General features: G+C 63.4%; 49 protein-coding genes, 1 tRNA gene and 1 other RNA gene (1 of these 51 running past the window's edge). 9 read left to right on the top strand and 42 right to left on the bottom strand.

The window, feature by feature from the left end; all coding sequences use genetic code 11:
• The 13 genes from A7V84_RS20800 to mnmC form a co-directional block, all read right to left on the bottom strand.
• On the bottom strand, positions 1-1,295 hold the 5' end (the start) of the coding sequence (locus tag A7V84_RS20800) for a capsular polysaccharide export protein, LipB/KpsS family (protein WP_147297402.1). 2,203 nt of this gene lie to the left of the window's left edge; only the first 1,295 of its 3,498 coding nucleotides appear in the window; its start codon is at positions 1,293-1,295; its stop codon lies off the left edge, out of view.
• Between the two features lie 57 nt (positions 1,296-1,352).
• A complete protein-coding gene (locus A7V84_RS15065) occupies positions 1,353-2,012 on the bottom strand; it encodes an ABC transporter ATP-binding protein (RefSeq protein WP_063491522.1) in 660 nt (219 codons plus the stop codon).
• Positions 2,009-2,794, bottom strand: a complete 786-nt coding sequence (locus A7V84_RS15060; RefSeq protein ID WP_063491523.1) for an ABC transporter permease — start codon at positions 2,792-2,794, stop codon at positions 2,009-2,011. Before A7V84_RS15060 ends, A7V84_RS15065 begins: the two co-directional genes overlap by 4 nt.
• A 3-nt stretch (positions 2,795-2,797) precedes the next feature.
• A complete protein-coding gene (locus tag A7V84_RS15055; protein ID WP_231940156.1) occupies positions 2,798-3,793 on the bottom strand; it encodes a polysaccharide biosynthesis/export family protein in 996 nt (331 codons plus the stop codon).
• Positions 3,794-3,923: 130 nt separating this feature from the next.
• Positions 3,924-5,027 (bottom strand): ABC transporter permease, encoded by a 1,104-nt coding sequence (locus A7V84_RS15050; protein WP_063491525.1) that lies wholly within the window; start codon positions 5,025-5,027, stop codon positions 3,924-3,926.
• A gap of 75 nt (positions 5,028-5,102) precedes the next feature.
• Positions 5,103-6,695 (bottom strand): LTA synthase family protein, encoded by a 1,593-nt coding sequence (locus A7V84_RS15045; RefSeq protein WP_082832931.1) that lies wholly within the window; start codon positions 6,693-6,695, stop codon positions 5,103-5,105.
• Complete coding sequence (locus A7V84_RS15040) at positions 6,685-7,479, bottom strand: SDR family NAD(P)-dependent oxidoreductase (protein ID WP_063491526.1); 795 nt, start codon at positions 7,477-7,479, stop codon at positions 6,685-6,687. Before A7V84_RS15040 ends, A7V84_RS15045 begins: the two co-directional genes overlap by 11 nt.
• 635 nt (positions 7,480-8,114) lie before the next feature.
• Positions 8,115-8,190 (bottom strand) — tRNA-Lys (locus A7V84_RS15035).
• A 79-nt stretch (positions 8,191-8,269) separates the two neighbouring features.
• On the bottom strand, positions 8,270-9,064 hold the full coding sequence (locus A7V84_RS15030; RefSeq protein ID WP_025517149.1) for a MetQ/NlpA family ABC transporter substrate-binding protein: 795 nt from the start codon (positions 9,062-9,064) through the stop codon (positions 8,270-8,272).
• A 43-nt stretch (positions 9,065-9,107) separates the two neighbouring features.
• Positions 9,108-9,761, bottom strand: a complete 654-nt coding sequence (locus tag A7V84_RS15025; protein WP_025517151.1) for a methionine ABC transporter permease — start codon at positions 9,759-9,761, stop codon at positions 9,108-9,110.
• Positions 9,758-10,804 (bottom strand): methionine ABC transporter ATP-binding protein, encoded by a 1,047-nt coding sequence (locus A7V84_RS15020; RefSeq protein WP_063491527.1) that lies wholly within the window; start codon positions 10,802-10,804, stop codon positions 9,758-9,760. The genes A7V84_RS15025 and A7V84_RS15020 overlap by 4 nt, the downstream gene beginning before the upstream one ends.
• A 170-nt stretch (positions 10,805-10,974) precedes the next feature.
• Positions 10,975-13,197 (bottom strand): glycoside hydrolase family 31 protein, encoded by a 2,223-nt coding sequence (locus tag A7V84_RS15015; RefSeq protein ID WP_025517153.1) that lies wholly within the window; start codon positions 13,195-13,197, stop codon positions 10,975-10,977.
• 247 nt (positions 13,198-13,444) lie between these two features.
• Complete coding sequence (gene mnmC / locus A7V84_RS15010) at positions 13,445-15,286, bottom strand: bifunctional tRNA (5-methylaminomethyl-2-thiouridine)(34)-methyltransferase MnmC2/FAD-dependent 5-carboxymethylaminomethyl-2-thiouridine(34) oxidoreductase MnmC1 (protein WP_063940016.1); 1,842 nt, start codon at positions 15,284-15,286, stop codon at positions 13,445-13,447.
• A 128-nt stretch (positions 15,287-15,414) separates the two neighbouring features.
• Between mnmC and A7V84_RS15005 the strand changes: the two genes are divergently transcribed.
• Entirely contained in the window at positions 15,415-16,287 is an 873-nt protein-coding gene (locus tag A7V84_RS15005; RefSeq protein WP_025517155.1) for an inositol monophosphatase family protein, read from the top strand.
• Between the two features lie 19 nt (positions 16,288-16,306).
• On the opposite strand, the gene A7V84_RS15000 is transcribed toward A7V84_RS15005, so the two are convergent.
• The gene (locus A7V84_RS15000; RefSeq protein ID WP_170283326.1) at positions 16,307-17,998 is read right to left on the bottom strand and encodes an AMP-binding protein; all 1,692 of its coding nucleotides are present in this window, start codon (positions 17,996-17,998) and stop codon (positions 16,307-16,309) included.
• Between the two features lie 80 nt (positions 17,999-18,078).
• On the opposite strand from A7V84_RS15000, the gene A7V84_RS14995 reads away from it, so the two are divergent.
• Positions 18,079-19,287 carry a M20 aminoacylase family protein gene (locus tag A7V84_RS14995; RefSeq protein ID WP_025517159.1) on the top strand — a complete coding sequence of 403 codons (1,209 nt, stop codon included), beginning with the start codon at positions 18,079-18,081 and terminating at the stop codon, positions 19,285-19,287.
• Here A7V84_RS14995 and A7V84_RS14990 read toward each other — a convergent pair.
• On the bottom strand, positions 19,275-20,150 hold the full coding sequence (locus A7V84_RS14990; RefSeq protein ID WP_025517160.1) for a LysR family transcriptional regulator: 876 nt from the start codon (positions 20,148-20,150) through the stop codon (positions 19,275-19,277). The two genes, A7V84_RS14995 and A7V84_RS14990, sit on opposite strands and share 13 nt — an antisense overlap.
• A 131-nt stretch (positions 20,151-20,281) precedes the next feature.
• On the opposite strand from A7V84_RS14990, the gene A7V84_RS14985 reads away from it, so the two are divergent.
• The 4 genes from A7V84_RS14985 (at position 20,282) to pagP (ending at position 23,909) form a co-directional block, all read left to right on the top strand.
• Positions 20,282-21,319, top strand: coding sequence for a YeiH family protein (locus tag A7V84_RS14985; RefSeq protein ID WP_063491528.1), 1,038 nt, complete (start codon positions 20,282-20,284; stop codon positions 21,317-21,319).
• Positions 21,320-21,409: 90 nt separating this feature from the next.
• Positions 21,410-21,814 (top strand): acyl-CoA thioesterase, encoded by a 405-nt coding sequence (locus A7V84_RS14980; protein WP_025517162.1) that lies wholly within the window; start codon positions 21,410-21,412, stop codon positions 21,812-21,814.
• A gap of 10 nt (positions 21,815-21,824) precedes the next feature.
• Positions 21,825-23,297, top strand: coding sequence for a magnesium transporter (mgtE, locus tag A7V84_RS14975; protein WP_025517163.1), 1,473 nt, complete (start codon positions 21,825-21,827; stop codon positions 23,295-23,297).
• 60 nt (positions 23,298-23,357) lie between these two features.
• On the top strand, positions 23,358-23,909 hold the full coding sequence (pagP, locus tag A7V84_RS14970) for a lipid IV(A) palmitoyltransferase PagP (RefSeq protein ID WP_412778663.1): 552 nt from the start codon (positions 23,358-23,360) through the stop codon (positions 23,907-23,909).
• Positions 23,910-23,922: 13 nt separating this feature from the next.
• Here pagP and A7V84_RS14965 read toward each other — a convergent pair whose 3' ends face one another.
• From A7V84_RS14965 to A7V84_RS14935, 7 genes are all read right to left on the bottom strand, one after another.
• Entirely contained in the window at positions 23,923-24,522 is a 600-nt protein-coding gene (locus A7V84_RS14965) for a gamma-glutamylcyclotransferase (protein ID WP_025517166.1), read from the bottom strand.
• 152 nt (positions 24,523-24,674) lie between these two features.
• Positions 24,675-25,133: an Lrp/AsnC family transcriptional regulator gene (locus A7V84_RS14960; RefSeq protein ID WP_025517167.1), complete on the bottom strand. Its 459-nt coding sequence runs from the start codon at positions 25,131-25,133 to the stop codon at positions 24,675-24,677.
• 116 nt (positions 25,134-25,249) lie between these two features.
• The gene (locus A7V84_RS14955; RefSeq protein WP_127070891.1) at positions 25,250-26,119 is read right to left on the bottom strand and encodes a GNAT family N-acetyltransferase; all 870 of its coding nucleotides are present in this window, start codon (positions 26,117-26,119) and stop codon (positions 25,250-25,252) included.
• Between the two features lie 5 nt (positions 26,120-26,124).
• A complete protein-coding gene (locus A7V84_RS14950; RefSeq protein ID WP_063491531.1) occupies positions 26,125-27,111 on the bottom strand; it encodes a tripartite tricarboxylate transporter substrate binding protein in 987 nt (328 codons plus the stop codon).
• 262 nt (positions 27,112-27,373) lie between these two features.
• Positions 27,374-28,081 (bottom strand): VOC family protein, encoded by a 708-nt coding sequence (locus A7V84_RS14945; RefSeq protein ID WP_038855084.1) that lies wholly within the window; start codon positions 28,079-28,081, stop codon positions 27,374-27,376.
• Positions 28,081-30,807 (bottom strand): preprotein translocase subunit SecA, encoded by a 2,727-nt coding sequence (secA, locus tag A7V84_RS14940; RefSeq protein WP_025517173.1) that lies wholly within the window; start codon positions 30,805-30,807, stop codon positions 28,081-28,083. The genes A7V84_RS14945 and secA overlap by 1 nt, the downstream gene beginning before the upstream one ends.
• 165 nt (positions 30,808-30,972) lie before the next feature.
• Positions 30,973-31,953: a M23 family metallopeptidase gene (locus A7V84_RS14935; protein WP_025517175.1), complete on the bottom strand. Its 981-nt coding sequence runs from the start codon at positions 31,951-31,953 to the stop codon at positions 30,973-30,975.
• A gap of 104 nt (positions 31,954-32,057) precedes the next feature.
• Here A7V84_RS14935 and A7V84_RS14930 point away from each other — a divergent pair, with 104 nt between their 5' ends.
• Positions 32,058-32,486, top strand: a complete 429-nt coding sequence (locus tag A7V84_RS14930; protein WP_412778662.1) for a flagellar hook-length control protein FliK — start codon at positions 32,058-32,060, stop codon at positions 32,484-32,486.
• A gap of 27 nt (positions 32,487-32,513) precedes the next feature.
• On the opposite strand, the gene A7V84_RS14925 is transcribed toward A7V84_RS14930, so the two are convergent.
• The 17 genes from A7V84_RS14925 to rnpB all read right to left on the bottom strand — a co-directional run bounded on the left by A7V84_RS14925 (position 32,514) and on the right by rnpB (position 51,792).
• Complete coding sequence (locus tag A7V84_RS14925; RefSeq protein ID WP_063491532.1) at positions 32,514-32,762, bottom strand: hypothetical protein; 249 nt, start codon at positions 32,760-32,762, stop codon at positions 32,514-32,516.
• Positions 32,763-32,821: 59 nt separating this feature from the next.
• Entirely contained in the window at positions 32,822-33,745 is a 924-nt protein-coding gene (lpxC, locus tag A7V84_RS14920; protein WP_025517179.1) for a UDP-3-O-acyl-N-acetylglucosamine deacetylase, read from the bottom strand.
• Between the two features lie 237 nt (positions 33,746-33,982).
• Entirely contained in the window at positions 33,983-35,167 is a 1,185-nt protein-coding gene (ftsZ, locus tag A7V84_RS14915; protein ID WP_025517181.1) for a cell division protein FtsZ, read from the bottom strand.
• Between the two features lie 182 nt (positions 35,168-35,349).
• Positions 35,350-36,576 carry a cell division protein FtsA gene (gene ftsA, locus A7V84_RS14910; protein ID WP_025517182.1) on the bottom strand — a complete coding sequence of 409 codons (1,227 nt, stop codon included), beginning with the start codon at positions 36,574-36,576 and terminating at the stop codon, positions 35,350-35,352.
• 4 nt (positions 36,577-36,580) lie between these two features.
• Positions 36,581-37,405: a cell division protein FtsQ/DivIB gene (locus A7V84_RS14905; protein ID WP_025517183.1), complete on the bottom strand. Its 825-nt coding sequence runs from the start codon at positions 37,403-37,405 to the stop codon at positions 36,581-36,583.
• Between the two features lie 8 nt (positions 37,406-37,413).
• Entirely contained in the window at positions 37,414-38,367 is a 954-nt protein-coding gene (locus tag A7V84_RS14900) for a D-alanine--D-alanine ligase (RefSeq protein ID WP_025517185.1), read from the bottom strand.
• Positions 38,364-39,770: a UDP-N-acetylmuramate--L-alanine ligase gene (gene murC / locus A7V84_RS14895; protein WP_025517187.1), complete on the bottom strand. Its 1,407-nt coding sequence runs from the start codon at positions 39,768-39,770 to the stop codon at positions 38,364-38,366. Before murC ends, A7V84_RS14900 begins: the two co-directional genes overlap by 4 nt.
• The gene (gene murG, locus A7V84_RS14890; RefSeq protein WP_025517189.1) at positions 39,767-40,840 is read right to left on the bottom strand and encodes an undecaprenyldiphospho-muramoylpentapeptide beta-N-acetylglucosaminyltransferase; all 1,074 of its coding nucleotides are present in this window, start codon (positions 40,838-40,840) and stop codon (positions 39,767-39,769) included. Before murG ends, murC begins: the two co-directional genes overlap by 4 nt.
• Positions 40,837-42,030 carry a putative lipid II flippase FtsW gene (ftsW, locus tag A7V84_RS14885; protein ID WP_025517190.1) on the bottom strand — a complete coding sequence of 398 codons (1,194 nt, stop codon included), beginning with the start codon at positions 42,028-42,030 and terminating at the stop codon, positions 40,837-40,839. Before ftsW ends, murG begins: the two co-directional genes overlap by 4 nt.
• A complete protein-coding gene (gene murD / locus A7V84_RS14880) occupies positions 42,027-43,559 on the bottom strand; it encodes a UDP-N-acetylmuramoyl-L-alanine--D-glutamate ligase (protein ID WP_033535348.1) in 1,533 nt (510 codons plus the stop codon). Before murD ends, ftsW begins: the two co-directional genes overlap by 4 nt.
• Positions 43,556-44,725 (bottom strand): phospho-N-acetylmuramoyl-pentapeptide-transferase, encoded by a 1,170-nt coding sequence (gene mraY / locus A7V84_RS14875; RefSeq protein WP_025517193.1) that lies wholly within the window; start codon positions 44,723-44,725, stop codon positions 43,556-43,558. The genes murD and mraY overlap by 4 nt, the downstream gene beginning before the upstream one ends.
• The gene (gene murF, locus A7V84_RS14870; protein ID WP_082832932.1) at positions 44,715-47,558 is read right to left on the bottom strand and encodes a bifunctional UDP-N-acetylmuramoyl-L-alanyl-D-glutamate--2,6-diaminopimelate ligase MurE/UDP-N-acetylmuramoyl-tripeptide--D-alanyl-D-alanine ligase MurF; all 2,844 of its coding nucleotides are present in this window, start codon (positions 47,556-47,558) and stop codon (positions 44,715-44,717) included. Before murF ends, mraY begins: the two co-directional genes overlap by 11 nt.
• Entirely contained in the window at positions 47,555-49,294 is a 1,740-nt protein-coding gene (locus A7V84_RS14865) for a peptidoglycan D,D-transpeptidase FtsI family protein (protein WP_025517195.1), read from the bottom strand. The genes murF and A7V84_RS14865 overlap by 4 nt, the downstream gene beginning before the upstream one ends.
• Positions 49,291-49,575 (bottom strand): cell division protein FtsL, encoded by a 285-nt coding sequence (gene ftsL / locus A7V84_RS14860; protein WP_025517196.1) that lies wholly within the window; start codon positions 49,573-49,575, stop codon positions 49,291-49,293. The genes A7V84_RS14865 and ftsL overlap by 4 nt, the downstream gene beginning before the upstream one ends.
• Positions 49,575-50,648, bottom strand: coding sequence for a 16S rRNA (cytosine(1402)-N(4))-methyltransferase RsmH (gene rsmH, locus A7V84_RS14855; RefSeq protein WP_063491533.1), 1,074 nt, complete (start codon positions 50,646-50,648; stop codon positions 49,575-49,577). Before rsmH ends, ftsL begins: the two co-directional genes overlap by 1 nt.
• Positions 50,649-50,656: 8 nt before the next feature.
• A complete protein-coding gene (mraZ, locus tag A7V84_RS14850) occupies positions 50,657-51,085 on the bottom strand; it encodes a division/cell wall cluster transcriptional repressor MraZ (protein ID WP_025517198.1) in 429 nt (142 codons plus the stop codon).
• Positions 51,086-51,385: 300 nt separating this feature from the next.
• Positions 51,386-51,792, bottom strand: an RNA gene (gene rnpB, locus A7V84_RS14845) — RNase P RNA component class A.
• A gap of 78 nt (positions 51,793-51,870) precedes the next feature.
• Between rnpB and A7V84_RS14840 the strand changes: the two genes are divergently transcribed.
• Positions 51,871-53,679 (top strand): ATP-binding cassette domain-containing protein, encoded by a 1,809-nt coding sequence (locus tag A7V84_RS14840; protein WP_025517200.1) that lies wholly within the window; start codon positions 51,871-51,873, stop codon positions 53,677-53,679.
• Positions 53,680-53,746: 67 nt separating this feature from the next.
• Here the strand turns inward: A7V84_RS14840 and pyrC are convergent, their stop codons facing one another.
• Both pyrC and A7V84_RS14830 read right to left on the bottom strand, forming a co-directional pair.
• Positions 53,747-54,805 carry a dihydroorotase gene (gene pyrC / locus A7V84_RS14835; RefSeq protein ID WP_033535350.1) on the bottom strand — a complete coding sequence of 353 codons (1,059 nt, stop codon included), beginning with the start codon at positions 54,803-54,805 and terminating at the stop codon, positions 53,747-53,749.
• Between the two features lie 10 nt (positions 54,806-54,815).
• Positions 54,816-56,009 (bottom strand): M20 aminoacylase family protein, encoded by a 1,194-nt coding sequence (locus A7V84_RS14830; RefSeq protein WP_025517202.1) that lies wholly within the window; start codon positions 56,007-56,009, stop codon positions 54,816-54,818.
• A gap of 148 nt (positions 56,010-56,157) precedes the next feature.
• Between A7V84_RS14830 and A7V84_RS14825 the strand changes: the two genes are divergently transcribed.
• Positions 56,158-56,436, top strand: coding sequence for an SWIB/MDM2 domain-containing protein (locus A7V84_RS14825; protein ID WP_025517203.1), 279 nt, complete (start codon positions 56,158-56,160; stop codon positions 56,434-56,436).
• 214 nt (positions 56,437-56,650) lie between these two features.
• On the opposite strand, the gene A7V84_RS14820 is transcribed toward A7V84_RS14825, so the two are convergent.
• Positions 56,651-57,025, bottom strand: a complete 375-nt coding sequence (locus A7V84_RS14820; RefSeq protein WP_033535351.1) for a DUF4870 family protein — start codon at positions 57,023-57,025, stop codon at positions 56,651-56,653.
• Positions 57,026-57,671: the final 646 nt, after the last annotated feature.

The following is a 57,671-nucleotide window of genomic DNA, read 5'->3' as shown; positions in this document are numbered from 1 at the left end:
GCGATCAAGCGAAGCTGACTGGTGTCCTTCAAAGACGCCTTTGCCAACTCAGATCCATTTATCATCCTATCTGCAGTTATCCGAAGCGCAGCAGCTTTAAATCCAATATCCGGACGACTCAAGTCAGCAAGATACCTCGGATACTTCAGGTATGCCCCTGCGAAAATTTCTTCAATACTTAGCTCAACTTTACGGTGAGGAAGTTTTACTCGATCATCGGTCAGGCCCCAACCAGCATAAAAGGGAGTTCCTAAAACGGTTACAGAAACTCCACGCAGCAGGGCTTCGAAGCCTGAAAGCGACGTTAACGTGTAGACATGATCTACACTTTCAAGGAAATCTATTAAAGAGCTATCAGGAGATACGACCGTACATACGTTCTTGATTCTGCGACTTTTAAATTTGGAGCGCTGGTAGCCCAGATATACTTCTGGATGTGGACGATAAAGAATCTCAGCATCAGGATGTTCAAGCTTAGCAAGTTTTATCATATCGACCATACTCCATCCATCTGGATTTCCAAGCCGAACTGACATGTCATTATCTACTTGCCCCAAGACAGCAATTCTACGCCTAGTCTTAATTCCTGGCGTGGGCGCATCAAGGGAGGTAGGAGGGTTATATTTTGATAAACCCAAACCACGAAGAAAGCGCAAACATTCAGCAGCCTTAACTAAATCATCTGAGGAGAAACTTTTTTTATTTAGAATCCGCTCCACATCGGAATCACCTTCCGAATCATAATGAAGTCCGCCGGAGTCTAAAATCAGAGAATAAGGTGTCGTGTGAGCGGCCCCCAGATTCGATGACCTGAGAAAACCGTCTTCCATCCGATATATTTTTGATTTTGAGATCTTTGCAATTAAACGAAGCCAGCTGGATTCGGTGTAACCCCACACGATAAACACATCTGATCGCAAGGGGAAAGATCGCATTGCACTGAACGCGCGCCACGGTAGGATTTTGCGAGGGGCAAATGCGATTCTATATTCCTGCAAGTAATCACTTATAAAACCCCATTTCCAATCATTAAATCCCCACAAGATAGCGACAGGCTTCGAAGAGTTGGTGTTAAGCCAGTTATCTCCAACAAGAGAAAATTTACATTTAGGCATTTCCTCCCCGAAGATCAAGTACGGGTCGATTACCTTGCAGGGGTAAGTTAAATCGTTCCCTTTCTTTTTTCTAGAGAAGAATTTGTCCCGGATTGAGAAATTTCTATTTATTTCTTTTCTAGGGGATTCTTTTCTAAACAACCCAAGAAAACCATTGATGATCGCGCCGTTCTTTCTCAATTTTTTGCCCAACTGTATTTAAATTTATTCGATCGTTTTTAATAAAAAATCGAAATATCATTCTTTTTGATAAGCAGCAATTCCTTCTTCAACATCTTCATAAGGATGGACCTTCCCATCTCGAAGGAGAAGAACAAAATCACACATCTTTCTCACCTGTCCCATACCATGAGTGACAAGAATGATGTTCGAGCGCCCTACTCTATCTTTGAACGCCTTTACAGCTTTATCTCTAAAATGAGCATCACCAACGGACATCGCCTCATCAACTAAGTAATAATCAAACTCAAAAGCTAGGCTTAATCCGAAAGCTACCCTTCCTCTCATGCCAGAAGAATAGGTTTTAACGGGCAAATCAAAATACTCTCCAATTTCGGCAAAATCTTGCACCGAACGAACTACTCGGCGCATATCTTCACCAACCATTCCCTGCACTCTGGAGATAAATTTGACGTTTTCTCTTCCGGTTAAAGAGCCTTGGAAGCCCCCGGATAGCCCAACAGGCCATGAGATTGTTTTATCGGTAATTATTTCTCCACGATCAGGAACATCAAGCCCGCCTAAAAGCCGCATCAACGTTGATTTTCCTGCACCGTTTTTCCCGATAAGAGCTATATTCCGCCCTGCCGGAACGACGAATGACAGATCACGAAAGATGACCCGGCGGCCTCCTTTATGATGCACATACGATTTCGTGACATTCCGCAGTTCTATCATATCGCTAACAAGTCCCTTTGATATACGCGATACAAAGCCAAACCAATAAAAAGAACAACAACTGCGGCGATAGCTGGATAGCTATAACTTATTCCCTCTATGCTTGGATAATGAGCAAAGAATGTGGACCGCAGATTGTCAATGATGTGTGTATATGGATTCCACAATATCCACGGCAGAAACTCTTGTGGCAGTCTCCATAAAGGGAAAATAACCCCCGAAACCACGTACAGCAACATAAATGCGAGACGCATAAACGTTTTCGAATTCGGGAATTTCTCACCCACAATACAGAGTATTATTCCAAGGCCGAACGAAAAAACGACACCAATAACTAAAACGAAAAACCATTCGAGCGGCGAATTTGTCAGAACGTCATATCCGAACCAAACGCCCATAATTATTAGCAATAACGTATACACGCACGCCGTAAGAGACAGCTCAACAATAAGGCGAGCCACGAAGGTATTGAATGGGCGGATATTCGGATATGCAAATAGTGATTTATTAGCGCTCGGCGCATCCATCAATTTCATCGCAATGTTGCGCATCAAAAAGAATGGAACTATCCCAGTAAGTAAATATATAGGATAGGGCATTCCCGTCACGTGCCTACCCCTCAGCACCGTAACAACAAACATCATGAATGCAATGTGCGCTATCGGTTCAAATATCATCCAAAACGCGCCCATCCTTCTCGAACCAAAGCGAGTGCGAATTTCACGCAGGACTAGCGCAAATACGACAGCACATGCAATAGTCAGCGGCGGCCTTTTTTTCATTGATCAAAGACCGCTGTTAACAGTGCGGCCCAAAATCAGCACTTGCACGATTGGACTAATGATTTTCTGCCATTCATAAACGGCCGCATTGGTCACATAGATGGCGTCTTCGGGTTCAATCAAAAAACGTCGCGCAAGAAAAATGGCTGCAGGATCCTTCATGTTTAACCTGAAAACTTTCGCTTCCTGAACTACATCTGCATCCGGATCTTTTTTACTCTCAGAAACTCTAAAAATGAAAACCCCGGAAGCATCAGCTCTTGCGTCATTTAGACCTTTGACACTCCCCAACACCTCAAGCAAGCTAGGGTTGTTAGAAGGTAGATCGTGTAACCCTGGATCTCCAACAGCACCCATTGCCACAAACCGCTTACGGGCTCGTTCGAGAACTATTTCCGATCCGGGAGGGACCATTTGGTTCTTCCCACCCAAAAGATCTTCGTAATTAAAAACGTAAGATTCCTTGCCGGTACGGACAGTCACCTTAATTAAGTGCGGTTCCAGATCCGGTCCGCCAGCTCTAGTCACTGCATCAAGCAACGTGAGCGGGCCTTCCAAAGCAGAAAATCTACCCGGTTTTTTTACAGCGCCAGCGACAAGCACCGAACCGGATATATCTCCTGTCAAACTGACCTGAACCTGAGGATCGGTGGTTATCCCTTTCAGCCTCTGACGAATGATCTTTTCAACTTGACCAGGCGTTTTTCCTGCTACCTTAGTTGTCCCCACATAAGGAACGGATATTTCACCGGCGCTATCCACCCGGATATTTTCAAAAACGGATCCTCCTGACGATAGAGGCGCAAAAATAGCCCCTTCCGATCCAAGATCGGCAATCATCACCCGCATAACGTCACCAGAAATCAAACGTATTTCCGGCACAGTAGGAAGCGCTATATTTGTCGTCGAGCCGAGGCTCTGAGGACGCATATAGGGAACGATTGTTTCCGCACTAATGTCTATTAGCTGGTATTTATCTTGATTACTACTATCTAGCACTGAACTTCGCGACGGCCCTGCGGAGGAAAGAAGACTCCCACACCCTGATAAAATAATCGGCAGAGCCAGTATGAAGGTATGCGCTGTGCGACGAAATGGATAACGGGTCATTTTTAGGTATGCCAATCATTTAATCACGATGGTCTTCAATTGCTGCGATAACGAACCGCGCAATGCCATATATCAGGCACAAAACAACCAACAATGTAAACAGGTTATATAGCTTGGCTGGATAAATAGCCTTATCGGGTTTATTCGGTGAGACTACCGTAACCAGACTACGTAATTTCTTGCTAGCCTCTATTCTTGCAGATTCAACCGAACTAACTGCAAACTTATACGCCTCTTCTGCAATCGCAGCATCAATGGTCAAGTTTCTATACTGCGAGGCAACCACATTCAGCTTCTCACCGTCTTTCTCGGAAACCAAGCGACGGGTTTCAGCCCGCAACTGATGCTCTAGGGCCTGAATACGATTGCGTTGCTGTCTTACTTGAGGGGTATCAGAGTTAAGAGTCGACAATAAGCTCTTTAACGTCGTCCGCTCTTTAGTTAATTGAGCCTCTAGCTCGCTGATCACGTCCGCCCTGGCTTTCGCTGCTGCCTCAGCATCTAACAGATGATTGTTGCTCTGGAAAGCCAAAAGGTCAGCCCTACGATCCTCGTAAACTTTACGAGCGTTTGCTAACTCGCCTTTGGCAAACGCCATCTGTTCACGCGCCATCTTGTGAGACAGCTCGTTTACAAACCGTTCACTTTCGCGCAGCATAACCTCGAGCGTTTGCTCTGCGAACTCAGGAGAAAATGCCTCGACATTAATACTCAGAAGCCCGGTCTGCTCATCGAAGTAAGTTGTCACTACCCGCTGGTAATACTTCAGAAGATCTTCGCGTGGCGCATCATCGAACAGAAAGAATAACGGGTCTCTCCAGTGATTGGCGTAATGCTCAGACCATTTCAGTTTATCCTGCAGAACATTTAGCATGTCCTGTGATGCAAGGAACTCCCGAAGATACAGAGTCTCTTCCCTGGACGTCGGATTCAATCCCGACAGCATGACGGCCAACCCTGGCATTTGAGGCGCATCATTATTCCCGACCTGGCGAACAGCAACCTGCGCAGAGCTTACGTACCTATCAAGGGAAAAGAATGAGTAATAGATGACAGCAAGCAGCATGGGCAGCGCTATAAATAGGACTGCCAATCCTTTATTTTTAAATATATTCAAACGCATCAATGCAGCCGAGCCATTTTATTTGTTTATCGGAGTTCGTATTAAAATATTGCCTAAGGCTTTATCTAATTCAATTTACAAACGCGGATGGTTGCATTCCTGTTTTACAACACAACCGCTCACGCTTACACCAGAAAACAGTGATGCCACAAATTCCTGAGCCAGTCTTGCTATGGACATGTCCATGGAATCGCCGCTCTTCTGAGCATCATTGCGCCAAATAACATAATGCGAATTCCCTGGCACATCACCCAAGGTTCTGTACACCTTGGGCATGACGGGGACGTGATCACCAAAAATACAAAGACTCGCAGGTCGAGCGTTCCCGCTCAGGTGCTTGCGCAGCATGTCAAACATAGCGTCGGCGTTACGAATATGGCGGGCATAGGCAACCAGATCTGCACAACCCGCCGGCATTGGTCCCGTCAATACATCGTTGACAGCCTCCGCCGCCACCGCTTCCAGATGCAACGGCCCATGGTTCTCCATGGTGATGACATGCACGTACAAAGGACGTGGGTCGCTGCGTACGGACAACATACGAATCACATACTCAGCCAAGGCCTTATCGCCGACATAGGCTCCTACCTTCTCCGCCTGCCCGAAAGCCCGTAGGTCGATGAATTCATCAAAGCCTAATTTAGGCAGGACCTTATCGCGACGGTAAAAGCTAGCGAAATAGGGATGGATACAAACCGTACGATAACCGAGCTTTCGCAGATGCGAAGCCAGCGTAGGCACGCCCCGGCCTGCCAGTCGGCGATAAGGGTTATAGCGATGCACGCCTAGTTTCTCGGGGTCGATGCCTGACAGAAAGGCAAACTCCGTACGCACCGTATTGGCGCCGCGTGCCGCGACATGCAATGCGCCGTGCGCCACGGCCTCGTTGCACAGGGTATCGAATCCTTCCAGAACGTCCTCCCGGACAATGCCGTAAGCACTCCGGACATCAAAGAAGGACTCACTCTGGATACTGATCAGATCCGGCAACTGATCGCCTGGCACAGTCGGCACATGCAAACCGGCAAAGGGAGCTTGCTGCAGCAATGCATCCAGGGGCGCCCGTTCGGCGTTGGCATAGACCCACAGCGCGGCCACAAAGCCCAGCCGCCGCAAATCCTGATCCGCGTCGAACGTCGCATGCAGCCGCCTCCCCCCTATTACGCTGCAGGCCAGGCCGGCCAGCGCGAGCAAGGCCAGGCAGCTGAATAACAGTGCGCCATCCGGCCCACCCGGCAGCGCAGTGACTGCAGACTCCAACACCAGCCCACCCCACAACGCCACACCATACCCCCCCGCGCAAACCAGCGCCTTACCCCAGCCAAAGAACGGCAAGTACAGGCGCGGATGCTTGATGGCATCGGTAAAGTATTCAAAATCAGGGTAGACAAAGGGCTCCTGCAGGGCTTCGTACTTGGCCCGGCTGACGAGCACCAGCAACAGTTCGATGGCCAGCACATTGGCGATCGCAAAGTACGGTCGCTGAAACAGCGCCATCTCCAGGGCGAAGGCCAGCGTCCACACGCCTACATGGGTCAGATTGGCTGCTGCGCCGCGCCGCCACGGCGCTTGCGGGCGCGGCAGGAGCAACGCTTCCAGCGCCCAGCTGGCTAGCAGGCCGATCAGATAGGCAGGCAACAGAGGAAGCCAGAACGCCTCAAGCGCCATAGCCCATCCTGCGCAGGATCCAGCCCGATACGGCGGGATGAATGATGGACAGCAGGAAAGTCCCCAGATTCAAGGGGAAGGGAAAGCTGATGCGCGCCTTGTTGGCACGCAAGCCGCGCCGGATCACACGGGCGGCCTTGTCCGCGCTCCAGAGAAAGGGTTTGGGGCCGGGCATGTCGAAGCACATCTGCGACTCGACGTAGCCAGGCATGATCACGTTGACGCGCACGCCTTGTGCGGCCAGGTTATCGCGCATGGCTTCCCCATACGCCTTCACGGCCGCCTTGCTGGCGCTGTAACTGGGCGTCTCCGGCAACCCGCGCCAGGCAGCCAGCGAGCTGACCAGCGCAATCTGGCCATGGCCCCGCTCGCGCATGCCGGGCAAGACGCCATGCACCGTCGCAAACACCGCGCGCACATTGACGTCCAGCAGACGCAGCACATCGTCCCAGGGCTCTCCCGCACTGTCCGGGCCGATATTGATATTGACGCCCGCGTTGGCAATCACCAGATCCGGCGCTTCTTGCCTGCAGATTGCCTGCAGCCACTGCGTCAAGGCATCCAGGTCACGCACATCCAGCCGCTGCGTCAGCACGCGCGCGCCCAGCCCTGCGCAATCGGCTGCGACGGCCCGCAAGCGAGGCTCATCGCGACCCTGCAGAATCAAGGTAGGCGTGCCGGCCTGCGCATACTCGCGCGCCAGGGCGGCCCCTATGCCGCCGGTGGCGCCGGTGATAAGTACGCACGCAGGAACATCCCGCTGCGTACCATGCGAATTGCTCATGGCCGTCTCTCGTCAGTTACTCACGCCTTGGCGGAACAGGCCAGAAAACGCTTGACCACCCCCAGTCCCCCGCCCGCACACCAGCGACACACCGCCGCACCGCGCGAACTGGCTGAATTTGATGGGGAAATTTCCTATCTTGGACACGGTAATGACGGGGAATGGTCGGAGATGAAATACAGTCATTTTCCCTATAAAACCATATTTTTCTTATTGAGTTATAGGCCAGTTAGCTGTAGATCGTGGATTGTAATGCAGCACTCAGGGCAGTCATATACAAGTTTTATAGTTTGCAACAAGATGAAACCCGAACACCCTCTTCCCTGACGGCAGAAAAATCAGCCCCAAGCAAGTATCACAAAGCGATATTCGTCTGATATACAACGCGTATTATCCCAACTCCCCTATCCGACCGTCTCCCCCAAATATGGGGATGCCCCCTGGTCGAAATTGATTTGTTGCAATTGCACAATCCCCTGCCCCGGTCCTGACGCAAAGCCCGGCCAAAAGCAAAAACGCCGCCTGGGTAAGAGGCGGCGTTTGAAATTGCTTACAACGAAAGACGGTTTGTGCGCTGCAGTATTTTCTGTGTCACAAACTTGTGGCAAGCCTCACAGGCTTGACCGGAATACGGTTGGTGGGTCGTGCGCGACTCGAACGCGCGACCAACGGATTAAAAGTCCGCTGCTCTACCGACTGAGCTAACGACCCGACCGAAGCAAAAGATTATGGCCGAATTCTACTGGTTTGTCAAAACAAATCTTGGCTTGCCGGCAGCCCCCTGCGGGCCCTACCAGGCTGCAAGAATGGCGCCCTTGTACTTGTCCAGGATGAACTGCTTGACCGCCTGGCTGTGATAGGCGTCGATCAGGGCCTTGATGCGCGGGTTGTCCCGATCCGCGCCGCGCACGACCAGCACATTGGCATAGGGCGAGTCAGCGGCCTCCTGGGCAATCGCATCGCGTGCCGGATCCAGGCCCGCCTCCAGGGCGAAGTTGGTATTGACTGCCGAGGCGTCGGTGTCATCCAGCGAACGCGGCAACTGGGCGGCGTCCAGCTCGATGAAACGCAGCTTGCGCGGGTTCTCGATCACGTCGATAGGCGTGGCCTTCAATCCGGCCTCGGGACGCAATTTGATCAGGCCCTGCTCTTGCAACAGCAACAGCGCCCGCCCGCCATTGGTCGGGTCGTTGGGGATGCCGATACGCGCGCCTTCGGGCAGCGCATCCAGCGTCTTGACCTTCTTGCTGTAGATACCGATAGGGAAGATCACCGTCTTGGCCACGCTGACCAGGCCGTAGTTGCGATCCGCGTTGGCGTTGTCCAGATAAGGCTGATGCTGATAGCTGTTGGCGTCCAGGTCGCCCGAGGCCAGCGCCACATTGGGCTGCACGTAGTCGGTGAACTCGATGATCTGCAGCGGCAGCCCCTGCTTGGCCGCCTCGGCTCTGACGACTTCCAGGATCTGAGCGTGGGGGCCTGCGGTCACGCCGATCTTGAGCGGGCGCTCCTGCGCCAGCGCAGGCTGGATCAGGGCGGCGCCCAGTGCGAAAGCGGCCAGGGATTTCAGAAACGGGATACTCATGCGAGGGGCTCCGGAATACGGGTGCAGAACAGACAGGGATGAATCAACGATGCGACATGCGGCGCACCAGCCAGTCGCCCAGACTCTGGACGGCCTGCACCAGCGCGATCAGCACCAGCACCACCGCCAGCATCACTTCAGGCAGAAAGCGCTGATAGCCATAACGAATGCCCAGATCACCCAGACCGCCGCCGCCGATCGCGCCGGCCATGGCGGAATAGCCGATCAGGCTGACGATGGTGACGATGGTCGCGGCCACCAGGCCCGGCAGGGCTTCGGGCAGCAGCACCTTGCAGATGATCTGCAGCGGGCTGGCGCCCATGGCGCGTGCCGCCGTGATCAGGCCGGGATCCACCTCACGCATGGCATTCTCGGCGATGCGCGCCATGAACGGAATCGCAGCGACCGACAGCGGCACGATGGCCGCGGCCGTACCGATGGAGGTCTGGGCGACCCAGCGGGTGAACGGGATGATGGCCACCATCAGGATGACGAATGGCACCGACCGGGTGGCGTTGATGATCACCCCCAGCACATGGTTGACGGCCAGGTTCTGCAGCATGGCGCCGCGCGCGGTCACAATGAGGATGACCCCCAGCGGGATGCCGATGATGACGGCGATGCCGCCCGCCACGCCCACCATCGCCAATGTCTCGAGCAGCGAGGTCCAGAGCAGGTCAATCATTTGCGGGCTCATGCGCATTCTTCCACGTTGATGTTGTCCCGGGCCAGGACGGCCAGCGCCTGCTGCACGGCCGATGCCGCGCCTTGCGCCAGTACGAATACCGTGCCCACCGCGACGCCCTGGATGTCATCCACGCGCGCCTGGATCAGGCTGATGTCCAGCGCATGCTCGCGCGCCAGGTCGGAAATCAGGGAGCCGCCGGCGTCCTTGCCGGTCAGCGACAGGCGCCACAGGCGCACCACCCGCTCGGGATGGCTGCGACTCAGCCCGGCGATGCGCTCGCGCACCGCGGCCAGCGTGCCTTCCGACAGCTCCGAGGCCGTCGCCGCCGACACCATGGCGCGTGTCACGTCATGCTGCGGCGAGGCGAACACATCCTGGGTACGCCCCACCTCCACCACCTGCCCATGCGATAGCACGGCGACGCGATCGCAGATCTCGCGCACCACTTCCATCTGGTGGGTGATCATGACCACGGTGACGCCGGTTTTGCGGTTAATGTCGCGCAGCAGCCCGAGGATGTTGTGCGTGGTCTCGGGATCCAGGGCCGAAGTCGCCTCGTCGCTGAGCAGCACGTCCGGGTCGTTGGCCAGCGCCCGCGCGATCCCCACGCGCTGCTTCTGCCCCCCGGAAATCTGGCTGGGGTAGCGATCGCGCAGATGCTCCAGGCCCACCAGCGCGAGCAAACGCTCGACCTTCGCCGGGATGTCCTGGCTCGCCACGCCGGCGATCTCCAGCGGCAGCGCCACGTTGCCATAGACCGTGCGGCGCGACAGCAGGTTGAACCCCTGGAAAACCATGCCGATGCGGCGGCGCTGGCCGCGCAGCTGGGCCTCCGACAGGCCGGTCAGAACCTGGTCGCCGATGCGGATGCTGCCCTGGTCCGGGCGCTCGAGCAGGTTGATGCACTGGACCAGCGTGCTCTTGCCTGCGCCGCTGGGTCCAATGATGCCGAAGACCTCGCCCTGCTCGATCTGCAGGTCGATGCCCCGCAAGGCCTCGAAGCGGCCATGTGGCGTGGCGTAGGTCTTGGATAGATTTTGTATATGAATCATGGCGTGTGATTTTGTATTGCCGCCATTCTCAAGAGAACGACAGTTTTGTCCGTTCTTAATAACTATTAGCTATATAAACGGCCTTGACCCGATGCGCATGCCGTCTGGCACACGAACCGGGTCAAGAGGAAACACTTTCCGAAGGCCGGCGCGCAAGGCGCCGGCAGACATCAACGGGCGCGCGAGATACGCACCTCGGCACCGCGCCGCTTCACCTCGAGCCCTTCGGAGGGCAGGATGCGCAGCCCTTCCAGGCCCTTGATGTAGCTGGAGCCCTGCATCTGCATGACGCGGATTTTATTGCGCATGACCACCGGGTTGTGCACCGGCATGCCAAACATCCAGACTTCGTCGAGGATGCGCGCCGAATTGAATTCGCCGGTGTGCTGGGCAGTGGGGCCCAGACACAGCATGTGGCCTTCGCGCCCGAACACCGGGAATTGCTCCAGGCTGCAATCCAGCGTCCAGGTCGTGCCGCCCTCGTAGCGATGGCCGGTGTTCAGATCCCACCAGGCGTCGCCTTCCGGCAGATAGACCTGTGCCTGTCCGCCCGGACGCAGGATAGGCGCAACCAGCAGGGCCGGGCCGAGCAGGTATTGCAGATCCCAACGGTGCGCCTCGGGGTCGTTCGGAAAGGACATCGCCATCGAGCGCTGCACCGGCAAGCCGCTGCGGGCCGCATCCTCGATGGCCCCCAGCACGTAGGGAATCAGCCGGTAGCGCCATTGCATCCAGGTGCGCACCTGAGCCAGCGTCTCTTCGCCCATGTCCCAGGGCAGCAGCCCCGCCACGCCCTGGAAACTGAAGTTGGCCGAAAACACATTGGCAGTCAGCCAGCGCACATAAAGCTCCGGCGTCAGGCCCGCCCCACCGTCGGGCGAACCCAAGGTATGCATCTGAACGGGCACGCCGCTGGCGCCGATGGAAAGCGCCGTGCGCAGGCTGTGCTCCAGCCCGGCCCAGTCATTGCTGACACGCGGGCCGGTCTGCCACGGCAGCCTTTGCGCGGCCGGGAACAGGTCACTGCTGGGCACCACGCCTTCGGGCGGTACCTTGTGGCCAGCCACGGCGTCATAGAGCGCGCGCCGCGCCAGCAGAGGGTACATGGTGCGCAACGCCGGGCCGCTGTCGCCGCTGCGCCCGCTCACGTCATCGGGAATGGCAATCTGCGCATTGCAGGCCGGCGTATCCAGGCCGTCGTCCAGCAGCTGACGATGGCGCTCGACCCACAGGTTGTATGCGTCGCGGTAGGTCAGATCCAGCAGGCCGTAGGGCTGCCCCTGCGTGGCCTCGTTGCCATCGAAGGTCTGTGCACTGCCATCGTCGCGCATGAGCAACCAGCCCCGGTCTTCGAGTTCTTCGAAGAGCGGGGTATGGCGCAGCACCGCCGGAAAGCCATAGCCGGCAACGTGCACATGCGACTGATGAAACAGGGCCAGCGTCTGGCGCGCGTCCGGAAAACGTGCGGCATCCCATTCCAGCACCGGCTTGTCGGCCTGGAACGCCCAGGCGCACGGCAGGGAAAGGGACACGGCATCCAGGGGCACCTGATGGCTGCGAAAGGCCTCGACCAGGGCCGCCGTCTCGGAAGGCATCTGGCCTGCGGCCTGCTGCAACCAGGTCCCCATGGCCCAGAGCACCGGTTGGCCGGCGCGACCGGTCAGCGCGGAGTACTGGTTCAGGATTTCCCCCGGCTCGCCCGCAAACAGGAACAGGTCGAGCACCGTATCGTCGAGCGTCAGCACATAGCTGGCGTCATCCGGGGCCACGCCAACGCTGTGCTCGACGCGGCGCATGGTATTGACGTAGATGCCCCAGCCGCGCGGGCTCCATGCCAGCGGCAGGGCACGGTGCTCCGGATCATCCGAGACGACGGACTCCTCGCGGCGATTCAAGTCTCCCGGGGTTTCTCCCAGCCCATAGACCGGCTCGCCGTCGCGCAAAGCGAAAGCGGCCGTCCAGACGGCGTCCCCGGGCGTATCCAGCCCCACATGCCCGAACGGCGGGTTGTGCGGCGACAACGCCGACACAAGCACCTCGTCTTCGCCGCGGCGCAGCACCAGGCGCAAGGGGTCGGTACGCAATTCCAGGCTGACATCGCCCTGCGTGATCCCCCAGCCGTCAGCCGTATCGAACGGAGCGAGCGTAGCTTCGCCTACCGCCTCCTGTCGGGCCAACAACATTTCCGCGGTCGCACGCGCGCGTGCGCTGGGACGATCATCGGTCAGCTGACTCGCCTCGCCACAGCGCAGCCGGAATACTCCGGGGGCATGGGCCTCGACCACCAGATGCAGGCCATCGCCTGCGTCAAAGTCGATACGGCTGGGGCGGGATGTCAGCAGCTCGATCGTATCGAGCGGATTAGTATGAACAAAGTCGTACTTCGGCGGCACAGAGCATCCCCCGGCTTTAGCCAAAAACCAATAAAAGTCGTTATTTTGACGGATTTGGCCCCCGAAATAAACTCGGTCCCTGTTTTAACCTTGGCAACAGGCCCCGGGAAGGCGCCGACATCCGCCCGGAAAAGCACGTAATGGGCAGACCCACTTTACGCCTGGATGGCTTTTTCAGGGGCCGTCCCGTCGCAAATTCTCATTAATACCGGCTATTTTTCTCGAAATAGCCACATTTACAAAAACCTCAGCGCGGCGCAATCGCGGCGAGCAAATCCGTTTCCAGCGGCAGCGGCTCACCGCAAAGTTGCGCCGCGATGACATCTCCGAGCAACGCCGACCAGGTCAATCCGCGCGACCCATAGCCACTGGCCAGCCACACGCCGGGCGCGTGCGGTAGCGCGCCGGCCACCGGCAACCGCCCCGCCACCACCGCACGCCAACCGGCCCAGCCGGCCCAGCCGCCGGCGGGAATGTCCGGCGCCCAGCCCAGCAAGCCGGCCGCTTTCTCTCGATTGACGGCCTGCCCCTGCACGCTGATGCCGCAGGTCAGCGCGCCGGGAACATAGGTGCTGCCCGCCACGCATAAACCATCCAGCGCCGGCAGCAGATACCCTTCGCCCCCGATCACGCAGCGCGGGCCGCCGTGAAAGGCGGCAGCCGGCACGTGGCAGACCTCACCGGCCAGGCCATGCATGTTTGTCATCTGAGGCAGGGGCCCAAGCAGCTCGCTGCTTCGCAGCACGGATTGCGCGCCGATGGCGTTGGCCAGAACCACATGGCGAGCCCGAGCCACGGTGTGCCCGTCAGCGCCCAGCAGCGACCACCCCTGACCCTCGGGCGCCAGCCGCTCGACCCGCGCGGTCCTGCGGCTGATGCCGGGATGATCCAGCAGGCGATCGATCAGGGCCTGAGGACGCACCAGCAAGCCGTCGGCAAAATAGAGTCCGCCGCGCGGTAAAGGCAGCCCGGCCAGCTCCCTTGCCTCGTCCGGCTCCACCCACCGCACCCATTGCTGCGGCAGCGCCAACATCTCCAGCGTCTCGGCCAATGCGGCCTGCCGGCCGCTGTCGCGCTCAAGCTGCAAGGTACCCACCCGCTGGACGGCCGCCATTCCCTGCCATCGCCGCAAGGCCCGCTGGCTGCCTGCCCGCACCAGCCGTGCCCGGCTATTGTCATCCCGGGCCAGCAAAGGCGTGAGCGCCGCAGCCAGATGTCCCGCGTGCGCCGACGACTCTTCTGCGACCACCTGCACCGGCACACCGCGCAAGGCCAGCGCATGGGCTATGCCCGCCCCCGCCAGACCGGCCCCCACCACAACGACCGGCTCCGCGGGCCAGTCCGGCGGCACGGGCGCATGCTTGCCGGCCCAGGCGGCGCGCCGCCCCACCGTCATATGCTGCTTGCCCTGGAACCCCGGCACGCGTTCGACGTCAAAGCCGCCGGCCTGCAGCGCGCGCCGCACGTACCCGGCGCTGCACCAGGTAGCCAGGGTGGCCTGGGCATGCCCCATCCGCAGCAAGCGGCGCAGCAAGGCCGGCTCCCACATGGCCGGATTCACCTTGGGCGCAAAACCATCCAGGAAAAAAGCGTCCACACAGGCTGACACTCGCGCCACCAGGCGAGCGATGTCGCCGAAAGCCAGCGTCAGCGTGACCGCGCCCCCGTCGAACTCCAGTCGATGCAAGCCCGGCAGGGCCTGTGGCCATTGAGCCGCCAGCGTCCGAGCCAGCCCCCGCAAAGGCGCTGGCACCTGGGTCTCGCACAATCGGCGATAGTCTTCCTGGCTGAACGGATGCCCCTCGATCGACAGCATGTGCAGCCGGCGGCTGCGGGCCGGATCTTCGCGCCAGGCGCGCCACAGGGCGAGAAAATTGGTACCCAGCCCGAACCCGGTCTCACAGACCGTGAAGCTGTCGCGCCCCTGCCAGCGCTGCGGCAGACCATTGCCCTGCAGAAAAACCTGCTCGGCCTGCCCCAGGGCATCCTTGGGGCCGTTGTAGAGATCGCCGTACTGGCGGTTGAACAGACGCCCTGCGTCATCGATTTCGGCCCGCGCCGGACTCAGGGGAAGATAGCTTGAAGACATGACAGTGAAACACCGCAAGGCCGCGCGCAGCGCGACGGAATCATCGATACGTTGGCCCGAAGCCACGCCCGAATATTAAATTGTCGTGAAACACCGGGCTGCGCGCGGCCGGGGCTTACACTCGATTCATGCAACGTTCAGAGACTTCCCCCAACAAGGCGGCGCTGGACCTTGGCGCGGCCATCGATATCGCCGTGTGCGCCGCCCATGCCGGCGCGGCCATCCTCCAATCGTACGCGCACCACCGCAACGACCTGGTGATCGACCACAAGGCGCGCAATGACCTGGTCTCCCAGGCCGACCGCGAGGCCGAAGCCGCCATCCTCGACATTCTGCGCGAACGCAGCCCGGCCTATGGCATCGTGGCCGAAGAAACCGGCGGCGCCCCCGAAGGGCTAGCCACCTGGTACATCGACCCGCTGGACGGCACCACCAATTTCCTTAGCGGCATCCCCCACTACGCGGTATCGATCGCGCTGGTGGCCCACGCAGGCACCCGCGTCAACGCCGATACGCTGCTGGAGCAGGACACGCCGGTCGTTGGCGTGGTCTACGACCCCAATCGTGAAGAACTGTTCGCCGGTCTTCACGGCGTGGGCGCCTGGCTCAATGGCCGGCGCATTCACTGCTCGCGCACCGCGCAGCTGGCTGATGCCGTTCTGGCCACCGGCCTGCCCTTTCGCGACTTCTCCTTTGCCGACGAGTTCATGCCCACGCTGGATGCGGCGCTGCGCCAATCCCGAGGCGTACGACGCATGGGCGCGGCGGCCCTGGATCTGGCCTGGACCGCCTGCGGCCGCTACGACGGCTACTGGGAAATGGGCCTGGCCCCCTGGGACGTCGCTGCCGGGACGGTGATCCTGCGCGAAGCCGGCGGCGTCTGCGAAGACATGGATCGCATCCAGCCCTGGCCGATCAGCGGCCGGCTGGTTTCGGGCAATCCGGCCGTCTGCAGCGCGCTGCACGGCATGATCGCCCCGCACCTGAAGCCACGCGCCTGAGACAGCCCGCCTGCCGGCCTCACCCGGCAGGCGGGCTGCTCACCGTGGCATCGCGCAATTCGCGGCGCAGGATCTTGCCCACATTGCTCTTGGGCAGCTCCTGGCGGAACTCGATGACGCGAGGACGCTTGTAGTTGGTCAGCCGCTCATGGCACCAGGCCTGGATGTCGGCCTCGGTCAGGGCCGGGTCGCGCTTGACCACATAAGCGCGCACCATCTCGCCGGAACGCTCGTCGGGCACGCCCACGACCGCGCACTCCAGCACGCCGGGATGCGCGGCGATCACGGCCTCCACCTCATTGGGATAGACCTTGAACCCGGACACCGCGATCATGTCTTTCTTGCGATCGACGATGCGGGTGTAGCCCTTCTCATCCATGATGCCGATATCGCCGGTCAGGAAGAAGCCATCGGCCGTCATGGACTGCCGTGTCTCGTCGGGCCGGTGCCAATAGCCCAGCATCACCTGCGGCCCGCGTACCGCCACCTCGCCGCGCTCGCCCAGCGGCACCTCCTGGCCGGCATCATCCAGAATGGCGATATCGGTCGAGGGTACCGGCAGCCCGATGGCGCCAGAGTAGGCCGCCGAATTCGTCGGGTTCACGGCCGCCACCGGCGAGGTCTCCGACAGACCATAGCCCTCGATCAGAGGGTGGCCGGTCACTTTCAGCCAGCGCTCGGCCACGGAAGGCTGCACGGCCATTCCGCCCCCCAGCGTCAGGCGCAGCCCCTCGAAGGGCAGGGTCGCGAAATCGGGGTTGACCACCAAGGCATTGAACAGCGTGTTGACCCCCGGGAACACATTGACCGGCACCCGCCGCCAGGCGGAGATCAGCGACTTGGTGTCGCGCGGATTGATGATGAGCAGGTTGCGCATGCCGGCATACATCCCGAACAACCCGCAGACCGTCAGGGCAAAGACGTGATACAGCGGCAAGGCGCTCAGGATGGTGTGCTGCGGCCCGCTCAGGTCGCCCAGCACGGGCCGCGCGACCGCGGCCACCTGCAGCACATTGGCGACCAGGTTGCGATGCGACAGCATCGCCCCCTTCGGCACGCCGGTGGTGCCGCCCGTGTACTGCAGCATGGCCAGATCATCCATGCTGAGCTCGACCGGCGTGAAGCCGGCGCGTTCGCCATCGCGCAGCGCCTGCGGCAATGAAACCGCGCCGGGCAGCCTCCAGGCAGGCACCAGCCGCTTGACGTGCCGCGCCACGAAGTTGACCACCGGCGCCTTCAGGCCGCCCAGCAGGTCGCCGGGGCCCACGACCACGATATGGCGCAGCTCAGGGCAGCCGCTGACGGCCTGCAGGGTGGCCGCGAAGTTCTCCAGGATGACGATGGCCTGAGCACCGCTGTCGGACAGCTGGCGCTGCAGTTCTTCGGGCTTATAGAGCGGATTGACGTTGACCACTACCATGCCGGCACGCAGCGTGCCCAACATCGCGACCAGATAGGCGGGCACGTTGGGCATCATCAGCGCCACGCGTGCGCCCGCCTTCAGGCCTCGGGCCTGGAGCCAGCCTGCGAAGGCCCCCGCCCACGCATCCAGCTGCCCATAGCGGATATCGCTGCCCATGGCAGTGCAGGCGATGCGGTCGGCATGCTGCCTGCAGGCTCGGTCCAGCAAGTCGGCCAACGAGGTGTAGCCATCGGTGGATATCTCGGCGGGCACGTCCTGCGGATACTGCGCAAGCCAGGGTCGCTGCATGGGGTTGGCCTCCATATATGTAAGCATTTTTCGATTGATGATACCCTTCAACCGTCCCTGCTCCTACCTGGAGAACACCCATGAAGCTGCTCGAACCCATCCTCACCTGGCATGACGAAATCGCAGCCATGCGACGCGACATCCACGCGCACCCCGAACTCGCCTTCGAAGAGTTCCGCACCGCCGACCTGGTGGCCGCGCGCCTGCAGGAATGGGGCATCGACGTCGACCGCGGGCTGGGCGGCACAGGCGTGGTGGGGATCATCCGCGGCAACCTTCCCGGCGCCTCGGCAGTCGGCCTGCGCGCCGACATGGACGCGCTGCCCATGCAAGAGGTCAACACCTTCGAGCACGCCAGCCGCCATGAGGGCAAGATGCATGCCTGCGGGCATGATGGCCATACCGCCATGCTGCTGGGCGCGGCCCGCTATCTGGCGCAACACCGCGACTTCGCCGGCACTGTCTACGTGATCTTCCAGCCTGCCGAAGAAGGCGGCGGCGGCGCCAAGCGCATGATCGACGACGGCCTGTTCGAGCGCTTTCCCATGGAGGCGGTGTTCGGCATGCACAACTGGCCGGGCATGGCCGCCGGCCAGTTCGGCGTCACCCCGGGCCCCATCATGGCCTCGGCCAGCGAATTCGTGATCCGCATCACCGGCAAGGGCACCCATGCCGGCATGCCTCATCTGGGCACGGACCCGGTCATGACGGCCGTGCAGATGGCGCAGAGCATGCAGACCATCATCACGCGCAACCGCGCGCCCCTGGAGGCCGCGGTGCTCTCGATCACGCAGATCCATACCGGCAGCGCCGACAACGTGGTGCCCAACGATGCCGAAATGCGCGGCACGGTACGCACCTTCACGCTCGAAACGCTCGACCTCATCGAACGGCGCATGGAAGAAATCGCCCGCCACACGGCCGCGGCCATGAACTGCGAGGTCGAGTTCGAGTTCGTGCGCAACTACCCGCCCACCATCAACCATCCCGCCGAGACCGCCTTCGCCATTGAGGTGATGCGCGATATCGTCGGGCCGGAGAATGTGTTCGACCAGGTCACCCCGACCATGGGCGCCGAAGACTTCGCCTTCATGCTGCAGGCGCTGCCCGGCTGCTACGTCTGGATCGGCAATGGCATGGGAGAGCACCGCGACGCCGGCCACGGCATGGGCCCCTGCATGCTGCATAACGGCAGCTACGACTTCAACGACACCTTGCTGCCACTGGGCGCCACCTACTGGAGCCAGCTGGCCCTGCGCTGGCTGGCACGCTCCGCTCAGGCCGCCTGACAGGCCTCCAGGAAACGGCGCGCCGCGCGCGAGCAGGCCTGGGCATGCGGCACCAGGATACTCAGCGTGCGGGTCAGCGCCTGCGGCGCCAGCCGCAAGGCCGCCAGGCTGCCGTCCTCATGGCGCATCGACATCATCGACACAAACCCGACCCCCAGGCCGGCCCGCACGGCCTGCTTCACGCCCTCCACGCCGGCCAGTTCCAGGCTGGCGGTCACCGGCAGGCCGGCCTGCTCGAAAGCCTGCTCGACCAGGCGCCTCACCCCTGACCCCGGCTCGCGCATCACCAGCGGCAGCGCCGACAACGCTGCCAGGCTGGCCGAATCCGCACGCGCCAGCGCATGGTCGGCGCGCACGATGGCCACCACCTCGTCACGCCGCCAGGCGTGCACTTCGGTATCGGCCGGCAGTCCCGCCGGCACCTCCCCTTCGATGAAGGCCAGATCCAGGGTGGCCAGGCGCTCGACGATCTGGCGGCTGTTGCCATCCGACAGATGCAGGCTCACCGACGGATGGGCCATCCGGAAACGCGCCACGATGGCCGGGAGCAGATAGCTGGCCGGCGTGGTGCTGCCGCCCAGTCGCAGCGAGCCCGTCTCCAGCCCGCGCCAGGCATCCCGCATGGCGCGCGCCTGGCTGTATACCTGCCGCAGTTGCCTGGCATGCACCGCCAGCCGCTCGCCGGCCTCGGTCAGGGCAATACCGTGACCGCTGCGCCGGTACAACGGTTCGCCGAACCACTCCTGCAGCAGCCGCAGCTGCCCCGACAGAGCCGGCTGCGACAGATTCAATTGCTGCGCGGCGCGGCTGATGTTGCCCAGGTCCGCAACGCAGGCAAAGCTCAATAACTGGTCAGGCGTCATGACGACAAACTCCTGGTTCAGAGTCGATATCCAATTTCCTGATATTACATATCAAAAATAAAGATTTTTCAGATAGTTGTGGCCGCCGTAATATTTCCCCAGGTTATTTACACATCTCTCTGGTATTTCGTATGTCTACCGCAGCTCTCCCCGCCTCCACGCCCTGGCGTGACAAACTCAATGGTGTCCTGTTCGTCGCTTTGATGGCCGGCGCCGTGGTGCAACTCGCCAACCTGCCCGCCATCCGCGATCTCGGTTTCTCGCCGCTGGTCGTCGGCATTGTCTGCGGCATGCTGTATGGCAACTTCCTGCGCGGCACGATGCCGGCGGACTGGGGAGTCGGCGTCAACTTCACCGCGCGCCGCCTGCTGCGCATCGCGGTGGCCTTCTATGGCCTCAACATCAGCATCCAGCAGATCATCGAAGTCGGGCTGCCGGGTCTGGCGGTGTCCGTCGCCGTGGTGGTCGGCACGCTGCTGATCGGCACCGTTGCCGGCCAGCGCCTGCTCGGCCTGGACCGCGACACGGCCATGCTGACGGCCGCCGGCAGCGCCATCTGCGGCGCGGCCGCCGTGCTGGCCTTCGAGCCGACCTTGCGCGCCGCCCCGCACAAAAGCGCTGTGGCCGTGGCCACGGTGGTGCTGTTCGGCACGCTGTCGATGTTCCTCTATCCCGTGGCCTACCACGCCGGCTGGCTGCCGCTGGATACGCAGGCGCTGGGTATCTATATCGGCGGCACGGTGCACGAGGTCGCCCAGGTGGTAGGCGCTGCCAGCAACATCGACCCGGCCACCACCGAAGTCGCCACCATCGTCAAGATGACCCGCGTCGCCCTGCTGGTGCCGGTGCTGCTGGTGCTGGGCCTGTGGCTGCGCAGCCGCTCCAGCCAGGAAGGCGCCCGGGGCAGCCAACGCCTGCCCATCCCGTGGTTTGCCGTCGGCTTCCTGGTGCTGGCCATCATCAACTCGATTGACATCCTGCCGGCCGATCTGATCGCCGCCATCCGCCGCCTGGACATCTTCCTGCTGACCATGGCCATGACGGCCCTGGGCATCGAAACCCGCTTCGCACAGATCCGCAAGGCCGGTCCGCGCGTGATGGCGCTGGGCCTGATCCTGTACATCTGGCTGGTGGTGGGTGGCTACGGCATCGTCAAACTGGCGACCTGATTTCCCCGCCATTTCCAGGGTTGCCGCCACGCGGCAGCCCTGGTCGCATTTTTCCTGCATAATCGGCTGGGTCCCAAACTGGAACCGGCCATGACCACCAAAGCTTCCCTTCCCTCCCTGCCCGCCGGCCGCGAACCCGTGCTGCGCGTGATGCCGATGCCTTCGGATGCCAACATCCACGGCGACGTTTTCGGCGGCTGGATCATGTCGCAGGTCGATATCGCAGGCTCGATCCCGGCGGCCCGCCGCGCGGCCGGACGGGTCGCCACCGTGGCGGTCAACGCCTTCCAGTTCAAACAGCCGGTCTTCGTCGGCGACCTGCTCAGCTTCTACGCCAGCATCTCGCGAACCGGCACGACTTCCGTGACGGTCGAAGTGGAGGTCTATGCTCAGCGCCAGCGCCTGGACGCCGAGGTGGTCAAGGTCACCGATGCGACGCTTACCTACGTGGCGACCGACGAAGCGCGCCGCAGCCGCCCACTGCCCACCCTCTGAGCCGTAACGCATGACCAACCCCGCCGACGCGCCCAAGCCTGTGTCCAGCCCCCGCCGCCTGGATCCCGAAGACGCTCAGCATGCGCTCGAAGAGGTGCAGGAATGCCTGCGCCGCCAGCAACTGGTGCAGGATCTGGTGCATCGCCAGGAACAGGGCGATCGCAAGGCCGTCCTGGTCGAAGACCTGGTACATCGCCAGCATCAGGCCGAGATCCAGACGCTCATCAATCGCCTGCATCCGGCCGATATCGCCTTCATCCTGGAGTCCCTGCCCAAGGATGAACGCCAGGAGGTCTGGCGCCTGGTCAGCCCCGAGCATGATGCCGATGTGCTGCTCGAGGTCGAGGACTGGGTGCGCGAGTCGCTCATCGAAGCGATGGACCGCCAGGATCTGGTTGCCGCAACCGGCAACATGGATGCCGACGAACTGGCCGACCTGGCGCCCGACCTGCCCCCCGACGTGGTGGCCGAAGTCCAGAAGGGCCTGACCGAAGAAGAGCGCGCCCAGCTGCTCGAGGCCATGGGCTATCCCGAGGACAGCGTCGGCGCCATCATGGACTTCGAGATGGTTCGCGTGCGCGAAGACGTCTCGCTGGAAGTCGTGCTGCGCTATCTGCGCCGGCTGCACGAACTGCCTGACCACACCGACCAGATCTTCGTGGTCGACCGCCAGGACAAGCTGCAAGGCGCGCTGCCCATCTCCGTGCTGCTGGTCAGCGAGCCCGAAACCGAAGTGAGCGCGGTGATGAACACCGATTACCTCACGCTCGGCCCGCTGGACTCCGACGCCGACGCAGCCAGCGCCTTCGAGCGCTATGACCTGGTGTCCGCCCCCGTGACCGACGATCAGGGCCGCCTGATCGGCCGCGTCACGATTGCCGACGTGGTCGACGTGATTCGCGAAGACTCGCAAGAGCAGGATCTCTCGCGCGCGGGTCTGCAGGAAGAAGACATTTTTGCCCCCGTGGCCATGGCGCTGCGCAACCGGGCGCCCTGGCTGCTGTTCAACCTCTGTACCGCCGCCACGGCATCTTTCGTGGCCTCCCGCTTTGAAGGCACGGTCAGCCACATCGTGATCCTGGCCTTCCTGATGTCCATCGTTGCCGGCATCGGCGGCAACTCCGGCAACCAGACCATGACCATGATCATCCGCGCCCTCGCCGTCGGACGTATCACCGGCAAGAACATCTGGCAGCTCGTCAAGCGGGAAATGCTGGTAACCTTTCTGGTTGGCCTTTGCGGCAGCCTCGTGGCGGCCGCTTTCGCCTGGGCAATTTCGGATTCGCTATCGATCGCGCTCGTCATGATGGCGGCCATGATCTGCAACATGCTGGTGGGTGCAGGCGTGGGCGTACTGGTGCCGATGGTTCGTGCGCGCTTCGGCAAGGATCCGGCCATTGGCTCTTCGGTGCTGCTGACCTTCGCCACGGATTCGCTGGGCTTTTTCATTTTCCTGGGCCTGGCGACCATTTTCCTTATCTAGTGGTCAGCGATCCGTTGATATCCGCCCCTCGCCCGGGGCACCGAACCCCCTATCAACATCGTGTTCCATTGTCTGAAACGCTTTCTCGCCATTGCGCTTCTCGTTTTTCCCGGTCTGGCCCTGGCCTGCGATGGCTGGCCCTCCTGGGCCCAGTCAGCCTGTAATCGACTGGATCAGATCTGGACGGAAGGGGGAGACGACCTGTACGTTTCCGGCTATGCCTGGCATAACCGTTCCATGTACAGCGCCAAGAAGATCCGTTCGTTCAACGAGCGCGCCTGGGGCGGCGGCTGGGGCCGCAGCCTCTACGACGAGGACGGCGACTGGCAGGGCCTGTATGCCATGGCCTTTCTGGACTCGCACAGCAAGGTGCAGCCCATTGCCGGCTATGGCTTTCTGAAGATCGGCAAGCTCAGCGAGAATCTGCGTCTGGGCGCCGGCTACACCGTCTTCATGACGGCCCGCCATGACATCATCAGCTACATCCCCTTTCCCGGCATCCTGCCCCTGGTAGGCGCCGGCTACAAGGACGCGATGCTGTACGCCACCTATATCCCGGGCGGCCGCGGCAATGGCAACGTTCTGTTCATGTTCGGGCGCTGGCACTTCTGAAAGCGCTGCCGGCTCAGCCTTGCGCCTGAACCAGCCGGCGCACCAGATCGCGCAGCCGGTCATCATGGATGCCGTTATCGCGCAGCGCCTGCTCGGTCTGCAGCACGTAGTCCAGGCAAGGCCCTGAGTGGCCCACCGCCTGGCGCACGACGCTGAGCAGGTGCTCTTCGGCCAGCCCCTGCGCATAATCGCCGCAACGCCGGTTGAGCAGGAACACCAGACTGCGCACAGGCTCATGCTGCCGCGAATGGCAATCCAGCCAACGCGGCACATAGGCCCCGCGCGCCATTTCGCGCAGCCACAACATCTGGAAGGTGGCCGGCACCTCGCTGGCAGCCACACGATAGGCCACGCCCCGGCAACAGCCGCCGCGGTCCAGGCCGAACACCAGCCCGGGCCGCTCCGGCGACCCCCGGTGGTCCTGCGACCACAGGCACAACGAACGGTGGTAGCCACGCACGGTGGCCAGACGGCGCTCCTGCCAGGGAAAATTGGGCCGCCAGATCAGGGAACCGTAGGCGAAAACCCATAAATCATCATTGCCGTCCCAATCGGCAAGCAGTTCGTCAACCGAGGCAGGGCCGGTAGCAACGACTGCGGGAGAAAACGTCATGGTGGGAACTGCGGAAACGAGGCAAAAGGGTGCCGATATGCTAATCCTTTGCGCGCGCAAAAACATGCCGGCTTGAACAATGTGGATCCAGGGCAACGGGAATGCCGATCCGCCAGGCCCCGTCCGGGCGAAAAAAAATGCTCCCTGCCCCGCTACTGGCCTGGCAGCGGCAATTGGGTGGTGCTCTTGATGACTTCCATCGAGAAACTGGCGCTGACGTCCAGCAGATCCACTGCGCCGATCAGGCGCCGGTAGAAGCGATCATAGGCCGCCATGTCTTCGACCACCACCTTCAGCAGGTAATCGATATCGCCCGCCATGCGGTGAAACTCGACCACATTGGGCAGAGCCGTCACCGCATCGATGAGGTTCTGCGTCCATTTGACGTTGTGCTGGCTGGTCTTGATCGACACGAACACCGTCAGCTTCAGGCCCAGCGCCAGCGGATCCAGCAATACCGCATTGCGGGCGATGACGCCATCGTCCTTGAGCTTCTGGATGCGCCGCCAGCAAGGCGTCACCGACAGATTGACCTGCTCGGCGATCTCCGCCACCGAGCGGGTCGCATCCTGCTGCAACAGACTCAGGATCTTGAGATCGGTATGGTCCACGGCACTCCTCGAACGTTCAGGCTTAAACAGCAAAAGCGGGCGGCACGCCAGCCCGGCGAACCCCAAGCATGCAGGATAGACGCGCGCGGGTCGAGCCCCTCCTCCCGCATGCTCCCTCAACCCGGTACAGGCGCTGCCTCATCGAGCGCCAGGATCATCTCCGACTGCGTCAGCGACGTGCGCTCCCAGGCCGTCGCACGCAGGAAGCCGTCGGCCAGCGTGTCGGGAAGAATGGCCGGAATCACCCAGCTGCGACCGGGGAAGTGCCCCAGCAGATCGCGCATGAAACGACGGCCCAGGCCTTGGCGACGGCGCGCCGGATCCACGGCAAAGGCAACCAGCCGCAACACCGGCGCGATCGGATCCACCACCGCCACGGCGGCCCCATCCCTTGACTCGAAGCCCAGCAGCGGCGACGCCACGCCAGCCAGGCACAGCGGCGAGGCCTGCCAGGTCATGTCGGCCGGATACGCCCGCAGACAACGTTCGATCAAGGTTTGCACCGGCGCGACCTGGATTCGCCCTCCTGGCCCGGCCCCGTCATGCCGGTAGCCCACCAGACGACGACGGGCGACGAACCCGGCCTTGTCGTAGACCGCGCGCGCAGCGGCGTTGCCATCGATGACTTCCAACGACAGGCACCGATCGCCGCGTTCGCACGCCTGCTCTCGCGCCCTTTGCAGCGCCCAGGCGGCCAGACCCCGCCCCCGGAAGGCCGGCACGACGCCCAGGGCCGCAATGCGGCTGTCGCGCCCACGCCGGGCGACCAGGAGGATGCCGGCCGGCTCGTCCCCATCGAACAACTGCTGGCTGGCCTGCAGGTCGATATGCTCGGCCAGCACCCGCCGCAAGAGACCTGCCGCCTCGAACTGGACCGGCACCAGATAGCCGGCGTAAGCCTGATCCATCAAGCCGGCCATGGCCTGGACGGACAGGCCGCTCAGGGACGCGCAACGCCAGTCGCCCATGGCAACAAGGGGAGCCACGACGGTCAATTGTCCAGATTGATCTGGTTGGCCTTGATGAAGGAGTCCCAGCGCTTGAACTCGTCCTTCGTATAGGCGTCGGCCGATGCGCCATCGCTGCCCACCACCTCGAAGCCGGCATCATTCAGCTTGCGCTTGACGTCCTCGTTCTTGAGCACGGCCATGAAGGCCCGCTCCAGCTCTCCGATCACCGGCTTGGGCGTACCGGCGGGTGCGAAGATGCCGCTCCAGGAATACGCCACCATCCCCGGCAGCCCCGACTCCGCCAGCGTGGGCACGTCCGGCAGCTCGGGCAGGCGCTGCTCGCCGGCCACCGCCAGCGGCTTGATCTTGCCGGCCTGGATCTGTCCGCGCAGCGCGGCAAAGCTGAGCCAGGTCATATCGGCCTGGCCACCCACCACGGCCTGCACCGCCGGACCGGCCCCGCCATAAGGCACATGCAGCAGGCTCACGCCGCCGCGCTGCTTGAACTCTTCGGGCGCCAGGTGATTGAGCGAACCCACACCGGTGGAAGCATAGTTGTAGGTATCGGCCGGCTGCTTGCGCGCCGCCTCGATAAACTGAGCCAGATTGTCACCAGGCACCTTCGGGTTGGCGCCGACCACCAGCGGGAAACGAACCGTATGGGCCACCCCGACCAGATCCTTGAAGGTGTCGTAGGGCAAGGTCGAACGCACCGCCGGATTGATGGCGTGATTGTCGAAACTCACCAGCAAGGTATTGCCATCCGGCTCGGCTCGCGCCACATGATTGGTGGCGATCTGGCTGGCCGCGCCCGGGCGGTTTTCAACCACGACCGGCCTGCCACCCAGCTCTTTGGAAAGCTGGGGCTGCATGATGCGCGCCAGGATATCGGTGCTGCCGCCCGGCGGATAGGGCACCACCAGCAACAGCGGCCGGTTCTGGTTCTGGGGCGCGGCCACCGCCGCCGTCATGCCGGCGCCCACCGCCATCAGGGCGCACAAACCCGCCATCATCTGCTTGAGCTTCATTTCTGCTTCCTAAAAGTATCGTTCAGCGAAGCGCGTCCAACGCGCAGCCGCCCGGCTCGACAAACCCGGGCCGCACGGCAATTGCGGCGCGAAACGACTGCCTGTCAGCATGCCACAACGAGAAAAGGCAGATGCTCCAATCTGCATACTATGCTGCATGCAGATCGGCAGGCACTCGGGGTTTGCCCGCAAGCGCCCTCGCCGTCGGGCAATGGAAAAGCGCCCTCACGGGCGCTTTTCATGGAACAAGACCGCCGACGGCTCAGGCCACGATCGTCAAGGGCCGCGCCTGTCCGTCCTGGTAGCCCAGCGTCAAGCCCGCCAAGCGGGGCTGGGGTACGTCCGCCATGCCGACCACGATGGAAAGGTTCGCCAGCGCCAGCGCCCAGCCCTCTGCGCAGCGCTGCGCAGGCAGATCGATGACGCGCGCCAGGCATTGCGCCACGGCCTGCGGATCACTGGCCTGGATATCGATGCGGCTCAGGCGCCGGGCGCCGTTGGGATGCGCCATCAGAGAGGGCATCCAGACGCATTCGGGTGTCAGGTGCTGACAGAAGTACATCCGGAACCCGGCAAGCGGCTGTTCGGCGAAACGCAGGGTATCGAAACGCGCCTGCACCTCACGGCCATCGAGCAGCGCCGGCCGCGACAGCGCCTGCACCGGATTGACCGCAAAGCCCTCTGCCTTCAGGCGGTCATGGGTGGCCTGTGCGTCATGGCTGCGAAACACCAGGGCCTCCAGACCGAACGGCGAATCCGCAATTTCCTTGCGCGCCGGTGGCGCACCCGGCGGCCAGCCCAGCAGCTCCACATAGCTGTCCTGCAGCACCATCAGGCGGTTGCACGAGCCCAGATTGTGCATGGCGGTATCGCTCAGGCGAAACCCCTCGGCCTCGTACACCGGCGCGACCGCCTGAAGACGGTCGCGCACCATGACCACGGCATGGTCGAACTCGGGCAGCCCGGCCATCAGGTCAGCTTGCCGTGGCACTGCTTGTACTTCTTGCCGCTGCCGCACGGGCAGGGGTCGTTGCGCCCGACCTTGGGCACCACGTTGCGCGTGGGCTCCTGGCCGCCCGAGGCGGCCTCCTGCGGCACTTCATCGGCGTGGTGATACTGCACATTCTGGACGTGCGGCTGGGCGGCTTCGGCCTCGGCCTGTTCGACCTGCTCGGCCGACTGCACCCGCACGGTCATCAGCACACGCACCACGTCGTCGCGGATCCGATCCAGCATGCCCGAGAACAGCTGGAAAGCTTCACGCTTGTATTCCTGCTTGGGATTCTTCTGGGCGTAACCGCGCAGATGAATGCCCTGACGCAGGTAATCGAGCGCCGACAGGTGCTCACGCCAATGGGTGTCGATGGACTGCAGCATGATCGAGCGCTCGAACTGCGACCACGATTCCTGGCCCACCAGCGCGATCTTGCCGTCATAGACCTCGCGCGCCGCCTGCAGGACGCGCTCCAGCAGATCCTCGTCGGTCAGGTTGGGCTCGGCCTCAAGCATGTCCACCAGCGGCAGATGCAGTTGCCAGTCGCTCAGCAAGGCCTGCTGCAGGCCCGGGATGTCCCATTGCTCTTCGACCGACTCGGCAGGAACGTAATTGCGGAACAGCTCCGCGGCAGCCGCATCACGCAGATTGTTGACCGATTCGCTGATGGAGTTGGCCTCCAGCACGTCATTGCGCTGCGCGTACAGCACCTTGCGCTGGTCATTGGCGACGTCGTCATACTCGAGCAATTGCTTGCGGATATCGAAGTTGCGCCCTTCGACCTTGCGCTGCGCGGTTTCGATCGAGCGCGTGACCATGCCGGCCTCGATCGGCTCGCCTTCGGGCAGCTTCAGGCGCTCCATGATGGCGCGTACCCGCTCGCCGGCGAAGATCCGCATCAGCGGATCTTCCAGCGACAGGTAGAAGCGCGAGGAGCCCGGGTCACCCTGACGGCCGGCACGGCCGCGCAGCTGGTTGTCGATACGACGGGACTCGTGGCGCTCGGTGCCGATGATGCGCAACCCGCCTGCCGCCTTGACCTGCTCGTTCAGGGGCTTCCATTCGGCACGCACCTGCTCCACGCGCGCCTCCTTTTCGGCTTCGCTCAGGCTCTCATCGGCACGGATCAGGTCGATCTGTTTTTCCACGCTGCCGCCCAGCACGATGTCCGTGCCACGGCCGGCCATGTTGGTGGCGATGGTGATGTGCCCGGGCTTGCCGGCCTCGGCCACGATCTCGGCTTCGCGCGCGTGCTGCTTGGCGTTGAGCACTTCGTGCGGCAGCTTGGCCTGACGCAGCAGGCCCGACAGCAGCTCCGAGTTCTCGATGCTGGTGGTGCCCACCAGCACCGGCTGGCCTCGCTGGTGACAATCGCGGATGTCATTCAGGATCGCGTTGAACTTCTCGGCATCCGTCTTGAATACCTGGTCGTTCTGATCCTTGCGCTGCATGGGCTTGTTGGTCGGGATGATGACCGTCTCCAGGGTGTAGATTTCCTGGAATTCGTAGGCCTCGGTATCGGCCGTACCCGTCATCCCCGCAAGCTTGTCATACATGCGGAAGTAGTTCTGGAAGGTGATCGACGCCAGCGTCTGGTTCTCGTGCTGGATCTTCACGCCTTCCTTGGCCTCGACGGCCTGGTGCAGGCCGTCGGACCAACGGCGACCCACCATGAGGCGGCCGGTAAATTCGTCAACGATCACCACCTCGCCGTTCTGCACCACATACTGCTGGTCGCGGAAGAACAGCGTATGGGCGCGCAACGACACCATCAGGTGGTGCATCAGCGCGATATGGCGCGGATCGTAGAGCGACTCCCCTTCGGGCAGCAGCCCCACGTGCGAGAGGATTTTCTCGGCGCTTTCATGGCCCGACTCCGACAGGTGCACCTGCTGGCTTTTTTCGTCGACCCAGTAGTCGCCCTCGGGTTCCGGCTCGTGCGGCTTGGGCTCGCTGGCCATGCGCTTGAGCAACGGCGGCACCGCATTCATGCGCACATACAGCTCGGTATGGTCTTCGGCCTGGCCGGAGATGATGAGCGGGGTGCGCGCCTCGTCGATCAGGATCGAGTCCACTTCGTCGACGATGGCATAGGACAAGGGACGCTGACGGCGATCCTCGACCCGGTACTCCATGTTGTCGCGCAGGTAGTCGAAACCGAACTCGTTGTTGGTGCCGTAGGTGATGTCGGCGCGATAGGCGGCGATCTTCTCATCATTGGGCTGCTGCGGCACCACCACGCCGGTGCTCATGCCCAGGAAACGATACAGACGTCCCATCCAGTCGGCGTCGCGACGGGCCAGGTAGTCGTTGACCGTCACCACGTGCACGCCCTTGCCGGACAGCGCATTGAGATACACCGGCAGGGTCGCCATGAGGGTCTTGCCCTCGCCGGTACGCATTTCGGCGATCTTGCCGCCGTGCAGCGCGATCCCGCCCAGCATCTGCACATCGAAGTGACGCATGCCGAACACCCGCTTGCCGGCCTCGCGCACCACGGCGAAGGCTTCGGGCAGCAGATCGTCCAGGGAAGCGCCCTTGGCGAGACGGTCTCGGAATTCCTGCGTCTTGGCCTGCAGCGCCTCATCTGAGAGAGCGGAAATCTGCGGCTCGAGATTGTTGATCTGATTGACCTGCTTGCGGTACTGCTTGAGCACCCGGTCGTTACGGCTACCGATGAGTTTTTTGAGCAGAGAGACCATGCGTGTCGTTGGCGGCAACTGGGCGCAACCACGCGCGTACTTCCGCGCGACGGCGACGTCCCGGCCGTTATTTTCTATGTCTGGTTAAGCGGCAGCGGCCGCCAGGAAACAATCCAGTTTAACGCACTGGCGCGCAATATTCCGCCCGGAGGGCGGCCGATTGCGTCAGGGGGCGGCGGGGGTGGCAGCGCCCCTGCCAAGCTCGGCTTGCGCCACGGTCGTGGCGGCCGGGTTCTGCTCGCCCAGAAACAGACGCGGGTCCAGTGGCTGGCCCGCCAGACGCACCTCGAAATGCAGGTGCGGGCCGGTGGAACGGCCCGAAGAGCCGACCTGGGCGATCTCCTGGCCACGCTCGACCACCTCGCCCGCCTTCACCAGCAGGCGCGAGGCATGGGCGTAGCGGGTGATCAGGCCGTTGCCGTGGTCGATCTCGACCGTATTGCCATAGCCCGACTGGACGTTGGCCAGCAACACCACGCCGCCGGAAGCCGCCCGGATGGGCGTGCCGCGCGGCGCGGCGAAATCCAGCCCTTCATGCATGGCGTAGCGCCCGGTCACCGGGTTGCGCCGCCAACCATAGGAGGAGCTGAGATAGGGATAATCGCTGATGGGCATGGCGGTCGGCACGCGCGCCTGATCGGCCGACTGGCTGGTCAGGGCGGCGTCGAGCCACTTGAAATTGTCTGCCTGCTGGGCCAGGCGCACCTGCAGATCGTCGAGCTGGCGCCCCAGGGCCTCGGCCGACGCCGGCGTGGGCGGCTGGCGATCCGTAAACAGGTCGTCCATCACATGGGTGGCTTCATCCAGAGTGGCGTGCACCGCCACATCGGAATCCGTATAGTTCAGCCCGGCAATCTGCGCCACCCGGCGCCCCAATCCGTCTATGCTGGCCAGACGCGCCTGCATGGTGCCGACCTTGGTGGCCAGCATGTTGACGTTCTCGCGCAGGAAGTCGGCATCATTGGCCGCCTGCGAACGGGCATACGACGGCCAGTCGACCGAATACGGCGATGCGCCGCCTGCGAACAGCAGCCGCTGCATGCCCGCGCCGAACACGGCAGCGGCCACCAGCGCCAGGCTCATGAGCAAGGCCAGACGTCCACCGCCCAGGGTGAAGTGTCTGTCTTGCCCCTGCCGGGCATGCATAATCACTACCTTCAAGGTTGCATCCTATTATATTGACCAGCATGAATAGACAACCTTCATACCGATCGCGTTCATCCGGCGCCAGGCCCGGCGATCGCACTGCCATGGGCTGGCTGGGCCACGATACACGTGGCGCCGGCGTATTGGCGACGGCCCGCAGCCACCTGCAGATCCAGCATGCCGTCGCGGCGGTTCTTCCGCCGGCGCTGGGCGCAGTGTGCGTGGTGGCAAAACTGGAAAGCCAGCGCCTGCAACTGGCGGTTCCGGGGCCCGCGCACGCAGCCAAATTACGTCAGATGGCTCCGCGGATCGCCCAGGCTCTCGCCGCACAAGGCTGGAACCTTAACGAAATTACCGTTCGCATTCAAGCAGGAATGCCACGCCCCGGACAGCGCGCACCCCGTCCCCCAAAAGAAGCCGTCCCCCTGGGAGGCACTGCGTTGCAGGCCTTCGAGAGCCTGCAGGAAAATCTGCGTCCGGGTCCGCTGGCCGACGCCGTGGCGCGGCTGCTGGCGCACCACAAGGCGCGCTGAGAGCTGGGCCCGGGTTCGCCCCCCGGGTCAACGCCCGCTTGCGGGCGGCTGGCCTGCTGCGCCAGCCCCATCCCCGGCCTGGCTGCTGCTGCCGTCATTCAGCGAGGCATTGATGGACGCATTGGCCTTGTCCACCAGGTTGTCGAACTCGCCGAAGAGATGGTTGATGGCGCGCGGCGCGGATTCGATGCTCACGCCGTTGACAGACGTCGGCTGCCCCGAGGCACAGCCAGCCACCAGCGCCACCACGGCCACACCAAGCAAAACCCGTTGCATCCTGTTTTCCTGACTAAAGACAGGAGCCCGGCCGGCTCCTGCAGTGATGGCGGCGCGGCTCAGGCCAGCTTCCACTCGTGGCGGAATGCCTGGGGCGCGGCTGCCTGCGACTCATAGGACACCAGTTCCCAGGCATCCTGCTGCTCCAGCAGGGCACGGGCGAGCTGGTTGTTGAGAGCGTGCCCGGATTTCTGCGCCACATAGCGCGCCACCAGGGGCTTGCCCAGCAGATACAGGTCGCCGATGGCGTCCAGGATCTTGTGTTTGACGAACTCATCGTCGTAGCGCAGCCCATCGCTGTTGAGGACGCGGTATTCGTCCATCACGATGGCATTGTCCAGGCTGCCCCCACGGGCCAGCCCCATCGAGCGCAGGGCCTCGACCTCGTTGACGAAACCGAAGGTGCGCGCACGCGCGATTTCGCGCACATAGGAATGGGTGGCGAAATCGATCTCGGCGAAATTCGCCGTCGCATCGATGGCCGGATGACGGAAGTCGATCGAGAAAGCGAGCGCGAAACCCTCATGGGGTTCCAGGCGGGCCCACTTCTCGTTGCGGCCCTCTCCCTCGCGGACTTCCACGGGCTTGAGGACACGAATGAACTGCTTGGGCGCGTTCTGCTCGGCAATGCCGGCCGAACGCAACAGATAGACGAAGGTGGCCGCGCTGCCATCCATGATGGGCACTTCTTCGGCGGTCAGGTCGACGTGCAGATTGTCGATGCCCAGACCGGCCAGCGCCGACATCAGGTGCTCAACCGTGGACACGCGCACGTTGCCCTGCTGCAGCACCGAAGCCATGCGCGTATCGCCTACCGCATTCGCCTGAGCGGGCAGATCGACCACTTGAGGCAGGTCGATGCGGTGAAAAACGATACCCGTATTGGGCTGTGCGGGACGCAGCGTCAGCTCAACCCGACGCCCGGAGTGGACTCCGACGCCAGTCGTACGGACGAGATTCTGAATGGTGCGCTGTCGAAACATAATTGGTGCTTTGATGGCCAGCCAGAAGACTTGCCTGCCCAGAAGGGGTGGGGCGACGGTCGCCGCAAGGACTTTATTGTAACGCTGCTAGTACATCGATGCCACGCACAGGTCTACAGCCGGATGCTGCGGCCCTGTTTCATTCGGGAACGCTCCTTCACCCGTCTGCCCCTGGGGCGGGGGCAGACGGATGCTGAGGGAGTGCCACGACCGCTTGCGCGGCCGCGTCAGGCGTGCTTAATCGGCCTGCTTGCGCAGAAAGGCCGGGATATCGAAATGATCCATCCCCGAGCTTTCCAGCGCACGCACCTGGGCCGAAGCCTGGGTGCGCGGATTGCGCATCACCGACGGCATTTCCAGGTTGCGGTAGTCCGCGTCCTGGCCAGCCATCACACCGCCCATCGGCATGTCGTCCGTGCCGGTACGCAGCTCTTCGGACACGCTTTGCACCAATTGCGGACGCGCCACAGCGCGGCCCAGACCGGTCGCGACCACGGTCACACGCAGGTCATCGCCCATCGACTCGTCATAGGCGGTGCCGAAGATCACGGTGGCCTCTTCCGAAGCGTAGCTGCGGATGGTTTCCATGATCTCGCGGGTTTCGCGCATCTTCAGCGAGCGGCTGGAGGTGATGTTGACCAGCACGCCGCGCGCACCGTTCAGATCCACGCCTTCCAGCAAGGGGCAGGCAATCGCCTTCTCGGCCGCCACGCGGGCACGGTCTGCGCCGCTGGCCGAGGCGGTGCCCATCATGGCCTGGCCCTGCTCGCCCATGATGGTCTTGACGTCCTCGAAGTCGACGTTGACATTGCCTTCGACATTGATGATCTCGGCGATCCCGGCGCACGCGTTGTGCAGGATGTCGTCGGCGGCCTTGAAGCAGTCCTCCTGGGTGGCATCCTCATCCATCAGCTCATACAGGTTCTCGTTCAGAACCACGATGAGCGAATGCACATGCTTGCCCAGCTCGGACACGCCTTCTTCTGCCATCTTCAGGCGCTTGTTGCCTTCGAAAATGAAGGGCTTGGTGACCACGCCCACCGTCAGGATGCCGAGCTCCTTGGCCACTTCCGCGACCACGGGGCCGGCGCCCGTGCCAGTACCGCCGCCCATGCCGGCCGTGATGAAGACCATGTGTGCGCCGTTCAGGGCAGCACGGATCTCTTCGCGGGCCGTCTCGGCCGCAGCGCGCCCCTGCTCGGGCTTGGCGCCAGCGCCCAGGCCGGTGCGGCCCAGACGGATCTGCACCGGCGCGTTGGTGGCCGCCAGTGCCTGCGCATCGGTGTTGGCGCAGATGAAATCCACCCCATTGACGCCGCTGCGAATCATGTGCGCCACGGCATTGCCGCCAGCGCCCCCAACACCGACCACCTTGATAATGGTCCCCTTGGTGTTGTTGTCAAGCATCTCAAAGTTCATCATGATGACTCCCTCACAAGTCAGTTTTCCAACCCAGAAAATCCCCTACAGCCTGTTCTAATCCTCGCCTCAATTCCTTAGCCGACTGCCGGGCAATCCACTATGGAGTTGAGACGCGCCTTATTCCGGTGCCGCTCGCAGGCTGATCGGCCGGCACCAGGGAATGGACCCATCCCATTCCTTGTTCAATTCATGAACCACTCCTTCATCCGCGCCAGCAGGGTCTTGAAGCTCCCCGTCTGGGCGGCGACCTTGCGGCCACGCACGCGCTGCATGCGCGCTTCCTGCAACAAACCCATTACCGTCGAGAAGCGCGGATTGCGCATCACGTCCGCCAGACTGCCTTCGTACTCGGGCACAGCCACGCGCACCGGCTTGAGGAACACGTCCTCGGCCAGTTCGATCATGCCCGGCAGTTGGGACGAACCGCCGGTCAGCACCACGCCGGAAGCCAGCAGGTCTTCGTAGCCGGACTCGCGCACCACCTGCTGCACCAGGCTGAACAGTTCTTCGACGCGCGGCTCGACCACGGCGCCCAGCGCCTGGCGCTTGACCTGGCGCGGCCCGCGATCGCCCAGCCCCGGCACCTCGACGGTTTCATCGGGGCTGGCCAGCACTTGCTTGGCCACGCCATAGCGCAGCTTGATTTCCTCGGCGTCCGGGGTCGGCGTACGCAGCATGGCGGCGATATCGTTGGTGATCTGGTCACCCGCGATCGGAATGACGGCCGTATGCCGGATGGCGCCGCCGGTGTAGATCGCCACATCGGTGGTGCCGCCGCCGATGTCGACCAGCACGACGCCGAGCTCTTTCTCGTCGGCCGTCAGGCAGGACAGGCTGGAGGCCAGCGGCTGCAGGATCAGATCCTGGACCTCAAGGCCGCAACGGCGCACGCACTTGACGATGTTCTGCGCCGCGCTCACCGCGCCCGTCACGATGTGCACCCGCACCTCCAGGCGCAGGCCGCTCATGCCGATGGGCTCGCGGATATCTTCCTGGCCATCAACGATGAACTCCTGGGTCAGCACGTGCAGCACCTGCTGATCGGTGGGAATATTGACGGCCTTGGCGGTCTCGATCACGCGCGCCACATCGGTAGCGGTGACTTCCTTGTCCTTGACCGCCACCATGCCGCTGGAATTGAAGCTGCGGATATGGCTGCCGGCGATCCCCGTGTACACGTCACGGATCTTGCAGTCGGCCATCAGCTCGGCTTCTTCCAGGGCGCGCTGGATGGAGTTGACGGTGGTTTCGATATTGACCACCACGCCCTTGCGCATGCCGCGCGACTCGTGCTGTCCCAGCCCGAGCACCTCGAAGCGGCCCTCCGGCTGGATTTCGGCCACCACCGCAACCACCTTGCTGGTGCCGATATCGAGGGCAACGATTAGGTCCTTGATGTCACGGGTCATGGCGTCAGTTTTTCTTGGCAGGTTTCGAATGGGTATTGGAATTGCTGTGCGGCGCCTCCAGCGGCGCCAGCGCCAATGCGAACCCATTGGGGTAACGCAGATCGGCGGCGGTAATCGTGCGGCCCTCGAGCCGGCTGGCCACCCCTGGCCACACTTGCACAAAACGTTGAATCCGTTCGGCAAAGGGCAGCGCGCCCGGCAGGCCATGCGGATCCGGCGCATCGGCGCCCGGATCGCGTCCCAGGTCCAGTGTCATGCCGTTGGAGAGCACGGCCTTCCAGGCGTAACGCGGGCTCAGCTCCAGTTCGCTGACCTGCAGGTCCAGCGGCGCGAACCAGCGTGCGAGTTCGGCATAGCGCTGCACCACCAGGCTTTCGGCGCCCTCCGGGCCGGCAAACTGCGGCAAGGCTGCCTCGTCGTCCAGTTCGCCGGTATTGGCCGTGAACGATTCGCCCCAGGTATTGATCATCTGGTTCTCGTTCCACAGGGCCAGAGGCTGCTGCTCCTCGATGCGCACGCGCAAGGTATTGGGCCAGATGCGGCGCACGGTGGCATGCCGCACCCAGGGTACCGACTCGAACACCTCGCGCGCCTTGTCGAGATCGACCGTGAAGAAATTGCCCGTGAAGCGCCCGGCGATCGCCGCCCGCACCGCCCCCGGCGACACATAGTGCAGCTCGCCCTCGGGCATGGCCTCCAGCTCGATGCTGCGCAGGTCGAAATAGGGACGCTGCGCCACCCATGCCACGCCGGCCAGCAGCAAGGCAGCAACCGCCAGCACGGCAAGCGTGTTGGCAATCAGGTTGATGGTGCGAGCCTCGTTCCACACGGGTTGTCCTATCCATTGGCGCGCGCCGGTGCGCGCAGCTTGCAACTGGCCTCGGCCAGGATGGCCACGCACAGCTCTGCGTAACTCATGCCGACCGCACGGGCCGCCATCGGCACCAGCGAATGGCTGGTCATGCCGGGCGAGGTGTTCATTTCCAGCAACCAGGGCTGGTGGTTTTCATCGAGCATGAAGTCGGCGCGCCCCCAGCCTTCGCAACCCAGGGCACGATAGGCCTGGACGGCGATCGCTTCGGTCTTGGCCGCCACGCCCGGCGGCAGATCGGCCGGGCAATGGTATTGGGTCACATCGGTGAAATACTTGTTCTGGTAGTCGTAATTGCCGTCAGGCGCCACGATCTCGATCACCGGCAGGGCGCGCGCCGCGCGCCCGCTGCCCAGCACGGCCACCGTCAGCTCCCGGCCGCGCACGAATTGCTCGGCCAGCACGGCGTCATCGAACACGGCGGCGTCGGCGTAGGCCTGCTCCAGCGCGGAAAACTCGGTCACTTTGGTCACGCCGACGGTCGACCCTTCGTGCGGCGGCTTGAGAATCAGCGGCAGGCCGAGGCGCTCAGCGGTTTCGCGCAGGCCCTGCGGCCCCTCGAGGGCCTCAAAAGCCGGCGTGGGCAGACCTTGCTGCAACCAGACCCGCTTGGTGAGAATCTTGTCCATCGCCAGGGCCGAAGCGGTCACGCCGCTGCCGGTATAGGGAATGTCGAGCAGTTCGAGCGCGCCCTGCAGGCTGCCGTCTTCACCATAGCGGCCATGCAGCGCCAGGAATACCCGCTCGAACCCTTCGGCCTCCAGCTGGGCGAGGCTTTGCGTGCCGGTATCGAACAGATGCGCGTCCACACCGGCGCTCAACAGGGCTTCGTGCACCCCCGCGCCGGACATCAGCGACACTTCGCGCTCGGCGGAACGGCCGCCGTAAAGCACCCCGACCTTGCCAAACTTCTGCGTCATGCCCCTTCTCCCAGCTGGGACGGCACCCGGCTGATCGAGCCGGCACCCATCACGATCAAAACGTCACCATCGCGCATGAAGCCGCGTACCGCCTGCGGCAACTCGGCGACATCCTCGACGAACACGGGCTCTACTTTTCCCGCCACCCGCAGGGCACGCGCCAGGGCGCGCCCATCGGCGGCCACCAGGGGCGGCTCACCGGCGGCGTAGACCTCGGTCAACAGCACGGCATCGGCCTGGCTGAGCACGCGCACAAAATCCTCGAAGCAATCGCGGGTGCGCGTATAGCGATGCGGCTGGAACGCCAGCACGACACGCCGCTGGGGCCAGGCGCCGCGCGCAGCCTCCAGCGTGGCAGCCATCTCGACCGGATGATGGCCGTAGTCGTCGATGACGCTGTAGCTACCGCCGCCATGCTCCTCTGCGACCGGGAAGTCCCCCCACTGGGTAAAGCGCCGCCCGACGCCCGTAAAGGCGGCCAGCGACTGACAGATGGCCTCATCGGAGACGCCCAGCTCGGTTGCCACGGCAATCGCCGCCAGCGCGTTGCGCACGTTGTGCAGGCCCGGCAGATTCAGTTCGATATTCAGCGGCGGCAACTCGCCCCGGCGATCTCGGCGGATGACCGTAAAGCGCATGCGCGTGCCTTCGGCGCGCACATTCTCGGCCCGCACCTGGGCCTGCGGGCTCAGCCCGTAGGTCGTGATGGGACGCGACACGAAGGGCATGATTTCGCGCACGTTGGCATCGTCCACGCACAGCACGGCGCTGCCGTAGAAAGGCAGGCGCTGGGTGAACTCGATGAAGGCGCTCTTCAGGCGCGCCACATCGTGCCCGTAGGTGTCCATGTGGTCGGCATCGATGTTCGTGACCACCGCCATGACCGGCAGCAGATTCAGGAATGAAGCGTCCGACTCGTCGGCCTCGACCACGATGTAGTCACCCTGACCCAGCTTGGCGTTGGCGCCCGCCGAATTCAGGCGTCCGCCGATCACGAACGTCGGGTCCAGGTCGCCGGCGGCCAGCACACTGGCGACCAGGCTGGTGGTGGTGGTCTTGCCGTGCGTGCCCGCCACGGCGATGCCGCGTTTCAGGCGCATCAATTCGGCCAGCATCAAGGCGCGCGGCACGACCGGGATGCCCGCCGCACGCGCGGCCAGCACCTCGGGGTTGTCGCTGGAAACGGCCGTGGAGGTCACGATGGCACCGGCGCCGGCAACATGCTCGGCTGCGTGACCGATGCAGATGCGCAGGCCCAGCTCGGCCAGACGGCGGGTCACTGCGGACTCGGCCAGATCGGAGCCGCTGACGGTATAGCCCAGATTGAACAGCACTTCGGCGATGCCGCTCATCCCTGAGCCGCCCACGCCTACGAAATGGATATGTTGGATACGATGTTTCATGATTGGCGCCTCGCTGCGGCGACGCAAACGTCGGCGATATGTGCCGCCGCATCCGGACGCGCCTGAGCGCGCGCCCGTTGCGCGACGGTCTGTAATTCGTTGCGGCTGCGCTGCTGCAGCCAGTCGGCCAACCACTCGGCGCTCAGGGCGCTTTGCGGTTGCAGCCAGGCAGCCTGCGCGTCGCTCAGATAGCGCGCATTAGCCGTCTGATGATCATCGATGGCATGCGGGAACGGCACGAACAAGGCCGCCACGCCTGCCGCGGCCACTTCGGCAACCGTCATGGCGCCGGCGCGGCAGATCAGCAGATCAGCCTGCCCCAATGCAGCCGCCATGTCATTGATGAAGGTCACGCAGTCGGCCTGCACGCCGGCCTGGGCATAGCTTTCCTGCAGCGCCTGCAGATGCTGGGCGCCTGCCTGGTGGGTGACCTGGGGCCGATCCTGCTGGGGCAGGCGCGCAAGCGCCTGCGGCACGACCGTATTGAGCGCCATCGCACCCAGCGAGCCGCCCACCACCAGGATGCGCAACGGCCCCTGGCGCTCGGCATAGCGTTGGGCCGGCTCAGGCAGCCGGCAGACATCGGCGCGCACCGGGTTGCCGACATCCTGAGCGCCCGGCAGCACGTCGGGAAAGCCGCTGAGCACCCTGGCCGACAGGCGTGCCAGCCAGCGGTTGGCGGTTCCGGCCACGGCATTCTGTTCGTGCACCACCATGGGCGTGCGGCGCAGCGCCGCGACCACGCCGCCGGGAAACGCCACATAGCCGCCCATGCCCAGCACCACGTCAGGACGAATGGCGGAAAAATGACGCCAGGCCTGCGCCACCGCGCGGGTCAGCAGCAAGGGCAGCTTCAGCAGCGCCGCCACGCCCCGGCCGCGCACGCCCTGGAAAAACAGCGGCGCCAGCTCGATGCCGCGAGCCGGCACAAGCTGACCTTCCATTTTTTCCGGGTTGCCCAGCCAGCGAACCTGCCAGCCCCGCTCGCGCAGGATCTCGGCGACAGCCAGGCCTGGCATGATGTGCCCACCCGTGCCGCCCGCCATGATGAGGATGGTCGGCGCGCTCATACCCGGCCTCCGCGCATCATGACGCGATTCTCGTGATCGACCCGCAACAACATGGCAAGCGCGCACAGGTTCATGACGATGCCCGACCCGCCGTAGCTCATCAGCGGCAAGGTCAGGCCCTTGGTCGGCAGCAACCCGAGGCAGACGCCCATGTTGATGAACGATTGCACGCCGAACCACATCGCCACGCCCAGCGCCACCAGCCCGGCAAAGGTACGCTCCATCGCGATGGCCTGGCGCCCGATATCGAAGGCACGCTGCAAAATGATGCCGAACAGCACGATGACCAGCACCACGCCCACGAAACCGAGCTCTTCGCCGACCACGGCCATCAGGAAGTCCGTATGGGCTTCCGGCAGATAATGCAGTTTCTCGACGCTGGCCCCCAGGCCCACCCCGAACCACTCCCCGCGCCCGAGCGCGATCAATGAGTGCGACAACTGGTAGGCGCTGCCATAGGCATTGGCGTCATTCCAGGGGTCGAGATAGGCGAACAGCCGCGCCCGGCGCCAGGGCGACAGCCAGATCAGCAGCAAAAAGGTGCTACCCAGCACGGCCAGCAGCATGCTGAAGTACTTGCCGTTGATGCCGCCCAGGAACAGGATGCCGATGGCGATGGCCACGATGACAATGAAGGCGCCCAGATCCGGCTCGAGCAGCAGCAGCATGCCCACGGCCATCAGAGCAAGCGCCATGGGCAGAAAGCCATGCACGAAAGACTGCATGTGCTCCTGCTTGCGCACGGTGTAGTTGGCAGCCGCCAGCACCGCCACAAGCTTCATCAGCTCGGAAGGCTGGAAGTTCAACGGCCCCAACGGAATCCAGCGATGAGCGCCATTGACCTCGCGGCCGATGCCAGGGATCAGCACCGCCACGAGCAAGGCCAGCGCGACCCCGAACAGGGGGAAGGCGAGCCGCTGCCAGACCCGCATCGGCACGCACAGCACCAACGCCCCGCCCAACAGGCCAGCCACCATGAACAGACCATGACGGATCACGAAGTAATAACGGCCGTAGGAAGCGTAGCGCGGGCCGTCAGCCAGTCCGATGGATGCCGAGTAGACCATCAGCAGGCCCAGCATCAACAACGTGGATGCGGCCAGGACCAGCAGCAGATCGGTATTGCGCATGCGGGTGCGCCCCGGGCGCACGGCATTGACGCTGGCGGTCAGTTCGGCAAACAGGCTCATAGCACCTCTCCCCGGTCACGAGCCAGCTCTTCCACCTCTTCGATGAAGACCTGACCCCGATGCGGATAGTTGCGGAACATGTCCAGGCTGGCGCAGGCCGGCGACAGCAGCACCGCATCCCCGGCCTGAGCCAGGGCGGCTGCCCGCGCCACGGCGTCACGCATATCGGCAGCCATGATGAGCTCCACGCCGCTCGCCTGCAGCGCAGCGGCAATCTGTCCGGCGTCCACGCCCAGCAAGACCACGGCGCGGGCATGCCTCGCCACCACGGATGCCAGCGGCGAGAAATCCTGCCCCTTGCCCTGCCCGCCAGCGATCAGCACCACGGTCTGGCCCAGGCCCTCGAGCGCGGCCAGCGTTGCCCCCACGTTCGTGCCCTTGCTGTCATTGATGTAGTCCACACCACCGATGCTGCGCACGAAAGCGGCACGATGCGGTTCGCCGGCATAGTCGCGCAGCGCCCGCAGCATGGGCCCCCAGCCCAGGTCGAGGACACGCGCCAGTTGCAGGGCGGCCAGGGCGTTGAGGGCGTTATGCGTGCCGCGGATGCGCAAGGCATCAACGGGCATCAGGCGGCTGACGCGGCCCATGGCCCGCTGCGGCGGTGGGGCATCTTTCTTGCGACGGGTCGTCGGCGCCGGCTCGTCGAAATCGTTTGGCTCGCAGGAAGCCAGCCACGCCACGCCATTGGCCATCTCCAGGCCCATGTCGCCGACCCGCTGCGGCAACCCGCGGCCGAAGCTGCGCACCGTCAAGGCGTTGAGCTCCGGCACCATGGCCAGTGTCAGCGCATCATCGCGGTTGACGATGGCCACGCGCGCCATCGTCAACAGACGGGCTTTTGCCTGGGCGTAAGCCTGCATGTCGCCATGCCAGTCCAGATGATCCTGCGTCACGTTGAGCACCACGGCGGCATCGGCGGCCAGGCTGCGGGTCGTTTCCAGCTGGAAGCTGGAGAGCTCCAGCACCCAGACATCCGGCAGCGCCTGCTGCTCCAGCGCATCCATCAGGACCGCCAGCGCAGCCGGGCTGATGTTGCCGGCCGCCCTGGCGTTCAGGCCGCAGGCCTCGATCAGCTGGCGGGTGAGCGCCGTGACCGTGGTCTTGCCATTGGTGCCGGTGATGGCGAGCACGCGCGGCCGGTATTCCTGCGCCTCGGCCAGGCCCTGCAGGGCGCGCGCAAACAACTCGATCTCGCCGACGATTTCGATGCCGCGCGCCGCGGCCTCGGTCAACAGACTGGCTGCGGGCTCCTGCATGGGCGATAGCCCCGGGCTCAGCACCAGTTGGGACACCCCGTCGAGCAAGGCGGCATCGAAGTGTTCGCCGCAGCCCAGATGGAAGTCCGCCTCGGCCTCGCGCAAGGCGTCGCGCAACGCCGCCAGCCCGCCGGGCTGCTCACGCGTGTCGGCCACCCGCAAGCGGGCGCCCTGACGGGCGCACCACTTGGCCGCAGCCACGCCGGTCTCACCCAATCCAAGGATGAGTACCAGCGGCGACTCGGCGCGGGGGAGGACTTCGTTATTCATCGCAATTTCAGTGTCGAAAGGCCGATCAGCACCAGCATCATGCTGATGATCCAGAAACGCACGACCACCTGTGTCTCTTTCCAACCACCCACTTCGAAGTGGTGGTGCAACGGCGCCATGCGGAACATTCGCCTGCCCTGTCCGTAGCGGCGTTTGGTGTACTTGAACCAGGTCACCTGCAGCATCACCGACAGCGTTTCAACCACGAACACGCCGCCCATGATGAACAGGACGATCTCCTGGCGCACGATGACTGCGATCGTGCCCAGCGCACCGCCCAGAGCAAGCGCGCCGACGTCGCCCATGAAGACCTGCGCCGGATAGGCGTTGAACCAGAGGAAGGCCAGACCCGCCCCGCCGATGGCCGCACACAGCACCATCAACTCGGCGGCCCCGGGGATATACGGAAACAACAGATACTTGGAGTAATCGACGCGACCGACCACGTAGGCGAAGATGCCCAGCGCACCGCCCACCATGACCGTCGGCATGATCGCCAGGCCGTCGAGCCCATCGGTCAGGTTGACGGCATTGCTGGTCCCCACGATCACGAACCAGGTCAGGGCCACAAAGCCCAGTACGCCCAGCGGATAGCTGACCGACTTGAAGAACGGCACGATCAGGTCGGCGCGCGTGGGCAACGGCATGGTGAAACCGCTCAACACCCAGCCCTTGAACAGCGGCCAGAGTTCGGCGTTGGCCGGGGCCGAGACAGCAAAAGCCAGGTACACCGCAGCCACCAGCCCGATGGTGGCCTGCCAGAAGAATTTCTGCCGCGCCGGCATGCCTTCCGGATCACGAAAGACCACCTTGCGGTAATCATCGCGCCAGCCGATCCAGCCGAAGCCGAAGGTCACCAGCAGCACCACCCACACGAAGCGGTTGGTCCAGTCTGCCCACAACAGGGTGCTGATGGCGATGGAGATCAGGATCAGGGCGCCGCCCATGGTGGGCGTACCGGTTTTCACCAGGTGTGACTCGGGGCCGTAGCTGCGCACGGCCTGGCCGATCTTCATTTCGGTCAGCTTGCGGATCACGCGCGGCCCGGCCGCCAGACCGATCAGCAGTGCCGTGGCGCAGGCCAGCACCGCGCGCAGCGTGATGTATTCCAGTACGCCGATGGCGCGCACGTCATCCGACAGCCAGCGGGCAATTTCAAGCAACATGCTTGTCTCCCCGGCCGCCGGCCTCGTTTCCTTCCTTGGCAAAAGCCGTCACAACCCGCTCCATGCGCATAAAGCGCGAACCTTTTATCAATATGCTGGACGGGGACATGCCGCGCAGTGCGGCCACGACTTCGTCTACCGACACGCAAGCGCGCGCCCTGGCGCCGAATTCGGCCGCAGCCGCCTGGCTCGCCTCGCCTAGCGTGAACAATGCGTCTATTCCTCGGTCGCGTGCATACGCACCGACTTCGCGGTGCATGGCGGGTCCGTTGTTACCGACCTCACCCATGTCGCCGAGCACCAGGGCCCGGGGGCCGGGAAGTCCGGACAGGACATCGATGGCCGCGCGTACCGAATCGGGGTTCGCATTGTAGGTGTCATCGATGAGCAAGGTTCCGTCAATCATTTCTTTCCGTTGCATGCGCCCGGCGACGGCCTGAAAACCAGCCAGCGCGCGAACAGCCACGGGGAGCGGAACATCTACGGCCAACGCGCAGGCAATGGCGGCCAATGCGTTGCGCAGGTTATGCTCGCCCGGCATGGGCAAGGACAACTCCGCCACCCCACGCGGGGTTACAACTTGGCACAACATCCCTTGCGGCCCCGGCCTCAGATGCTGGGCGTAGACGTCCAGCCCTGGCTGCAGGCCAAAGCGCAATACGCGCCGGGCCCCTGCCAAAGCATCCCAGATCATCGTGTAGGGTTCATCGCCCGGGTACACGGCCACGCCGTCCGCCGGCAGCGCAGCGATGGCGCTGCCATTCTCCTGCGCGACCGCCTCGACCGTATGCATGAACTCCTGGTGCTCACGCTGGGCATTGGTGACCAGCGCCACGCTGCATTGGGCCATGGCGGCCAGTTGCGCGATTTCACCGGGATGGTTCATGCCGAGCTCGAATACCGCGGCACGATGCGCCGGGCGCAAGCGCAGCAAGGTCAGCGGCACGCCGATGTCGTTGTTGAAATTGCCGGCCGTGGCCAGACGCTGCGACTCGCCCAGCGCCTCGGCCAGGATGGCGGAGATCATTTCCTTGGTGGTGGTTTTGCCGTTGCTGCCGGTCACGGCAATCGCCGGCAGGGCAAATCGCGAGCGCCATGCCGTGGCCAGCCGGCCCAGTGCCAGCCGCGTGTCGCCCAAGACCAGCTGCGGCAGGCTTGTCTCGGCAACCGGATGAGCCACCACCGCAGCGCAGGCGCCACGCGCCTGTGCCTGCGACAGATAGTCATGGCCATCGAAGGACTCGCCGCTCAACGCCACAAACAACTCGTTGGCGCCGATGCTGCGGGTATCGCTGGACACGCCGGCCACATGCGGCAGCAACAGGGCGGCGCGCGCCCATTGGCGGTCATCGAAGGTCGACTTCTGGCCCGCGATTTCCTGATAGGTTTCATGGCCCTTGCCGGCCAGCAGCACCACGTCTTCGGGACGGCTGCTCCAGATGGCCTGCAAAATCGCCAGCGCCCGGTCCACCTGGGACTCGGGCTGAACGGGCGGCGCGATGCCAGCCAGCACCTGATCGATGATGGCCTGGGGCGACTCGCTGCGCGGGTTGTCGCTGGTGACGAGCAGGCGATCGGCCAGCTCGGCGGCGATCTGCCCCATCTCGGGCCGCTTGCCGGGATCACGGTCACCGCCGCAGCCGAACACGCACACCAGCGCACCCTGCCGGGCCTGCGCCAGCGGCCGCAAGGCGGTCAGCGCACGCGCCAGCGCATCCGGCGTGTGGGCGTAATCGACCACCACCATCGGCCCCTGCGAGGCTGTCGTCAATTGGCTCAGGGCCGGTGCGGGCACTGTTTGCAGACGGCCGTCGACCGGCTGCATCGCCGCCAGTTCGCGCGCGACCTGACCCAGCGACCAGCCCAGTTTCAACAACAGGCCAGCCACCAGCAACAGATTGGACACGTTGTGGCTGCCCAGCAGCGGAGTCACCACCTGCGCTTCGCCTTCAGGGGTTGCCAGGGTGAACACCTGCCCGTGCGCTGTGGCCTGACACTCGCGTGCGCAGATCTGTGCCGGCGTGCCCGGCTCCAGACCGTAGCCGCAGGCCAGTTCCTGCGGCAAGCGCGCCAACAGGCGCCGTCCGGCCGCATCGTCCGCATTGATCACGGCCGACTGCAGACCCGGCCAGTCGAACAGCAGCCCCTTGGCTACCTCATAGCGCACCATGGTGCCGTGGTAATCGAGGTGGTCACGCGACAGATTGGTGAAGCCGGCCGCAACCACACGGACGTTGTCCATGCGGCTCTGTTCCAGGCCGATTGACGAGGCTTCCATCGCCACCGCCTGCACGCCCGCATCACGCATGACCGCCAACCAGCGATGCAGGGTGATCACATCCGGCGTGGTCAGGCTGCCGCCCAGCGACGTGCCGTCCGGCATCAACCCGCCGAGCGTGCCAACCGTCCCGCAGGGCTTGCCCAGGCGGGTGAGCGCCTGCGCCAGCCACTGCACGCAGGAGGTCTTGCCGTTGGTGCCGGTCACGGCGAGGACCATCAGGCTGGCCGATGGCTGTCCATACCAGCCGTCGGCCAGCTCGCCCAGCATGCCGCGCAGACCGGGCACGCCCAGCACACGCGCATCAGGCGCTGCGGCCTCATCCAGCGCGTCCAGGTCGTAGACCACGGCAGCCGCGCCGGCGGCAAGCGCCTGCGCAATATAACGACGGCCATCGCCATGCACGCCTCGGCAGGCGACGAAGACGTCGCCCGGCTGCACTTCACGGGAGTCCAGCCGCAGATCGGCCTGAGAGCCGGCCCGCTCGCGCAGCTGCTGCAGCACGGGCAGCGAACTGCCCACGGGCGCACGCGTGAATTCGAATGACACGCTCATCGTGCCCCTCCTGCATTCTCGACGCCCGCCACGATGGTCGACTCAAAGGGCGCATCCGGCTGCACCCCCATCAAACGCAGGCTGCCGCCAACGATGCTGGAGAACACCGGCGCGGCGATGGCACCGCCGTAATAGCCGCCCACGCGGGGCTCATCAATGGACACCGCCACCACAATCTTGGGATTGGAGACCGGCGCAAACCCGACAAACGAGCTGCGATAAAGTTGCGTGCTGTATTTGCCCCCGACGATCTTGCGCGCCGTGCCGCTCTTGCCGGCCACACGGTAGCCGCGCACCTGCGCCGCCTTGGCCCCATCCGGGCCAGCAGCCGCCTCAAGCATCTCGCGCACCAGCCGGGCCGTCTTGGGGGTGTAGATCTTGACGCTGGTCGGCTCGCTGTCGCGCTTGACGAGGGTCAATGACACCATATCGCCATCGCGGGCAAACACGGTGTAGGCACGCGCCACCTGCAGCAGCGATACCGACAGTCCGTAGCCGTAGGCCATGGTCGCCTTCTCGATCAGGCGCCAACGATCCCAGGGACGCAAGCGCCCGGGCGCGGCCCCCGGAAAACCCAACTGCGGCGCCTGCCCCAGGCCCAGTTCCGTGAAGCGATCCCACATCTCGCGGGCCTGCAACTTCTCGGAAATCATTGTCATGCCGATATTGCTGGAGCGGCGCAGAATGCCCGCGACATCGAGCACCCCATTAAAGCGGCTCACGTCAGAAATCGTCGAGCCCTGATACTGGTAGCGCCCGTTGCCGGTATCGAACATCGTCGTCGGCGTGATACGACCGAGATCCAGGGCCAGGGCTGCCGTGAACGGTTTCATGATCGAACCCGGCTCGAAGGTATCGGTAATCGCCTGGTTGCGCAGATTGGCGACCTTCCAGGTATCGCGGCGGTTAGGGTCATAGGAAGGCAGATTGGCCAGCGCCAGAATCTCGCCGGTATGCACATCCACGACCACGGCAGTGGCCGCACGGGCCTGGTGCCGTTCTATGGCGGCCTGCAGTTCCTTGTAGACCAGGTATTGCAACCGGGTATCGATGGACAGACGCAGGTCGCGCCCGTCGACCGGCGGCGTGATCGCCTGCACATCCTCGATGACCCGGCCCAGACGGTCCTTGATCACGCGGCGCATCCCCGAACGGCCCGACAACTGCTGATCAAAGGTCAGCTCGATGCCTTCCTGGCCCTTGTCTTCCACGTTGTTGAAGCCGACCACGTGCGCCGTGACCTCGCCTTCCGGATAGTAGCGACGCGACTCCGGCTGCTGATGGATGCCCGGCAGCGCCATCTGCTTGATCTTGTCGGCCACATCCATCGGCACCTGACGCTTCAGGTAGACGAAATTCTTGTCCTCATCCGACAGACGGCGACGCAGCTCGGCCGGCGGCGTACCCAGCAAGGCCGCCAGGGCGTCGAGCTGTCCGCCGGCGATAGCCTTGGCATCTTCGGGGATCGCCCAGATAGCACGCGCCGGCACGCTCGAGGCTAGCACCACGTTGTTGCGATCGAGGATCTTGCCGCGCGTGGCAGACAGCGTCAGCGTGCGCTCGTAGCGGCGCTCGCCCTGCTGCTGCAGAAACTCATTGGACAGCCCCTGCAGAAACAGGGCGCGGCCAATCAGCACGGCCAGCCCGCAGAACAGCAGGATCAGCACCAGCCGGGCGCGCCACATGGGCAACTGCCCGCGCAGCACCGGATTATCGAAGAAAGGCACGCGTCTCATTGCGTGCCTCCGATGGCTTCAGGCTGCACCATGTAGACGGTGCGATCCGGCGCAATGGGAATCATCTTGAGTTCCTCCCGCCCGGCCCGGTCCACCCGCGCATTGCGCGCCAGTTCCGCCCGCTCCAGCTGGAGCCGGCGCCAGTTCGTGTCCAGATCGCGTGCCTCGGCCTGGCCCCGCCCCCACTCTATATAGAGCAGGCGCGACTGATACCGGCTGGTGACCAGGGAGATGGCCGACAGCATCAGCAAAGCAGCCACAACGAGGCAGGCACGGCCCATCAGCGATGCCTCCCCTTGCCAGATTCGCCCGGCTGGCGCTGCTGCGGCACGAACCCCGCGCCACGGTTGGCCGCCAGGGGCTCCGTGGTGCGTTCGGCAGCGCGCAGGATGGCAGAGCGCGAACGGGCATTGGCCGCCACTTCATCGGGAGTGGCCACCACCTTGCCCAGAGAATGCAGGATCGGCTGCGGCATCTCGCTTTCGCGCAGGGGCAGGCGTGCATGCGCGGCAGCCGGCCTGGCCGCCGCCGCGATGCACTGCTTGACCATGCGGTCTTCAAGCGAGTGGAAACTGATCACCGCCAACCTCCCCCCTGGCGCCAGCAGGTCTATAGCTGACGCGAGGGCGCACGCGAGCTCTTCGAGCTCCCGATTGATGTAAATCCGTAGAGCCTGAAAGGTGCGTGTGGCCGGATGTTGCCCCTTTTCGCGCGTGCGGACGGCGCCGGCGACGCACTCGGCAAGTTCGAGCGTGGTGCGCAGCGGCCGTGTTGCGCGGCTAGCAGCAATCGCCTTTGCAACCTGAAAAGCAAACCGTTCTTCGCCATAATCTGCGATCACCTCCCGCATCTCTTCCACACTGGCTTGCGCCAGCCAATCCGCAACCGTGGGGCCGCGACTCGTATCCATACGCATATCGAGAGGCCCGTCCCGCATGAACGAGAACCCCCGGTCTGCATCGTCGATCTGCGGGGACGACACCCCCAGATCCAACATCACACCGTCCACCTGACCGATGCCGCGCTCGGCGAGCGCCTCGGCCATGGTGGCAAAACCGTCGTGCACCACCGCCACCCGGGCATCGCGGGCGGCCAGCGCCTGCGCCACGGCGATCGCCTGGGGGTCCTTGTCGAACACCACCAGGCGCGCCTCGGGCCCAAGCCGGGAGAGCAGCTCGCGACTGTGCCCGCCACGCCCAAACGTGCCATCGACAAACACACCCCGCGTGCGTCGATGCTCGGCGGCCTCGGTATCCTGGGCGCGCGCGCGAGTGGCACCCTTGCCGCCGAAATTGGCCTGCAACAAGGCATCCACCGTCGGCGCCAGCAGGACGGGCCTGTGCTCGAATTCCATACTCGGCTTCAGAACGAAAACTGGTTCAACACGTCCGGCATCCCCTGAGCCATGTCTTCCGCCTCGCGGCGGGCCAGGGAAGCGGCATCCCACAACTCGAAGTGCGTACCCATACCCAGCAGCATCACATCGCGCGTCATACCGGAAGCGTTGCGCAGTTCGGGGGCAATCAGCACTCGGCCGGAACCATCGATTTCGACATCCTGGGCATTGCCCAGGAGCAGGCGCTGCAGCGCTCGCGCCGACATGGGAAACGCGGCGATCTGCTCGCGCTTCTTTTCCCACTCGGGCCGCGGATACACCAGCAGGCAGCCATCGGGGTGCCGGGTCAAGGTCAGGCGGCCTTCCGCCTGCGAAACCAGGGCGTCACGATGCCGGGTCGGGATCGAGATCCGGCCCTTGGCATCCATCGTGAGCGCACTGCTTCCTTGAAACACCCGTTTGCCCCACTTATTTGCACAATTTCCTACTTTTTCCCACTCTACGGGAAGCATACAACGGGGTCAAGTTAGCGGTTGCAATTTTTTCAATCACAACAAGGACTTAGAGCAAATTGTAAACAGGCGACGGAGAAAACATCCTGAGAAATCAGAGCCTTGCGGGGACAACTAAAAGTCCTTCGTCAACAAATCGCCGCAAACCGTCCCCATCTCGCTCGGACACGATCCCAGAGATCGCGCCATGACGCCGCCGGCGGCCCCCCGGTTCGGGGCCGCCTGGCAGATGAGTAAAGGGGGAGGCAAGACAGATCTATAGGCCGGATTCTGTACGCCGGGTTTCCCCGGCGGGCAATCATTCCTCTGGGCGTGCCATTGCTGGCACGCTCTAGCCACCTACCCGCATGCTCGAACGAGCCGCCCTTTCCGGCCACGAAGGCCGTGCGCATGCCTATTTGATGTTGCTCCGGGTAGAGGTTGCCGCGTTTCACCCTGCAGCGCCGACGGCCGTTGCCAGCCGCCACGGCACGGAGATGGCCGTGCCGGTGCGCCCCGAAGGACGCCCGCTCTGCAGACTCGTCTCTGTGGCCCTGTTCCTCAGCCCGACGCTTGCGCGCCGGACCGGACGGCCGTTAGCCGCTACCCTGCCCTGTGGAGTCCGGACCTTCCTCGATGGCTTGCGCCACCGCGACTGCCCGATCTGTCTTGCGGCCGGTATTGTAGTACAGCAACCCTGTTCGCCCGTTCCTGCGACAATACAGCCCATCTCAGCAGTTCAGACTCTCATGGCTCAGCACACTCTCCTTACCCTGACCGGCGTCCAGTTGGCCTACGGTCACCACCCTTTGCTCGATCACGCCGACTTCACGATCCAGGCGGGCGAGCGTATCGGCCTGATCGGGCGCAACGGCGCGGGCAAGTCTTCGTTGCTGCGCCTGCTGGATGGTCGCAGCCAACCCGATGACGGCGAGATCAGCCGGATCTCCGGGCTGCGGGTCATCACCGTCGAACAGGAACCGGTGCTCGACGAGACGCGCACCGTCTACGACGTGGTCTGCGATGCCGACGAGCATTCGGAAGACTGGCAGCGTCCGGCCCGGGTGCGCGCCACCCTGGAAAAACTCGGCCTGCCCGCCGACGCGCTCATCGCCGGCCTGTCCGGCGGCACCCGCAAGCGGGTCGCGCTGGCGCGCGCGCTGGTCGAACAGCCCGACCTGCTGTTGCTGGATGAACCCACCAACCACCTGGATTTCGAGGGCATCGCCTGGCTGGAAGAGATGCTGCGCGGCTGGAAAGGCGCTGCCGTCATCATCACCCACGACCGACGCTTCCTGGACGCCGTGGCCACCCGCATCGTCGAACTCGATCGTGGACGCCTGTTGAGTTTCCCCGGCAATTTCAGCCAGTGGCAGGAACGCAAGGCCCAATGGCTGGAATCCGAGCGCCTGGAGCAGGCCCGCTTCGACAAGCTGCTGGCCCAGGAAGAGGTCTGGATCCGCAAGGGCGTCGAAGCCCGCCGCACCCGCAACGAAGGCCGGGTGCGCCGCCTGGAGCGCCTGCGTGTCGAACGCGCCGAGCGCCGTGAACGCCAGGGCAATGTCAATCTGGCCGTCGCCCAGGGCCAGCGCTCGGGCAAGATCGTCGCCGAACTGGAAAACGTCGGCAAATCCTTCGGTGACCGCTGCGTGGTGCGCGACTACTCCACCACCATCCTGCGCGCCGATCGCATCGGGATCATCGGCCCCAACGGCGCCGGCAAGACCACGCTGCTGAAGATCATTCTCGGCGAACTTGCGCCCGATAGCGGCACGGTTCGTACTGGCGCCAATGTCGAAGTGGCCTACTTCGACCAGATGCGCGCCCAGCTCGACGAAAACGCCACCCTGGCGGACATCATCAACCCAGGCAGCGAATGGGTCGAGATCGGAGGCACCCGCAAGCATGTGATGAGCTATCTGGGCGACTTCCTGTTCTCGCCCGCGCGTGCCGGCTCGCCGGTCAGCAGCCTGTCCGGCGGCGAACGGGCCCGCCTGCTGCTGGCGCGCCTGTTCGCCCGGCCGGCCAACGTGCTGGTGCTCGATGAGCCCACCAACGACCTCGACATCGAAACCCTCGAACTGCTCGAGGAGTTGCTCCAGGACTATACCGGCACGGTGCTGCTGGTCAGCCACGACCGGGCCTTCCTGAACAACGTGGTGACCCAGACCATCGCCTATGAAGGCGACGGACGCTGGCGAGACTACGTCGGCGGCTACGATGAATGGGTCGCCCAGCGCCCCGCACCCGCCTCCCCGGCAGCCCCCCCTGCCGCGGCGCAGACACCGGCGCCTGCTGCACGCGCCAAGCCTGCGCGCAACGCCAAGCTCAGTTCCTGGGAACTGCGTGAACTCGAAGCGCTGCCGGACGAAATTGCCGCCCTGGAGGCCGAACAGGCCGCTCAGAACGCGCGCCTGGCCGATGGCAGCCTCTATCGCGACGCGCCCCAGGAAGTCGAGCAGGTGCAGGCCGAGCTGGCCCGCCTGGAAGCCGCGCTCGAAGCGAAATTCGAGCGCTGGGAACTCCTGGAAGCGAAACGCGAGGCCAGCAACGCCTGAGCGGGGCGCTCCAAATGAAAAACGGCCTGCCTCGCGCAAGCCGTTTTTTTTCCGCCCGGAGAAACGCTCAGGCCACCACGCGCCACTCAAGCGCTTCGCCAGCGGCCAGCGGCACCAGGGATGTGTCGCCGAAAGGCAGCTCCTCGGGCACCACGAACGCCTCGCGCTGCAAGGTCAGCGTGCCCGTATTGCGAGGCAGGCCATAGAAGTCCGGACCATGCTGGCTGGCAAACCCCTCCAGCTTGTCCAGCGCGTTGACCTGATCGAAGGCCGTGGCATACAGCTCCATCGCATGCAGGCCGGTATAGCAGCCGGCGCAACCGCAGGCGTGCTCTTTCAGCCCGCGTGCGTGCGGCGCGCTGTCCGTGCCCAGGAAAAACCGCGGGCTGCCGCTGGTGGCCGCAGCCAACAGCGCGCGCCGATGCGTCTCTCGCTTGAGGATGGGCAGGCAATACCAGTGCGGGCGAACTCCGCCCATGAAGATCGCATTGCGGTTGTAAAGCAAGTGCTGGGGCGTGATGGTCGCGGCAATCGGCCCCTCGGCGTCGCGCACGTACTCGGCGCCTTCTTTGGTGGTGATGTGCTCGAACACCACCTTCAGCCCCGGGAACGCCCGACGCAGCGGAATCATGACGCGCTCGACGAACACCGCTTCGCGATCGAATACATCGATTTCGGGATCGGTCACTTCGCCGTGCACCAGCAACGGCATCCCCAGACGCTCCAGCGCCTCCAGGGCAGGCGCGCATTTGCCCAACAGATCGGTGACCCCGGCATCGGAGTTAGTGGTGGCGCCCGCCGGATACAGCTTCACGGCGTAGACGTGACCGCTGGCGTGTGCGCGCTCGATTTCGGCAGCCGGCGTATTGTCCGTCAGGTAGAGCGTCATCAGCGGCTTGAACTCGGACAGCGGTCCCATGCGTTGATGCAGCGCCTGCAGAATGCGGTTGCGATAGGCCAGCGCCTGCTCGGTGGTGGTCACCGGCGGCCGCAGATTCGGCATGATGATGGCGCGGGAGAACTGGCGCGCGGTATCGCCCACGACCGCTTCCAGGGCCGCGCCATCGCGCAGATGCAGGTGCCAATCGTCGGGACGGGTGATGGTCAGTTGAGCAAGCTTGGACATGGATACGAAATTATTCCGCCAAAGGCATGCCGCGTTCGGCCAGGGCTGCAAACATGGCGCTGCCCAGCGGGATCACGGCGTCGTTGAAATCGAAATGGGGGTTATGCAGTACACAACCTGACTCCGCGCCACCTTGTCCGAGACGGAAATAGGCGCCTGGCCGGGCCTGCAGCATAAACGAAAAATCTTCAGATCCCATCGAGGGGGTCAGATCGCGCACCACGTTCTCCTTGCCGATCATCTCCGTGGCGATGTCGGCCACCAGCATGGCATGCTGAGGCGTGTTCAGGGTTGCAGGATAAATGCGCTCGTACTTGAGCTGGGCCGTGGCGCCAAAAGCGCCGGCAATCGAAGTGGCCAGTTCCCGCATGCGCTGCTCGACCATTTCCTGTACCGACTTGCGGAACGTACGCACCGTGCCCACCATGCGCGCCTCGCCCGGGATCACGCTCATGGCCCCCGGATGGCCGGCCTGCACCGAACCGATGGACAGGACGGCTGAGTCCAGCGGATTGACGTTGCGCGAGACGACAGTCTGCAGCGCCGTGATCAGATGACCAGCCACCGTCACGGGATCGATGGTCTGGTAAGGGTGGGCGCCATGGCCGCCGCGCCCCTGGATCACGATCTCGAAGCGGTCGGCGGCCGCCATCATCGGGCCCGGATTGACCCCGATCGTGCCCGCTGGCAGGCCGGGCCAGTTGTGCAGGGCGTAGACGGCATCACAGGGGAAGGTATCAAAGAGCCCGTCGTCCAGCATGGCCTTGGCGCCTCCCAGCCCTTCTTCGGCAGGCTGAAAAATCAGCACGGCGGTGCCATCGAAATTGCGCGTCTGAGCCAGGTAACGGGCCGTGCCCAGCAAAATCGCGGTATGGCCATCATGCCCGCAACCGTGCATCAGCCCGGGCTTGGTCGAGCGATAAGCGAAATCATTGGCCTCACCCATGGGCAACGCATCCATGTCGGCACGCAGCCCGATCATGCGCCCGCTATCGCAGCGCTTGCCTCGGATGACGCCCACCACCCCGGTCTTGCCAATGCCCCGGTGCACCTCGATGCCCAACGCCTGCAATCCTGCGGCCACGATCCCCGATGTCCGTACTTCTTCGAAACCCAGTTCAGGGTGGGCATGAAGATCACGCCTGAGCGTGGTCAGTTCATCATGAAAAAGTCGTATGGATTCAAGAGGCGAACGTGCGTACATGGAATGCTACCCAAGGCTGACAGGTGAAAGAGCATAGGCCGATTTTAGTTGCTACAGAGGATAAATGCCTTTGTCTTTACCCTGGAGACACGTTATGCTGCGGCCCGCAGGACATTTTTTCCAACATCCAGAGAAGGAGCGCCGCATTATGGCCACCCCCTCCAAAACCGCGACCACGCGCAAACCGAATGCCGCGTTCATGAAGCCCCTGACCCCCAGCGCCGAGCTGGCTGCTGTCATCGGCTCCGAAGCCGTGCCGCGTACCGAGGTCACCAAAAAGATCTGGGACTACATCAAAAAGCACAACCTGCAAGACGCCAGCAACAAACGCAACATCAATGCGGACGCCAAACTGCGCCCCATCTTCGGCAAGGATCAGGTCACGATGTTCGAGCTGACCAAGCTCGTCAACGCGCACCTGAAGTAAGCAACGAGGTTGCGGGCGTACCCAGTACGTCCCTTCCTTGATTTCGGCGCTCACGCCGCCGATCGCCGGATGCAGCAGTCCTGTTCATCCGGCCGCATGACAAGCGCATCCCCGCGCCCTTTCGTCTGCCTGCCATCCCCTCATCAGCAACATATGAAATGCCTGCGGCAAAAGCCGGCACCAGGCCGGCTCGGTTATTGCCGCAAAAAACGCCTCAGGCGTAGCTCGACGGCGGGTTGCCCTCCAGCAGGGCCAGCCAGCCACGGATCAGGCGATAGAGCACCCAGATGACGGTGGCGACCATGCCGATCCAGCCGATGTAGATCAGCGTCAGCACAAAGCTGATGGCCATCCACAGCAACGACCACCAGAACGTGCGCAGCAGCCAATCGAAGTGCGAGGCATAGACCGTACCTGCTGTATCCGAGCGCTTCACGTACATCAGCACCACCGCTGCCAGCGTTGCCACCGCCAGCAAGCCGCCGGTCAGAAAGCCGAGCGCGAACAGGCCATAGGACACATGGGTCAGCGTGCGCAGATCAAGGGGTTGGGAACCCGTCACGGGATTGGGGGATTCACTCACGATCACTGCTCCATCGAAGACGTTTCGATAATCTTACCGCACAATGTCACACGATCCGGGCACACGTTGTTATTTCGGCACGCTATGTTTCCGGACTTGCCATCGCTCGCAAACCCGCAGCCAGACTGCATTTGCGCCTATCTGTCCACGGCACTGCACGACCTGGCCGGCGCGTTTTTCAAGACCGTCTTTCAGGCCATGACGCCGCCATCCTATCGCCCTGCACGGTCTCCATAAGCAGCTGCTACGCCCGGCATTGCCGTCCTGGCGCAACCTCTCCCCCGGAGAGCCACATGGCCGCGACCTACAGCCCCACAGCGCAGAGCTCGCAGCGTGAGCCTCTCGATGCCCCTGCCGGGCTTCGGTGGCCGACCAAAGAACCCATGGGAGCACTTTCTGGACGCCCTGGCCTGTCCCAGGCCTTTCTTGCCCCTCGGGCAGACGGGTCCATAAGAAGGAGGCCCCAGCGCATGCCGCGGCCGGCAAAGACGGCCCAGGCCTGAGCCAGGTCGGCGCCGATCGGCGACGAAGCCCGACGATCGCGGCCATGAGGACAGCAGTGGCGGTACAGCGAGGGGTAAGCGCAGGCAGGGGGGATCGCCGCGCGGGCTGGCCCGAGGCGGGCCGGGGGCTGGGGTTTTCCGTGGCCCCA

Origin of the sequence: Bordetella trematum, from assembly GCF_900078335.1 — a bacterium.
Taxonomy (GTDB): Bacteria; Pseudomonadota; Gammaproteobacteria; order Burkholderiales; family Burkholderiaceae_B; genus Bordetella; species Bordetella trematum.
This window is presented reverse-complemented; position numbering and strand designations above follow the sequence as displayed.

Excerpts from the sequence above, each read along its gene's own strand:
- A7V84_RS15030 (WP_025517149.1), bottom strand. The coding sequence starts at position 9,064 with ATGAGTATCCCGTTTCTGAAATCCCTGGCCGCTTTCGCACTGGGCGCC.
- ftsA (WP_025517182.1), bottom strand. The coding sequence starts at position 36,576 with ATGACCCGTGACATCAAGGACCTAATCGTTGCCCTCGATATCGGCACC.
- A7V84_RS14865 (WP_025517195.1), bottom strand. The coding sequence starts at position 49,294 with ATGAGACGCGTGCCTTTCTTCGATAATCCGGTGCTGCGCGGGCAGTTG.
- pyrC (WP_033535350.1), bottom strand. The coding sequence starts at position 54,805 with ATGTCCAAGCTTGCTCAACTGACCATCACCCGTCCCGACGATTGGCAC.
- A7V84_RS14950 (WP_063491531.1), bottom strand. The coding sequence starts at position 27,111 with ATGAAGCTCAAGCAGATGATGGCGGGTTTGTGCGCCCTGATGGCGGTG.
- A7V84_RS15065 (WP_063491522.1), bottom strand. The coding sequence starts at position 2,012 with ATGATAGAACTGCGGAATGTCACGAAATCGTATGTGCATCATAAAGGA.
- A7V84_RS14925 (WP_063491532.1), bottom strand. The coding sequence starts at position 32,762 with ATGCAACGGGTTTTGCTTGGTGTGGCCGTGGTGGCGCTGGTGGCTGGC.
- A7V84_RS15000 (WP_170283326.1), bottom strand. The coding sequence starts at position 17,998 with ATGCAGCGACCCTGGCTTGCGCAGTATCCGCAGGACGTGCCCGCCGAG.
- A7V84_RS14935 (WP_025517175.1), bottom strand. The coding sequence starts at position 31,953 with ATGCATGCCCGGCAGGGGCAAGACAGACACTTCACCCTGGGCGGTGGA.
- A7V84_RS15025 (WP_025517151.1), bottom strand. The coding sequence starts at position 9,761 with ATGAGCCCGCAAATGATTGACCTGCTCTGGACCTCGCTGCTCGAGACA.
- A7V84_RS14945 (WP_038855084.1), bottom strand. The coding sequence starts at position 28,081 with ATGGCCGGGCTGCCCGAGTTCGACCATGCCGTGGTCATGGTGCGCGAC.
- A7V84_RS14840 (WP_025517200.1), top strand. The coding sequence starts at position 51,871 with ATGGCTCAGCACACTCTCCTTACCCTGACCGGCGTCCAGTTGGCCTAC.
- secA (WP_025517173.1), bottom strand. The coding sequence starts at position 30,807 with ATGGTCTCTCTGCTCAAAAAACTCATCGGTAGCCGTAACGACCGGGTG.
- mgtE (WP_025517163.1), top strand. The coding sequence starts at position 21,825 with ATGACCAACCCCGCCGACGCGCCCAAGCCTGTGTCCAGCCCCCGCCGC.
- murD (WP_033535348.1), bottom strand. The coding sequence starts at position 43,559 with ATGAATAACGAAGTCCTCCCCCGCGCCGAGTCGCCGCTGGTACTCATC.
- rsmH (WP_063491533.1), bottom strand. The coding sequence starts at position 50,648 with ATGGAATTCGAGCACAGGCCCGTCCTGCTGGCGCCGACGGTGGATGCC.
- mnmC (WP_063940016.1), bottom strand. The coding sequence starts at position 15,286 with ATGTCTTCAAGCTATCTTCCCCTGAGTCCGGCGCGGGCCGAAATCGAT.
- A7V84_RS15045 (WP_082832931.1), bottom strand. The coding sequence starts at position 6,695 with ATGGCGCTTGAGGCGTTCTGGCTTCCTCTGTTGCCTGCCTATCTGATC.
- lpxC (WP_025517179.1), bottom strand. The coding sequence starts at position 33,745 with ATGTTTCGACAGCGCACCATTCAGAATCTCGTCCGTACGACTGGCGTC.
- A7V84_RS15050 (WP_063491525.1), bottom strand. The coding sequence starts at position 5,027 with ATGCGTTTGAATATATTTAAAAATAAAGGATTGGCAGTCCTATTTATA.
- murF (WP_082832932.1), bottom strand. The coding sequence starts at position 47,558 with ATGAGCGTGTCATTCGAATTCACGCGTGCGCCCGTGGGCAGTTCGCTG.
- ftsL (WP_025517196.1), bottom strand. The coding sequence starts at position 49,575 with ATGGGCCGTGCCTGCCTCGTTGTGGCTGCTTTGCTGATGCTGTCGGCC.
- A7V84_RS15060 (WP_063491523.1), bottom strand. The coding sequence starts at position 2,794 with ATGAAAAAAAGGCCGCCGCTGACTATTGCATGTGCTGTCGTATTTGCG.
- A7V84_RS14980 (WP_025517162.1), top strand. The coding sequence starts at position 21,410 with ATGACCACCAAAGCTTCCCTTCCCTCCCTGCCCGCCGGCCGCGAACCC.
- A7V84_RS14965 (WP_025517166.1), bottom strand. The coding sequence starts at position 24,522 with ATGACGTTTTCTCCCGCAGTCGTTGCTACCGGCCCTGCCTCGGTTGAC.
- mraY (WP_025517193.1), bottom strand. The coding sequence starts at position 44,725 with ATGTTGCTTGAAATTGCCCGCTGGCTGTCGGATGACGTGCGCGCCATC.
- ftsW (WP_025517190.1), bottom strand. The coding sequence starts at position 42,030 with ATGAGCCTGTTTGCCGAACTGACCGCCAGCGTCAATGCCGTGCGCCCG.
- A7V84_RS14990 (WP_025517160.1), bottom strand. The coding sequence starts at position 20,150 with ATGACGCCTGACCAGTTATTGAGCTTTGCCTGCGTTGCGGACCTGGGC.
- ftsZ (WP_025517181.1), bottom strand. The coding sequence starts at position 35,167 with ATGATGAACTTTGAGATGCTTGACAACAACACCAAGGGGACCATTATC.
- A7V84_RS14995 (WP_025517159.1), top strand. The coding sequence starts at position 18,079 with ATGAAGCTGCTCGAACCCATCCTCACCTGGCATGACGAAATCGCAGCC.
- A7V84_RS14985 (WP_063491528.1), top strand. The coding sequence starts at position 20,282 with ATGTCTACCGCAGCTCTCCCCGCCTCCACGCCCTGGCGTGACAAACTC.
- A7V84_RS14900 (WP_025517185.1), bottom strand. The coding sequence starts at position 38,367 with ATGACGCAGAAGTTTGGCAAGGTCGGGGTGCTTTACGGCGGCCGTTCC.
- A7V84_RS14825 (WP_025517203.1), top strand. The coding sequence starts at position 56,158 with ATGGCCACCCCCTCCAAAACCGCGACCACGCGCAAACCGAATGCCGCG.
- A7V84_RS14930 (WP_412778662.1), top strand. The coding sequence starts at position 32,058 with ATGGGCTGGCTGGGCCACGATACACGTGGCGCCGGCGTATTGGCGACG.
- murC (WP_025517187.1), bottom strand. The coding sequence starts at position 39,770 with ATGAAACATCGTATCCAACATATCCATTTCGTAGGCGTGGGCGGCTCA.
- A7V84_RS15005 (WP_025517155.1), top strand. The coding sequence starts at position 15,415 with ATGCAACGTTCAGAGACTTCCCCCAACAAGGCGGCGCTGGACCTTGGC.
- A7V84_RS15040 (WP_063491526.1), bottom strand. The coding sequence starts at position 7,479 with ATGAGCAATTCGCATGGTACGCAGCGGGATGTTCCTGCGTGCGTACTT.
- murG (WP_025517189.1), bottom strand. The coding sequence starts at position 40,840 with ATGAGCGCGCCGACCATCCTCATCATGGCGGGCGGCACGGGTGGGCAC.
- A7V84_RS14830 (WP_025517202.1), bottom strand. The coding sequence starts at position 56,009 with ATGTACGCACGTTCGCCTCTTGAATCCATACGACTTTTTCATGATGAA.
- A7V84_RS15020 (WP_063491527.1), bottom strand. The coding sequence starts at position 10,804 with ATGATTCATATACAAAATCTATCCAAGACCTACGCCACGCCACATGGC.